We start from the raw sequence: 56678 nt of genomic DNA on the forward strand, positions 1-56678 counted from the left end.
TCTCAAAGCTAAAGCCGAAGATACCCATCACCCGCACTTGGCCTTCCCTTTGCAACCCCGGCCAGCGCCGGGCAGGCCAAGCGCTGATCGTCTACAGGGGGGTGAATATTGGACGCCGATAAGGGGTCAACATTGCGAGCCGATTGACAAATGGTCGTCCTGTCAGCTCTGAGCAAAGCTTAGCAAGTGCGTGGGCGGCGGATTTCACAACCTGGTCCTCCTTTGCCCCGCGCCGCAGCTCTCTATCGAATAGCTTCGCGTCTCGACTGAGCGATTTTAGCTCTTCAAGCAGCGCGTCAAAGCGACCAATAGGTTGGTTCCTACCGCGATAGAATTCTGCAATGAAAACCCGAGGGGCACTCTCAAGCTGTTCAATCGCGTTTTCAGCGGCCCTTTGCACTTCGCGTGCGGCGACGACTCGCTTCTCAGTCGATAGGGGCATTAGTGACCGCTTAGTCCAATAACTCCACCAAATACCGGACAATCGCTCCTCAACTAACCCTCGATCTAGCTCAGTACCGGAGAGTGTTTCATGCCGAGATGGTCTGGCCTGAATAAAGGCCATGGCCAGGTCCGCGCCCTTGCGGCCAAAATCGTCAGCTTCTTCAATCCTATGCAACATTTTACGAACCTCTAGAACTGAGTTATAAAACCCGAGGAACATGTGCGACCTAAAGCCATCGCGATCTATGCCAATTCTTCGATTGGTGTACCGACAACATCCAGCGGATTGACGGTAACRAACACGGTATAGCTTGATTATTGTATAAAAAATAAAAATAAAATCAAGTATTTATAATCTTAATTAGGTTCCCTTCACCCGCTCCAATCTTCTCTACACTGAAAATGAAATGAGCGGCCGGAGCCGCTCATTTGACGTTTTGATTTCCCGTTGCTCAGAACTCTGTCCAGTCGGCTTCCTTGCTTTCCGCCGCCGGGCTGCTCTTGCCAAAGGCGCTGGCGAGTTTCTGGCCGAGTGCGCGCGCCGGTGATGCGGCGGGCCTTGCGGTTCCTTCGTTGGCGACGCGGATCGAGGCTGGGCGCGGGTTGGCTGCGCGGGCCGGTGCTGGGCGGGGTGCTGCGGCCGGGCGGGGAGCGGAATGTGAGGCGGGCGCAGCGGCGGCGAAGCCACCGGTTCCGGTCAGCCTGAACTCTGAAAGAAGGTTGTTCAGCGATGCCGCTTCGGTTGCCAGGCTGTGGCTGGCGGCGGTGCTTTCCTCGACCATCGCAGCATTCTGCTGCGTGCCCTGGTCCATGGTGTTCACGGCCGTGTTGATCTCCTGCAAGCCGGTCGATTGTTCGCGCGCGGCCTCGGCGATCGCGTGGACGTGCTGGTTGATTTCCTGCACCTCCTGGACGATCGCATCCAGCGCCTTGCCGGTCTCGCCAACAAGCGCCACGCCGGTCTGCACGTGCGTGCCGGAATTGGTGATCAGCGCCTTGATTTCCTTGGCAGCATTGGCGGAACGCTGGGCGAGTTCACGGACTTCCTGGGCAACGACCGCAAAGCCCTTGCCGGCTTCACCGGCACGCGCCGCCTCGACACCTGCATTGAGGGCCAGCAGGTTGGTCTGGAAGGCGATGTCGTCGATGACGCCGATGATGTTGCCGATTTCCACCGACGACTGCTCGATCTGCTGCATCGCGCCGACCGCCTTCTGGACGATGGCGCCGGATTTTTCGGCGCCGCTGCGCATGCGTGTCACCAGCTCACTGGCTTCTTGAGCACGGCGGGCGGCATCTCGTACCGTTGTGGTGATCTGCTCGAGCGCTGCTGCCGTCTGTTCGACGGAGGCCGCCTGCTGTTCGGTGCGGCGCGACAGCTCGTCGGCCGAGGAGCGGATTTCGTTGGCACCGGCGCCGATGGCGCGGGCATTGGCGCCGACGGCATTCATCGTGCCGTTGAGCTTGCTGACGGAGCTGTTGAAATCGGCGCGCAGGCCTTCGAGATGCTCCGGGAAAGGAGTCTCGATATGGGCGACGAGATCGCCTGATGACAGGCGCTTCAGGCCATTTGCCAATTCGTCCACGGTGCGGGCGAGTTCGTTGGCTTCGCGGATCTTTTCGGCTTCGCGCTGGCTGCGCTCGTTGTCGCTGAGATTGCGCTCGCTCTCGGCGCGCGCCTCGATCTGCTTGCGCTCGAGGGCGTTGTCGCGGAAGACGGCAAGTGCCGCTGCCATCTGGCCGACTTCGTCGCCACGATCGAGGCCGGGCACGTCGCGTTCCGTCTCTCCTTCGGCAAGCAACGTCATGCGCTCGCGCAGCTGCACCATCGGCCCGGCAATACCTGCCTGGGCGATGTAGAAGCCCAACGCCATCGCACCGGCGATCGATGCAGCAATGACGGCGAGGCAGATGTTGATCCGCGTGCGAACGGCAACGGAGAGCGCATCGCCGCCGTCGTTGAGCATCGACATCATCGCGTCGTTGTTTGCGGTCATTTTCGGTGTCAGGGCGTTCAGCTTTGTCGTCATCATGACAGCTGCCAATTGGGCGCTGGTCATGTCGCCGGATTTTCCAGCTTCGACGACTTTCGCCGACAGGGCTTCGATTTCGTCGATACCCTTCAGGAGCTCATCGATCGCGCTCTTGCGCGCTGGAACCAGATCGGAGGCCTGCTGCAGACGGTCGCGGGCCTGCGGGATCTTGCTGGGCACCGACAGAGCCGTCTTGAAGGCAGGCGTATCCGGCTTCATGTTCGAGAGCGTAGTTGTCTGAAGCACAGAGGAAATCAGCGAGGCGCTTGCGCGCGAGCCCTGCATGGCCGCCAGTGCCTCATGATCGATGAAGGCACTGTAGTTTGCGTCAGCGCGGAGGAATTCGGAGATGATATATCCCACACCGGCGACGGTGATCACGCCGAGAAGCGCGATGACGGAAAGGATCTTGGTCCGGATTTTCAGATGTTTGAGCATGGAAAAAGCCCGTTGCGTTCGGCGCGGCCTGTTGCTTGCCGCAGCGCGTTTGAAATCAATGTGTGAAACTCAGCGAAATCTGCTGCGGTTCTTGCGGCATTCCGAAATACCTCGGAGAGGCTCGACAGCGCGCATCATGCAAGCGGCGGGAGGGGCCGGTGTCGTCGCCGGCGATAAGAATCCAGATTGCTTAATGCTGCCCTAACGCCGCGGGGCAAACCACAGAAAAGATGGCAAGCAATGCGTGCCTGGCAAATGACCCGGGCGGTCTATGCAGGTTTCCGGCAGGGCACGTGCGGGGTTTTGTCCCAGAAAAACGGATTGCTGCGAAGCTGCCAGACGGCACGCCACGCAGCCGCCGAGAGCATCAGCCAATAAAGCGGCAATGCCAGCCAGCGCAGCCTGAGCGCCCGGCGCTCCCAGCGCGTCATTGCCTTGCGCCCAAGTAGGACGAAAAGCACGTAGCTGGCGATGACATTGCAGCTATCGACCGCAAGCAGGATCCAGTGGACCAGATCTTTCGCACTGTTTCGTTCGGCGAGGTCGAGCAAAGCCGCGCTTATGAAGAACAGCATCCACGGATGCGCGAGCGCAGACAAAAGCATTCCGGCGATCAGCAACTGAAACACCGCAAAGCCCGCGAGGCCCATCTCCCGCATAAGCAGCGCGGGATCGCGCATCAACACCAGCCACGTCTGCAGCCAGCCCTTGAACCAGCGGGTACGCTGGTGAAGCCAGGTCGCGGCAGTGACGGGCGCGTCTTCCAGCGTCTGAGAGCTCAGCACGCCGCAGCGATATCCCCTGCGGTAAAGCCGCATGCCGAGGTCGGCATCTTCGGTGACATTGTGCGGATCCCAGCCGCCTGCTTCTTTCAGGATGCTGGTCTTGAAGTGGTTTGAGGTGCCGCCGAGCGGCATCGGCAGGCGCATCAGTGCCAGCATCGGCAGCAGCATACGGAACAGCGCGGAATATTCGAGCGCAAACGCAGCCGATATCCAGGAGTCGCGGGCATTGGCGATGATCAGCGGCGCCTGCAAGCAGACGACGTCATCAGGGGACGCCCGGAAGGTCGCATATGCCTCGCGCAGCTGGTCCGGATGCGGCCGGTCTTCGGCATCGTAAACGGCGAGCAACTCGCCGCGTGCCGAGGCCAGTGCATAGTTCAGCGCCTTCGGCTTCGTTCGCGGCCGGGCGGGCGGGACCTCGATGATTTCGAATTGCGTGCCGAGTGCCTGCGCCTTCAACGCTGCGATCGTCTCGCGATCGTCTGCCTCGCAGACGAGCTTGATATCGAGTTTCGAGACCGGCCAATTCAACCGCTTCAGGCAGGTGATCAGCTGCTCGGCGACCGCCGCCTCACGGTAGAGACCGACCATGACCGTATACACAGGCAGCGGATCGCCATCCGCTGTGCGGAGATTGAAACGCGGCACCGGTTTCTTGAGTGCCATGAAGCGGATCAGCATCGATGCCAGATAGAATAGCGAAACGAAGATATGCGCTATGAGCAAGACATTGGCATTCGCCAGAATTCCAGCAGCAAGAGCCGTCACGGCTACACCGGCAATGAAACCCTGCTTTCCAAGCAGCACGATACGCGCGCTTGCATCGGGGTCACGCTCGAAAAGCGTATTGACGCTCTGCTTTACCTGTCGCTGGGCGCCACGTTCCCAGATTGCCCTGCGCATCTCCGCCGGGGTGGTGATCAGCAGCTGCTCGCGCAAATCCGGGCGGGCGGCCAGCCGTGCCTGCAGGGCTGGAATCTGCCGGGCTTGCGGTACGATCGCATGGGCATGCTGCGGCAGGTATTGGAGCTTGAGAACCTTGGTCTCGATAAGCTGCGTATCGAGGACGTCACTGTCGTGAATGAGTTCCGGATTTAGCCGGTCGATAAACTCCAGCCGGAGCAACCGCGCCAATCCGGCATAATAGTTCTCAGCAAGAATCCAGCCGCTGGACAACAGTTCCTGCTCGATCGTCGTCCCGTTTTGCCGCGCCAACCCGGCGGCCTCGGCGATCATCGGTTTCCCGATGCCAAGTTCCTGCAGAACGCGAGCCTCTGTACGGAAAAGCTCATCGTCCTCAGCCTCAAGGACGACCCGGTCATTCTGGCTGTGATTTGTTCGCAGGCGGTCGATGGCGCCGCCCGGCGCATATTCCCCGATACGCATGACTCTGATACACCGTCACCGAAGCGGCGACACCCTGCCCCTGATCCGAGGCTGGATAGTAATGACACAATCCTCAATTGCATCCCTAGCTTTTAAGGGATTGTTAACTTTTTGGTTGTCGCTGGTTGTGTTTTTTCCTGTGACGGCCGGGGCGCAGCAGGCCTCGCCCTCTCTGCCGCTACTTTTCGATTCCCGCGAACGCCTTGCCAAGCCGGACCTCTCATCGCTGGTGCGGCTGCGGTTCCTGACATCCGTGGATTTTCCACCGTTCAACTTTACCGATCAAAACGGAAAGCTGTCGGGTTTTAATGTCGATCTGGCACGCGATATCTGCAATGAACTCGAGATTGCAGATAAATGCGAAATCCAGGCCTTGCCCTTCGCCGATCTTGCGGAGGCGCTTGCAGCGTCGCAGGGCGACGCGGTGATCGCAGGCCTGGCGGTGACGCCGGATCTGCGCGGCAAGTTCACATTTTCACGGCCCTATCTGATGCTTCCGGCCCGCTTTGCCCGAAATGGCAAGGCAGAGATCAAGGGCGATACGGCAGCGGCACTGGCAGGCAAGCCGGTCGGCGTTGTCAAGTCGACTGTCCATGAAGCGATGCTCGCCGCCTATTTCCCGGCCATCAAGGCGGTGCCGTTCGACAACAAGGAAGCGCTGCTGACGGCTCTGAAGGACGGCAAGGTCGATGCTGCCTTCGCCGACGCGCTGCAGCTCTCCTTCTGGGTGTCGTCACAGGCATCGGCAAAATGCTGCTCGCTATTCGATGGCCCCTATCCGTCGGAGCAGTTCCTGGGAGAGGGCATGACGATCATGCTGCGCCGGAACGATGCGATCCTGACGGCGGCGCTGGATCACGCTCTGGCGGCCCTGTCGCGCAACGGCCGCCTGCAGGAAATCTACCTGCGTTATTTCCCGAATGGTCTCTACTAGCCCTTGCGGAAGCGGGCGATCGCGCTGCGCTCGATCGCGGCGCAGGTGAGCTTGTCGAGACCCAGCCGGTCGCGCAGCATGCTGAGAAGGCGGAGTTCTTCTGCTTTGACGGAAAGATCGGCCGAGGCCACTTCGACGGCCAGCGCATAGGCGGTGTCGTAGAGCTTTGCCGGCAGCGTATCCTTGACCGTCTCCAGCACCACATCGAGTCCCTCGGGGCCGGAAAGCAGCGAAGCACAATCGCGGGCGATCGGGATCAGCTTGTCATCGTCGAAATCCCGGAAGACCGGCAGAAAGCCGATCAGCTGGCCGATACGCTCCATCTCCCGGTCGTTCATCGTGCTATCGACGGCCGATGCCATGACCATCACATAGATCAGGGCGTCATGGGCGGAAAGCGGCTTGTTCATTCGGTCATTCCCTCTGTTCTCCCGAAGTTTAGGAATTGGTCTGTGTCATTACAAGGGATCGTCAGGTCGGATCGAGGGGATTGTCGTCAGGCGGCGGATCGGCTGGCGGTGCGATCGGCGCACCCTTGCGCGGGTCGTCGCCGAAGATGCCTTTCTTGTCCGCCCTAGCCGTCTCGGAGGCTGCAGCAAAGGCGGAGCCGGGTGCGGCTTCCGCCCAGCCGTTTTCGGCAAGCCATTCCGAAAGATCCTGCGTGCCGATCTTGCAGCTAGCCGTCGCCGTGCCCTTCCAGTTGGCGTCGTCTAGATCGCAGGTCACCGAGCGCAGGCGCAGGAACAGCCGGAAATTCGTCTTCGCCAGCATGCCGCAAGGCCAATCGCTGCCATCGCCATCCCTGCAGCTCTTGTCATCAGGCGTCGGCAGGATACCGGCAAGCGCCAGCTTCCGGTCGCCGAAGGCAAGCACCCCGGCGCTTTCGGCAACCGGCCGCGGCAGCACGGCACCCTTCTTTGGTTCGGGTTTCGGCTTTTCCGGCTCGGGCGCCGCAACGCGCTCCAAAGGCCTTCCATCGACCTCTGCCGGATAGAACTGGCTGCCGCTATCGACCGGTCTGGCATTCATGCTGATTTCGGGGGCAGGCGGCTTCAGAGCAGGCGGCGGCGCAGCGCTTGCGGCCTCTGAGACAGCAGGAGCGGGCGCTTCGCTTTCTATTGCCGCGGCATCAGCCCCGGAAAACCGCTCCCGCCCGGCTGCCAGCATGCCCGCAACAATGGCGATCCCCGCAACAGCTGTCAGAAGTGCCGCAGGCCGCATGGAAGATTTTCCTATTGGCTGGCCCAGATGATGCGGGCAATCCAATCCACATCGGAGAGCTCGAATATCCGGTTCGGGTGTTCTGGATTGAGCGACATCAGCTCGATGGAACGCGGGCTCTGGCGCAACAGCACCTTCGCCATCACCTCTCCCTCGCGCGTCTTGACCACGACGCGGTCGTTGCGGCGTACCTGCGCGCCGGGCTCGACGATCAGCACATCGCCATCCCGGTACAGCGGCATCATGCTGTCGCCCTGGACTTCGAGCGCGTAGACGCCGGCCTTTTGCGAGGGAGCGGCCGGGAATTCCACGACGTCCCAGCCTTGACCGGCGGGAAAGCCGCCATCGTCGAAAAAGCCGCCCGCGCCCGCCTGCGCGAAGCCGAGAAGCGGTATCGAACTGCCCTGAGCCGGAAAGGCGCCCTCCGGAATGCCGGAAAAGCCGGTGGCCGGGCGCATGAAGGTCAGGAACTGCTCCATGGTCGCGCCGGTCGCATCCAGCACCTTGGCGATGGATTCGGTCGAGGGCCAGCGCATCCGGCCGTCAGTGGAGAGACGTTTGGACTTGTTGAAGGAGGTGGGGTCGAGACCCGCACGGCGGGCAAGACCCGAGGGCGTCAGGTCGTGCCGTTCGGCAAGCCTGTCGATCGCTCCCCAAATCTGCTCGTGTGACAGCATCGTGCATGATCCTGCGCGCTGAGCGCTACTCTCCAGTCGGCGCAAAGATTAACGCCAAGCTCACGCATAGTAAAGAGGATAGAGGAATAAAATCCTGTTTTGGATCAGGCGACCATCGCCATGTTGATCTTGCCGAGCTGGATGACAGCCTGGGTGCGGCTATCAACATTGAGCTTGAGCAGGATGGCCGAGACATGCGCCTTGATCGTCGCTTCGGAGACGCCGAGTTCATAGGCGATCTGCTTGTTGAGCAGGCCTTCGCCCAGCATGGTCAGAACACGGCTCTGCTGCGGCGTCAGCGTATGCAGTCGGTGGATGAGATCAGCGACATCAGGGTCCTGTTCCTGCCCGTCGCGGTAATTTTCAGGTGTGGCGATATCGCCGGCCAGTACCGTCTGGATGCCGCGGCGGATATCCTCGATCCCGGATGATTTGGAGATGAAGCCCGAAGCGCCGAGTTCCAGCGCCCGGCGGATCGTTGTCGCATCGTCGGTGGCGGAGATGATGACGATCGGCAGGCTGGCGAATTCCGAACGCAGCGACATCAACCCGGAAAACCCGCTAACCCCTGGCATGGCCAGATCGAGCAGCATCAGGTCGGCATCAGGATGATCGCCGGCGGCAGCACGCGCCGCGCTGAAATCACCGGCCTCGATAATGGATTGCTGTCCGTCCATGCCGGATACGGCCTGACGCAGCGCATCCCGGAAAAGCGGGTGATCGTCTGCAATGATGATCGTCTGTTCCTGCATCGATCACTCCCTCCCAAGAGCCGATCCCGTCCTCCCACATGCGGCGGCGCGCGCCACACATGTCTCCATTCTTATATGACTATATCAAATCAGGTCTTTTGCGGAAGGGGCGCCGTCTTCTCATCCTCCTGGAATTGCTTCACGACGCCCATGAAGCTCTTCATCATCTTTTCCATGATGCTGATCGAGCGGTCGATCTCGGCATCTGAGGGCAGGGCCTTGTTGACGATGCTCTTGTTCTCAAGCGCGCCGACGCGCTCCGAGAGCCGGTCGAGCTCATCCTCGTAGGCGGCCCGCTCATCGGCGGCCATACGGCAGACCAGCGATCCCTCTTTCTCCTCGCAAAGCGACATCGCGCCGGTCTGCTTGTCGAGACGGATGAAATGGTCGCCGCTGCGCTCCAGCTGGAAACGCGCCGCGTCAGGCTCGGCGGCGAAAAGCGTTGCGGGCAGAAGCAAGGCTGCAAGTCCGATTGCGATCGTCTTCATCAGATCATCCTCCGGATTTTGGGTGCGGCTGTCGTTTTTCGCCTGCGGGCCGTGGACATCGCCGTCTCTTTGCGGCAAAGCGCTGGCAACCAGGATCAGCCATTCGTGAGGCCATCATGACCGTGACACCGGCCGTTTACAAGATCGTGACGGAAATGCTCTGGCAGCAGGCGCGGGAAGCAGGCGTCTTCCGCGGCGCCGGCATCGATCTCAACGACGGTTTCATTCACCTTTCGACCGCCGCCCAGGCACGCCAGACCGCAGCGCTCTATTTCGCAGGCCAGGCGGATCTGATGCTCATCGCGATCGACAGCACAGAGTTCGGCGACAAGCTGATCTTCGAAGCCTCGCGCGGCGGTGATCTCTTTCCGCATCTCTATGGCGAGCTGCCGCTTTCCGCGGTGATCTGGGAGAAGCCGCTGCCGCTCGACGAGGCAGGCAATCACATCTTTCCGGAGCTTATCTGATGATGGACCTTTTCAAGCAGGCCACCCGCAAGGGCCTCTTCCTCTTCGATCCGGAAACGGCGCATGGCATGTCGATCGCCGGGCTGAAATCCGGTCTCGTGCGGGCTTGCCGCATTCCCGCCGATCCGCGGCTCGCACAAACGGTCGCCGGCCTGACATTCGCCAATCCACTCGGCATGGCTGCCGGTTACGACAAGAATGCCGAAGTGCCGCAAGCCCTGCTGCGGCTCGGCTTCGGCTTCACCGAAATCGGCACGGTGACGCCCAAGCCGCAATCCGGCAATCCACGCCCGCGCATCTTCCGCCTGGTCGAAGACAATGGCGTCATCAACCGCCTCGGTTTCAACAATGAAGGCCACGAGGCGGCCTTCCAGCGCCTCGCGGCGATCCGAGGCGATGGCATCATCGGCGTCAACATCGGCGCCAACAAGGATAGCGAGGACCGGATCGGCGATTACGTCACCGGCATCCGCCGCTTCTATTCCGTCGCCCGCTATTTCACGGCCAATATCTCCTCGCCCAACACGCCGGGCCTGCGCGATCTGCAGGCGCGCGAAAGCCTTGCGGCCCTTCTGTCCGCCGTGCTCGCCGCCCGCGACGAGGAAGCGAAGAAGGCTGGCCGCCGTGTGCCGGTTTTCCTGAAGATCGCGCCTGATCTGACGGAAGAGGGCATGGACGATATCGCCGCAGAAGCCCTGGCGCATGCGCTGGATGGCCTGATCGTTTCCAATACGACGCTCGCCCGCGATGGCCTGAAGGATCAGCGGCAGGCGAAGGAGGCTGGTGGCCTTTCCGGCGCGCCGCTCTTTACCAAGTCGACGGCCGTGCTCGCGCGGATGCGCAAGCGCGTCGGCCCGTCTATGCCGATCATCGGCGTTGGCGGCGTGTCCTCGGCTGAAACCGCGCTTGAGAAGATCAAGGCCGGTGCGGACCTCGTGCAGCTCTATTCCTGCATGGTCTATGAAGGCCCGGGTCTGGCCGGCGATATCATCCGCGGTCTCTCGAAGCTCGTTGACCGCGAGAAGGTCTCATCGATCCGCGAGCTGCGCGACAGCAGGCTCGATCACTGGGCTGCCGCGAAGGTCTGATCGGCGCGCGGCTTGACCAGCATCACCAGGAAGATGCCGCGAAACAGCAGGAAGGCGTTCATCGCCAGCCAGAGTCCGTGATTGCCGAACAGTGGTACGAAGACCGCCAGCGCCGCCAGGTATCCGGCGAAGGACATCAGCATGCGATTGCGCATGTCTGAGGACCAAGTCGCGCCGATGAAGACCCCGTCCATCAGAAACGCCAGCGCGCCGGTGAGACCTGTGATCGCCGCCCAGGGCATATAGGTGTTGGCCGCCTCGCGAACATCGGGGGAGGTGGTCAGCACCGAGATCAGCCACGGCCCGGCGGCAAAGAAGAACGCCGAAACGGCGGCCGCAAGTCCGAACGACCAGATCGCCGTCAGCTTCAGGCCGCGATCGAAGGCCGGACGGTGGGCTGCGCCGATTGCCCGGCCGGTGATCTGCTCGGCAGCATTGGCAAGGCCATCGAGATAATAGCCGGACAGTAGAAAGAAGTTCATCAGCACCGCATTGGCCGCCAGCGTCACAGCGCCGAAGCTGGTGCCGATGCGGGTCATGATGGCGAAGGAGCCGATCAGCACGAAGGTGCGGATCAGGATATCGCGGTTGAGCGCGAAGAGCTCTGCCAGCCGGTGCCGCGACAGGATTTCGGCACGTTGCGGGCGCTGACTTCCTCTGAAGCTGCGCAACACGATTGCCAGACCGGCGAGCGCGCCAATCGTCTCGCCCACCATCGTGCCCCAGGCAACGCCTGCGACACCCCATTCAAGCTCCAGACCGAGATAGATGGCGAGTACGATGTTGATGCCGTTGATGAGGATTTGCAGCGAAAGCCCGATCGTGCCCTGGCCGCGTCCGAGGACGAAGCCGAGAATGGCATAGTTTGCCAGCGCGGCAGGCGCCGCCAGGATGCGGATCGAGAAATAGGTGCTGGTCGCTTGCGCCACGGCCGCTTCCGGCCCCATCAGCTTCAGTCCCGCTGCCAGAAGCAGCGGGGACAGACAGAGCAACAATACGCCGCAGCCGATCGCCGAAATCATCGCCCGCCAGAACACGCCCTGCTGCTCCCGCAGATCACGCCGGCCGAGCGCCTGCGCGGTCAGGCCGGTCGTCGAGGCGCGGAGAAAGTTGAAGCTGCCGAGGAGGAGGTCGAACAGCATGGCGCCGATGGCAAGACCGGCAAGCGCGTCGGGTTGGCCCATATGGCCGACGACGCCGGTATCGACAAGGCCGAGCAACGGCGTCGTCATGAAGCCAAGGGTCATCGGGATGGCAATCGACAGCACCAGCCGGTGCGTCACGTCGAATGCCAATGGGGGGTGGTCTTCAGTCCTGCTCATGCCTGCCTCGAAACGGGAGGCAGAATCGCCTCAGTTCGAGAGCACCATGGCCCAATAGGGCCAGTTGTTGGAAGATGCATTATGCGCGACGGCAACGCCGACGCCGCTATAGCGGCCGAGCATGTTTTCCAGATGATGCGGCGAGTTGATCCACGCCTGAACGATGCCATCGACAGACTTCTGGCCGACGCCGATATTCTCGGCCGCCGGAAGCTGCACGCCGCTCGCCTTCACACGGGCGCCAAAACTGTCGGACATGCCCATGAGATGCGCCATCTTGCCGGCGCTCGCCATGCGCTTCGCCTGGAAGATCGCTGCAGCACTTGCCGCCGGGTCGATGCTGAGCGGCGGCAGGCCGTTCTTGGCACGCAGCTGGTTGACGAGCGGCAGAGCGGCCGCCGTCTCATCCTGACCGTCCGAGGGCGTCGACGACATCTTCGGTGTGGTGGTGCAGCTTGCAACGCCCGCGACAAGTGCAAGGCCTGAGAGGCGCAGCAACCCGCGCCGGGAAACGATTGTGAAGCTCATGATCAGCGGCGATAGTTGAAGAGACGGATGATGATGAAGATCGGAATGACGATCGTGGCGCCGAGCAAGAGATAATCGCCGACGCGGCCGAGGGCCGAGAAGCCGCGATACCAGATTTCCCGGATGAAATCGCGAATGCCGTAGACGATCTCATACGGCGTCCAGCCGAAGATCGTCATGACGAAGCCGACGATCAGCGAAACCACCAAGAGCTTCACCAAAGTTCGGCCGAGCGAGTCGCCGAGAAACTTGTTCACCTGATCGGACATTCACATCTCCTGTTTGCCCTGAGATACGGTCGCGAATCATTGCTCGCAAGCCTTTTCCAGAGCTGTCCGCCCCGCCTCTGAAATAGGACTTGAGTTTTTTTGTGGCCACCGCCAAATGCGCGAGCACTCAAAAGGTCCCATCATGCAACAGAGCCAGCTCTCTTCAGGCGACGTCATTGCCGACCGTCGCGCCGATTATGCCAAGATGCTCGATGAAGGCGGCGAGCCGGAAGCGGCGGCGGAACTCATGGAGCAGGCGCTGGAGCTGACACCCGGCTGGGCGGCCGGCTGGTACCGGCTGGCGACCTACAGGGAAAAGGCCGGCAACACGGCTGGCGCTGCCGATGGCTACAGGCAGACCCTCGCGCTCGACCCCGAGGATATCTTCGGCGCAGGCCTCAAGCTCGCGCTTCTCGGCGAAGCGGACACACCGGACCAGCCGCCGAGCCGCTATGTCGAGCGTCTCTTCGACGACTATGCGGGTCGCTTCGAGACATCGCTTGTCGAAAAGCTCGATTACTCCGTCCCGCAGAAGCTGGCGGCCCTCGTGGCATCCACCGGCCGCCGCTATATGCTGGCCGTCGACCTCGGCTGCGGCACGGGTCTCCTCGGGCCGGAAATCCGCGGCACCGCCGATGCACTCGAGGGCTATGATCTGTCGCAGAATATGCTGGCCAAAGCGGAAGAGAAGGGGATCTACGATCATCTGGCTCAGGCCGATCTCTCACTCTCGCCCGAAAGCTCCGGCATCTTTTCAGGCAGAAGCGAAACTCGCGCTGACCTGATCACGGCTGCCGACGTGCTGATGTATCTCGGCAATCTCGAAAGCGTCTTCCTGATCGCGGAACGGCTTGCTGTGCCGGGCGGCGACTTCGCTTTCTCCGTCGAGGATGCAGGCGAGGGCGATAGCTTTCATCTGGCGCCTTCGCTGCGCTATGCCCACACGAAAACCTATGTCCGAGCCCTCTGCGCCCGCCATGGCTTCGACGTGCTGAAAATCGAGAAAACCATCATTCGCAAAGATGGCGGAAAACCGGTTTCCGGTATTCTGTTCCTTACGCGCCGGGGCAAGTGAGCGCATAAATCTTGCGAATTTGAAATAGGTCAGTATTGCTTACATATTTCGCTTGCTCGCAAGTGCGAAAAGCCCAATAATTCCGCCATCAGCCGACCGGCACCGCCATCCAAAAGCAGGAACGCCCCGGCTCTCTCATCATCGAAAATCCATCGCGCAGGAGTGTCTCCGGCGCTCTTGAACTCGTCTGCCGTTTGGAGATTAGCGACATGACCCAGCTCATCAGTGCCCTCGGTTTCTGGAACACCAGCGCCACTCGTCACACCGCCGTCGAAGATGTGCAGGGCATATTCACCGGCAGCCTCGTCTCGGCGCTCGGCCTTTATGTTCTCGCCAGCGCCGGCCTCTTGACCGGCAGCACGGCGGGTATCGCCTTTCTGCTCCACTATGCGTTCGGCATCAATTTCGGCCTGGCCTTCTTCTTCCTGAACGTGCCGTTCTTCTATCTGTCCTGGAAGCGTCTCGGCATCGCCTTCACGCTGAAGACCTTCATCGCCATTGGCCTCACCTCGGCGCTGACAAGCCTGCAGCCGAAAGTGATGGCGATCGCCACGATCCAGCCGGCATGGGCGGCCCTTCTCGGCGGCCTGCTGCTCGGCTTCGGCCTTCTGGCGCTGTACCGCCATCGCGCCAGCCTCGGCGGCGTCGGCATTCTCGGCATCTATATGCAGGAGCGTTTCGGCATCCGCGCCGGTCTTGTGCAGCTCGCCATCGATATGTGCGTGCTTGCCGCCGCCTTCTTCGTCACCACGCCGCCGGTTGTCTTCTATTCAGTGCTGGGCGCGGTGGTGCTCAATCTGTTTCTGACGATCAACCATCGCGCCGATCGCTACATCGCGCTGTGAGCGCGCGTGAACAAATCGTAACTTGCCTCATCCATGCTGCAGCGCGAAAATGACCTCGCGCCGGAAATGATGAGGTGACGATATGTCAGAACTGGAAAAGCTTGTCAGACGCCGCATGAAGGAAGAATATGCGAAGGGTGCCTCAGCCGAGGAAATCTCCCAGACCCTCCGCCAGGTCTTCAACAGCGTCGATCCCTCCGCCGAACGGCCGGTCCAGACCGCACCCAAGACGAATTGATGAATGAACCCCTCTCCCCGTTTGGAGAGAGGGGCTCGCAGACTCAGGCAGCCTTTGCCGGCTGGTCGATCGGGTGCTGTGCCCGGAAGCCTACGGCGAGGCGGTTCCAGACATTGATCGCGCCGATCGCCACGGTAATCTTGGTGATTTCTTCTTCGCCGAAATGCGCCTTCAGCGCTTCGTAATCGGCATCCGGAGCGCCGGTCGAAGCGATGTTCGTGACAGCATCGACCCAGCCGAGCAGCGCACGTTCCCTGGCATCATAGACCGGCGATTCACGCCAGACGCACATCAGGTTGATCCACTGTTCCGAGAGACCGTCGTGGCGCGATTCCTTCACATGCATGTCGACGCAGTAAGCGCAGCCGTTGATCTGCGAGGCACGCAGCTTGATCAGGTGGATGAAGCGGCGCTCGAGACCTGAGGTCTGGACATACTGCTCCAATGCAGCGACGGCCTTGTAAGCATCAGGGGCAGCCTTGGCGAAATTGAAACGGGGTTGCATCGTCATTCTCCTTTGGGGGTAAGGCTCATCGAGCCGCTTTGCGTTCGTTCAAGTCCATGAAGGCGCAGCCGCGGGCGGCGATGCCTCCGTCATCATCGGCGGCAAGGTCCGCCAGAATGTCTGCGATCTTTGTCTTGGCGAGTTCGGCACGATAGGCGCGCTCGGCTTTCAGCATCGCCGCCGTGACCTGGCACGGCTTGGTGAAATAGCGCTGCGGCAGTGGGTTCGGCCCGCGCTGGCGTATTTCGCTGCAGCGGAAGGCGGGCGCCGGACCCTCGACGGCAAGCACGATATCAAGCAGCGAAATAGCATCGGGCTTTTTCGCCAGCCGGTAGCCGCCTTTCGGCCCCGGCACGGTGCTCAGCAGCCCGGCACCCGAAAGCGCCTGCAGATGCTTCAGGAGATAACTCGTCGAAACGCCGTGAAATTCGGCGAGTGCGGCGGCCGACAGCACGCCTTCGGCAGAAAGGCCGGCAAGCACCGCTACGCAATGAATGGCCTGCTCGACACCGTCGCTGAGTTTCATCGAAGTCACCTCCTTAATTCATGGATAAAAAATATCCATGATTATCGTGGGAGTCAAGCGTGTTGTTAAACAGGAGCAAATTTCAGCCGCGAGGCGGGATCTGCTTGTCGAGCCAGGTGGCGAAATAGTCCGGCCATGCCGCCGTATCGGTGCCCGGCACGCCCATGCCGAAGCCATGGCCGCCACTCGCCAGCCGGTGCAGCTCTACCGGCACGCCTGCCTTCTCGCAGGCAGCTTGCATGATCAGGGTATTCTGCGGATCGGAAATCGGATCGTCTTGCGCCTGCACGAGGAAAACCGCCGGGCAATGCGCCTTCACATGATCTTCCACCGACCACTCCGAACTGAGGGCCGGGCTCGGATGGCTGCCGATCAGCACCTTTCGCGTCGAGGTATGGTCGAACGGCGGTTTCAGGGTGATGACGGGATAGATCAATGCCGCAAGATCCGGCCGCGCCGAAAGCCTGTCGGCCGCATCGATCGGCTCGTAGGAAGCGAAAGCCGATCGCGTTGCCGCCAGACCGAGAAGGTGGGCGCCCGCTGAAAAGCCGAGGACGCCGAGGCGGTCAGGGTTGATCTGGAAGGTTCCGGCATTTGCCCGGATCAGCCGCAGCGCACGCTGCGCGTCCTGCAGCGGCGACAGTGGCCCGGCCTCCCAACCTTCGGCCGGAAGCCGGTAGGAAAGCACGAAGGCGGTGATGCCGCGATCGTTCAGCCACTGCGCGGCCGGTAGCGCTTCGTTCTGCATCTCAATGCGCTTGTAGCCACCGCCCGCCGCGATCAGGAAGGCCGTCCCATTGGGAGCTTTCGGCGCAAAGACATCGATCTTCGGCACCGCGATGTTGCTGACCGCCCCCTTGGAATTCTGCCGCACATCGCCCGACGGACCGCCGCCGCCCGGAGGAGAGCCCGGCCACAGCGTCAGGCTGGCGGGTGCCGCGGCTTCCGCTCTCGATATCCGGGGAAGAAGGGTGAGCGCGCCGATGGCGGCAAGGATCGAGCGGCGTGTCGGCATCTTCTGTCTCTCTTCTGTGTCAGCCGTCAGGCCGCTCCAGCAATACGGCGAAAATGCAGATCGCTGACTGGGACATCTTGCCAAGTGGCTCCGTCAGGATAGAAAGAGCCAAACCGGGAGGGGAAAATAATGGCATTCACAGGCGTTTTGAACTCTTCGGCAGACCGCCACTCGCTCCTTGACGATGCCCAGGGCCTGGTTGCCGGAAGCATGCTTGCAGTGCTCGGCGTGTCGCTGCTCTCAGGCGCCGGTCTTCTGACGGGCGGCACGGCCGGCATGGCCTTCCTGATGCATTACGCCACCGGCTGGAGTTTTGGCCTCTGCTTCTTCGCCGTAAACCTGCCCTTCTATTATCTCGCCTTTCGCCGCCTCGGACCTGCCTTCACGGTCAAGACCTTTATTGCGATCGCCATGACCTCGGCACTGTCCGAGGTTGCCCCACGCTTCATCAGCCTTTCGCATGTCGATCCGATCGCCGGTGCCCTCTTCGGCGGGCTGGTCATCGGCGCGGGCATGTTGGCGCTTTTCCGCCATCGCGCCAGCCTGGGCGGCGTCGGTATTCTGGCGCTCTATATCCAGGATCGTTTCGGCTGGCGGGCAGGCCTCGTCCAGCTCGGCTTCGACGGCATCATTCTGGCCCTGTCCTTTTTCGTCGCCAGCCCGTTCATCATTGCCTGCTCGGTGCTTGGCGCGGTGGTCCTGAACCTCACGCTCGCCATCAATCACCGCAAGGACCGCTATATCGCGATGTGAGATCGCGCTCTTCTCTTTCGCCCTGATTTCACTACCTTTATGGCGTGGACCAAGTCGATGCCGATACCAGCCTTGCCCTGCCTGCCCCTTTTCTCCGCTGGTTTGCGGAAAAGGGCTGGCGGCCGCGCACGCATCAGCTGGAATTGCTGGCGCGCGCCGAAGCCGGCGAGAGCACGCTGCTGATCGCGCCGACGGGCGCCGGTAAGACGCTGGCCGGATTTCTGCCGGCGCTGACCGATCTGACCCGCCGCGGCAAGATCCCGCCCGGTTCGGCCTTCACCGGCATCCACACGCTCTACGTCTCGCCGCTGAAGGCGCTCGCCGTCGATATCGAGCGCAATCTGACCAAGCCGGTCGAAGAGATGGGCCTGGCCGTCAGCATCGAAAACCGCACCGGCGACACGCCGAATGCCAAGCGCCAGCGCCAGAAGCTCAACCCGCCCGATATCCTGTTGACGACGCCGGAACAGGTGGCGCTGTTGCTCGCCAACAAGGAAGCCGGGCGCTTCTTCAAGGACCTGAAATATATCGTGCTGGACGAGTTGCACTCGCTCGTCACCTCCAAGCGCGGCCACATGCTCTCCCTCGGCATCGCCAGGCTCCGCAGGCTCGCCCCCGATCTGCAGACCATTGGCCTTTCCGCCACCGTCGCCGAGCCGATGGACCTGCAGAAATGGCTGGTGGCCCAGGAAGAGGGCGAGGAGAGACATGCCGGTCTCGTCACCGTCGAAGGCGGCGCGAAGCCCGATATCTCGATCCTGAAGACCGAGGAACGCATTCCCTGGTCGGGTCACTCCGCCAAATACGCCATTCCTGATGTCTACAAACAGCTTCTCGATCACCAGACGACGCTGCTCTTCGTCAACACCCGCTCGCAGGCGGAAATGCTCTTCCAGGAACTCTGGACGATCAACGAGGACAATCTGCCGATCGCCCTGCATCACGGTTCGCTCGATGTCAGCCAGCGGCGCAAGGTGGAAGCGGCGATGGCCGCCAACAAGCTACGCGCCGTCGTTGCCACCTCGACGCTCGATCTCGGCATCGACTGGGGCGATGTCGATCTCGTCATCCATGTCGGCGCGCCCAAGGGCGCCTCGCGTCTCGCCCAGCGCATCGGCCGCGCCAATCACCGCATGGACGAACCTTCGAAGGCGATCCTCGTGCCCGCCAACCGCTTCGAGGTCATGGAATGCCAGGCGGCGCTCGATGCGAATTACATCGGTGCGCAGGACACCCCGCCGGTTGGCCGTGGCGCGCTGGATGTGCTGGCCCAGCACGTGCTCGGCATGGCCTGCGCCGAACCGTTCGATATGCTGCAGCTCTATGACGAGATCCGGACCGCGTCCCCCTATGCCGATCTCGCCTGGGAAACTTTCGAGCAGATCGTCGATTTCGTTGCCACCGGCGGCTATGCGCTGCGCACCTACGAGCGCTACGCCCGCATCCGCAAAACCAGCGACGGTCTTTGGCGCGTCTCCAATCCGCAGGTCGCCCAGCAATACCGGCTCAATCTCGGCACCATCGTCGAGAGCCCGATGCTGAACCTGAAGATGGTCAAGCGCGGGGAGGGCGGGCGCATCGGCCGCGGCGGGGCGGTGCTCGGCAAGATGGAGGAGTATTTCTTCGAGCAGCTCTCCCCCGGTGATACCTTCATTTTCTCCGGTAAAGTGCTGCGCTTCGAAGGCATCCGGGAGAACGAGGCATTGGCCTCGCAAGCCTTCTCGCTTGATCCGAAGATCCCCTCATATGCCGGCGGCAAGTTTCCGCTCTCGACCTATCTCGCCGATCAGGTCCGCTCGATGATCGCCGACCCTGACCGTTGGCACCATCTCCCGGATCAGGTACGCGACTGGCTGTCGCTGCAGAAGGACAAGTCGATGCTGCCGAAGCGCGACGAGCTTTTGATCGAGACCTTCCCGCGCGGCAGCCGCTGCTACATGGTCGCCTATCCCTTCGAGGGGCGCCTGGCCCACCAGACGCTTGGCATGCTGCTAACACGGCGACTGGAGCGGGCCGGCGCAAAACCGCTCGGCTTCGTCTGCACAGACTATTCGCTCGGCATCTGGGGCCTGGAGGACCTCGGCCTGATGGTCCAGGACGGCCGCCTCAGCCTCGCCGATCTCTTCGACGAGGACATGCTCGGCGATGATCTGGAAGAATGGCTCGACGAATCCTTTCTTTTGAAGCGCACCTTCCGCAATTGCGCCGTGATTGCAGGCTTGATCGAGCGCCGTCATCCGGGCAAGGAAAAGAGCGGCAGACAGGTCACGGTCTCGGCCGATCTGATCTACGATGTCCTGCGAAGCCATGAGCCTGATCACATCCTCTTGCAGGCAACGCGGCAGGATGCGGGCACCGGGCTTTTGGATATTTCCCGGCTTGGCGATATGCTGAGGCGAATCAAGGGTCACATCACGCATCGTGCGCTGGACCATATCTCGCCGCTCGCCGTGCCCGTCATGCTTGAGATTGGCAAGGAAGCGGTGCCGGGCGAAGCCCATGATGCACTGCTCGCCGAAGCGGCAGACGACCTCATCGCCGAGGCGATGAGCTGATGAATTAGGATAGAAGACCGCAATGAACCGCCTGGCGCTGGCGCGCGAACTCAATGGACTGGTCCCGATGCCCGGCGTGGAAACGTCGGTTGCAGGCGTTGCCGCCGTCTGCGATCCGCTGGGCGCTCTCTACCTGCCAGAATCAAGCCTGCTCGTCGTCTCCGACCTGCATCTGGAGAAGGGCGCCGCTTTCGCCCGCCGCGGCATGATGCTGCCGCCCTACGACACGGTGGCGACGCTAACGGTTCTCTCTGCCGTCATCACCCGCTACGACCCGAAGATCGTCGTCTCGCTCGGCGACAATTTTCATGACCGCGTCGGCTCGCAGCACCTGCCGGAATCCTTCCGCATGCTGATCGCGGATATGGCCCGCGGCCGCGAATGGATCTGGATCAACGGCAACCATGACCCTGACGGCACCGTCGATCTGCCCGGTATTTCAACCGACGAGATCCACTATGGCGGCCTCACCTTCCGCCACGAGCCGAAGGGCGGATTGCAGCAGGGCGAAATCGCCGGTCACCTGCATCCGGCCGCCACCGTCCGCCGCCGCGAAAAATCGATCCGCCGTCCCTGCTTCGCGACCGATGGTTCCCGCCTGCTGATGCCTGCCTTCGGCGTGATGAGCGGCGGCCTCGATCTCGGCCACAAGGCGATGAAGGGCCTGTTCGATCACGCATCGCTGGTCGCCCATCTCCTGGGCCGCGACCGCATCTATTCCGTCAGGTTCGGGAACCTGCGCGGCTAAGCTAGCGCCTCAATCGCACCCATTCAGCTGCTGCTGATAGGTCGCGGCCATATTCGCAAACTTCTGCGCTGTCTTCTGCAACTGGCCGTTCGAGCGCCAGTCGCCGCGCTTGTAGCCGGTCGGGCCGGAATAATAGGCGAGGTAGAGATTGTAGGCATCGTTGCGCTGGATGCCGGTCGCCTGACTGTTGCTGTAGTGGTACCAGGCAATGAAATCGATCGCGTCGGCGAAGTTGGTGCGGCGGCCGGTCCAGTTTCCTGTCTCGGACTGGTAGTGGCTCCAGGTGCCGTCAAGCGCCTGGGAATATCCATAGGCGGTCGATTGCCGCGTCCAGGGAATGAAGCCGAAAAGTTTCGTGCGAGGCGGACGGGCGTTCGGCTGGAAGCCCGATTCCACATACATCGTCGCCATCAGGATCGGCACGGGAATGCCGTATTTCTTTTCGGCGCGCTCGGCCTCGCGCTGCCAGTTGGTAAACAGCCCATCGCGCTGGTCGAAGACCGCGCAGATATTTCGTGTCTGACGGGGCGCCGTCGCACAGCCGGCAACAAGTGCCAGCAGCACCAGGGCGAGAAGTGTACGGATACGCAAAACTGAACCTCTCGTTTCGAGAGATTACTAACTCGTAAATCTTAAAGAGCCGTTTTTATTCAAAGGCGAAGTTGTGTCCCTCAAAAGGCGGGAGCGCGGCAGAGCTGATCCGGCCAGGGATTGACCCCATCCCGCAGCCACAGAACCGCCTCCAGCCAGAAGCCGGCTGCGTGGCGGGAGTGAAACAGCCTGAAATGGCCTATTCTATCGAAACCCAGATCGGCAGGCGTAAGAATCAGCTGTTCGGCTGCTTAGTGATACCCGACTTCTCGGCCACAACATCAACGAAACTTAAGCCGCTTTCGGCACCTCGTAGCGCAGAATAACGCCGCCGTTCTTGGTCGCGGTGCTCTCGATAAGCGTCAGGGCGCGCTGTTCGCTGGCGGGCTTGAAATGGGGATTGCCGCTGCCGAGAATGACTGGCACGAGGCAGATGCGGATCTCATCGACCAGCCCGGCCTTCAGCATCCCGTCGGCGAGTTCGGCGCTGCCGAAGATGAAGATCGTCTTGCCATCCTGCTGTTTCAGCTTGGTGAACTCGGAGACGGGATCGCTGACGACGCGCGTGTTGTTCCAGGTCGCCTCTGTCAGGGTTCGGGAAACGGCGATTTTGGCGATGCTGTTCATATAGGGCTTGATATTGTCTTCGTCCTCGGTGGTCGTCCAATAGGCCGCCATCCCCTCATAGGTCTTGCGGCCGAAGACCAGCAGATCGCCCTCCTTGCCGAACTGCTCGGAATAGGCTTCCAGTTCCGGCCCCCAGACCAGCGTATGGAAGCCGATATCCCAAGGCTTCGTGCCCTCGAAATAGCCATCAAGCGTCATCAGATTCCAGACAACGAGCTTGCGCATTTGCATTTCCTCCCTTTGAACGTCTAAATCTATCATAGTCAAAACCGATTGCGAAAAGCAACCGGTTGAGCACGGGGTAAACCACCGGCAAAATGCAATCGGTTTTGGGGGCTGGGAATGAATGAGTTGCACCGCTCGGGTTGCCCGATCAATCTGACGCTCGAGGTCCTCGGCGACAGATGGAGCCTGATCGTCATCCGAGACATCATGTTCGGCAATCGCCGCCATTTTCGCGAGCTGCTGCAGAATTCGGTGGAGGGGATCGCCTCGAACATCTTGGCAGACCGCCTTCGCCGTCTCGTCGAAAACGGTTTGCTTACCAAAGAAGACGATCCTAGCCATAAGCAAAAGTCGGTCTATAGCCTCACCGAAATGTCGATCGATCTCGTGCCCTTGTTGGCGCAGATGGGCGCCTGGGGGCGAAAGCACATGCCTGTTTCAGAGGAGCTGGCGATCCGCGCCGAACTGCTGGAAAATGGTGGAGCGCAGCTGTGGAACGATTTCATGGATGAGCTGCGCGCCAAGCATCTCGGCATGGAGCTTCCACCGGGAACGCCTTCGGTCCTCGGGCGGCTGACGGAAGCCTATCTCGAGGTCGTCGCGCGGAAGAAAAGCGCCTGATCAGTCCTTGCGGAAGACAATGCTGGCCAGCCAGCCGGTGATCAGCGCCAGAAATACGGAGAAGGCGCCGTAAAGGATCGGCTTCTCGTGCGCTGCATCGGTGATCATCTGCTCGATGCCGGTTTTGATGACGCGCAGCGGCACGGATTTCTGCGTCACTAGCTTTCCGCTCTTGAACAGATAGGCGCGCACCGTATGCACGCCGTTCGGAATATTGGCTGGAAGCCGCAGGCTCGCCTTGAAGAGGTTGGAGCTGACGAAGCGGACCCCCGAGGGATCACGCTCGTAGAGGCCGCCGCTCTGCTGCAGCCGACGGAAGGATTCGCGGAATTCGCCCAGACTGCTGCCATCGCCGACATAGCCGACCGGCGTCAGCGGAATGTGGTCGATGCCGATCCCTTCGTCGGTGAGGTCGAGCGGCGTCGTGACGTCGTCGATCGCCCGTGAGCTCGACATCGAGTAGGAATGCGGCACGGCCTCGAAGGTCATCGAGCTGGTGTTGATCCAGATGCCGAAGACGCGTTGCTTCTTGCGCACCGTGGCGTTCTCGCGCGGGCCCTCCAGAACGACGACCACGTCATATTGCCCTACGGCCAACAGCAGCTGGTCGGTCTCGGTGACGGCGCCGAAGATCGTCAGGTCCGCGCCGCGGAAATCGGAGGTGATGGCGATTTCGCTGGTCGAGGTGCCGATCTCCAGGCCTTCGCGGGAGCTCTCGGAATTCTGCCCGGGCAGTAGCATCTGTGCCGATGCGAGGCCGGGCAGGAAGAGGGCGAGCGACAGGGCGAAGGCCGGAAGGCAGCGCATCAATTGCCTCCCATCACGATCGAGTAGATATCGGCAGGCGTGACGACCAGCGAAATCGCCAGACGAATGCCGACCGCAAGAACCAGTAGGCCGAGAAGGGCGCGCAGCTGCTCGCCGCGCAGCTTCTGGCCGACCCGCACGCCATATTGCGCGCCGATCACGCCTGCGACCATCAGGATGAAGGCCAGTACGATATCGACGGAAAAGTTCGTCGCGGCCTGCACGATCGTCGTGTAGGCGGTGACGAAGATGATCTGGAACAGCGAGGTGCCGACGACGACATTCGTCGGAATGCGCAGCAGGTAGATCATCGCCGGAACCATGATGAAGCCGCCGCCGACACCCATGACGGATGTCAGGATGCCGATCCCGAAGCCGAGCGCGATCACCGGGATGACGCTGAGATAGATCTTCGATTTCTTGAAGCGCACCTTGAAGGGCAGGCGATGAACCCAGTGATGATGCCCGGGTTTACGCGGCGCCGGCGCCTCGTTCTTTGCCGCGCGGCGCATCGCGTTGACGCTTTCGAGCAGCATCAGCCCGCCGACGGTGCCAAGAAACACCACGTAGAGCAGCGAGATGAACAGGTCGAGCTGGCCGAGACGGCGCAAGAGCGAGAAAATCCAGATACCGACGGTCGCGCCGGAAAGGCCGCCGATCAGCAGCACCGATCCCAGTTTGACATCGAGCGTGCCACGCCGGAAATGCGTGATCGCGCCGGAGATCGACGATGCCACGACCTGGTTGGCGCCGGTGGCAACGGCAACGACGGGTGGGATGTTGTAGAAGATCAACAGCGGCGTGATCAGGAAGCCGCCGCCAACGCCAAACATGCCCGACAGGAAGCCGACCGCGGCGCCCATGCCAAGAATGATGAAGATGTTCACCGACAACTCTGCGATGGGCAGATAAATTGCCACAACCGACCCCGATTACTCACTGCCCCCGCCGGGCAGGCGCGCTTGTCCTATTCGAATGGCGCATCATACTTGGAAATCGTTGCCAGAGGCTTTCGAGAAACGACATCCGTTCCGCACATTCCGCGGCGACAACTCCCGAATAATCCGGCTTTTTTCAGGATTTATGACAGGCCTTCGCGAAGTCCTGATGTTTTCTTGCCCGGCACCTGTCTGTGGCGCCGGGCAAAGACCATCTCTTGCCTAGAGACCGGCCCGTGCCAGCCCATGTTCGACAAGCCGGTCGATGACCTCGGGATAGCTGACGCCGCTTGCCGCCATCGCCTTCGAATACATGCTGATATCGGTGAAACCGGGGATCGTGTTCACCTCGTTGATCAGGAAACGCATGTCTTCGGTCAGGAAGAAATCGACGCGAGCCATGCCGTCGCAGCCAAGCGCGCGGAAGGCGAGTGCCGCGGTCTCGCGGATCTTTGCCTCGATCTCCGGCGGCAGCTCCGCAGGAACTTTCAGTGCCGCGCCGTCCTCGTCGATATATTTGGCATCGTAGCTGTAGAAGCCATGGCTTTCGGCCGGGATGATCTCGCCGGGGCGCGAAACGAATAGCCCGCCCTTGCTGTCTTCAAGCACACTGCATTCGATCTCGCGTCCGCGAATGAATTCTTCGGCGAGCAGTTTCCGGTCATGCTTGAAGCCTTCGGCGAGCGCCGGGCCGAATTCCTGGCTGCCGGAAACTTTGCGGACACCGACCGACGAGCCCTGCCGTGCCGGCTTGATGAACAGCGGCAGGCCGAGTTCATTTTCGAGGGCGTCGAATGCGGGTGCCTTTCCCTCATGGATCGTCACCGCCCGGGCAACCGGCAAGCCAGACGCGCGCAGCAGCTGCTTGGCGATATCCTTGTCGAGGGCCGTTGCCGAGCCAAGGATGCCACAGCCCACTAGCGGCACGCGGGCGACCTCGGCCAGCCCCTGCACCGATCCGTCCTCGCCATGGATCCCGTGCAGCACGGGAAACAGGATGTCGATCTTGCCGGCATCGCTGATCTTGCCCGCGTCGATCGCGATCATCCGTCCAAATCCGCCCGGCACAAGCGCCAGCTCGGTGCCGCTGAGAGGCTTGGTCAGGTTTCCATTCTCGAAACGGCTGAGCAGCCACTGGCCCTCGCGGGTGACGAAAACCGGAACCGCCTCGTATTTCGAAGGCTCCAGCGCCCGCATCACGTTCGTTGCCGATAGCACCGAAACGTCATGTTCCGCCGAGCGGCCGCCGAAGAGCACGGCGATGCGCAGCTTGCTGCGGGAAGATGTCATGAGAACCTCCGGAATGATCTGGTGTTGAAATCGTCAGAAGCCGACGGCGATGCCGCGATTGGCGAAGAAGCGGTCGAAGACGGCAAGCGGCAGCATCACGTCGGCCTGACTCGCAGCATCGTGGCCGGATGGATTGTGGAAGCGGATCGTGTCCGGCGAGGCAGCCGTGACCAGAACCAGATGTCCGCCCTTCGACGGCGGTATGCGGTCCGGCCAGCGAATGCCGCTATGGACAGACGCGATGAAGAACGGCCGTTCCGTCAGAAGCGCCGAAATAGCTGATGTCTGGACGCCGGTCATCGTCTCGGCGGTGAGTCCGAAATGCTCGCGCACGTAGGTTACGAAGGGCGCATAGATCAGCCCCTTGATCGAGGCATCCAGCTCGTTGACGACATAGCCGCCATAGGCGGTGCAGACCCGCGCCAATGCCAGCGTCGGGCGGATCTCTCCGCGGGCGGCCAACACCATCTTCAGGCAGGCCATGCCGCAGACGTTGACGGCCCAGCGCGCGTATTCCTCTACAGTCTCCGCGCCCGACCGTTGCCAGAGCGGATCGCGCAATAGCGCCGCCGAGCCCTCGGCAAGTACGGGCAACGTCATGTCAGCCGTTTCCCACTGGCTGAAATAGGGCACGCTGTCCCGCTGAATGCTCACGAATCCCCCGGCTGGCAATCAATCACGGTGGCGAAACTCCAAAAGCAAAACGACCCTTTTGCGGCGAAGGCAAAAGGGCCGTTCCGATTTCACGCTTTTACGCCGGCGTTATGCCTTGGTGGCGTTCTTGGCGTTGCGCTCCAGCAGAGCTTTCACCGTGTCGTCATTGATCTTGCCCGAGGGATCCTGGCCGATCGACTTCTGGAAGCTCTTGATCGCCGAGACGGTCTTGGCGCCCATCTCGCCGTCAGGCGTACCGGCGTCGAAGCCGTTATTGTTCAGGATCGCCTGAATGTTGCGGATCGCCTTCTTCATGTCGACGCTGGAGGTGCTGGTGCCCTTGCCGGTCCAGGCGTCGGGCACGTCGATGCCGTTGGCCTTGTTGTCGAGTTGCTGCGGCTTCCAGGCGTCGGTGGTGACGCGCGCCTTGTCGAGATCGGCAGGCTTCATCGCCTTGGCCACTTCGTCGCGCTTGGCACCAGCGTCCTTGTCGCCACCCTTGGCGGCGATCGCGAACCACTTGTAGCTCTCGCCGAGATCCTGCGTCACGCCATTGCCGCGGGCGCAGAGGATGGCGAGGTTGAACTGGCTGTCGGTGATGCCGAGATTAGCAGCCTTGGTGAACCAGTTCGCCGCCGTCGCATAATCCTGCTGGCCGAGCGCGCCGGAGGCGTAGAGCACGGCGAGATTGTGCATGGCGCTGGCATTGCCCTGGTTGGCCGCCTGCTCGTAATAGTCCTTGGCCTTGTTGATGTCGCGGGCGACACCGGTACCCTTTTCATAGATGCTGCCGAGACGGTACTGCGCCGGGGCAAAGCCCTTGTCCGCAGATAGCTGGTACCACTTGACGGCATCGGCTTCGCTGACCGTCACGCCGTTGCGGCCTTCGCTGTAACGGGCAGCGATTTCGAACAGGGCGAGTGCATCGCCAGCGCGTGCCGCGTCGGCAAGTGCCGCCGGCTGGATCACGTCAGGAATGGTCAGGCCCGGCTGGGCCGGTGCCGCGTTGGTCGAGGCCGGGGCATCCTTCGGCGCGAAGGCCGTGGCGTCCTGCGTCGGGGCGCCCGGCGTCAGGGTCGCAGCGCCTTCGCCGTCGAGCGGTGCCGCATCGGTCAGGTGCTCGGTTGGTGCAGCTGGCGGAACGGCGGCCTGAGGCGCAGCTTCGGGAGCAGCCGGTGCTTCATTCTGGGCGGCTACAGGTGCATCGGCCTGCGGAGCGGCCGAGGTGTCGGCCGTTGCCGGGGCCTGCGTGGCATCGCTCAGCACGGCCACTTCGGCTGGCGGTGCGCTTTGGCCGGATGTCAGCGTCCGGGCAAGCGGGAACGCCATGATCGCCAGAAGAACGGCGCCGACGGCGAGAAGCAACGGACGGCGGAAGCGCGAGAACGAGCTCGCGCCACCGGCAGGCTTCGGAGCCTTGGCCTTCTTCTCACCCTTGACCGGCTGTGCCTTCGGGTCGGATTCGATTGCGGCAGCCTGTGCCGCGCGGCGGGCGGCCGCGATATAGTCGGCGCGATCGTTTTCGGTCGCAGGCTTTGGATTGGCACGCGCTGCGCTCTGGCTGGCGCGAACCCGCTCCAGGATCTTCTTGACGTCAGGGGCGCCGGAGCCCGGCTCCAGCAGCTCGTTGGCCTCTTCGGACGGCACGACATCGACAGGATCGATCGACGGGACCGGATCGATGACGGTGCGCTCGCCAGCCTGGGCCTTCGGCGCCTTCTTGCCCGGCATCAGCTTCTTGCCGAGCGCCAGGAACAGGCTCTTGCTCTGCTTGGCGTCAGCGGCGGGCTTGGTAGCGGCCTCGATGGCGATTGCGCTGGTGTGGCTGACGGGAGGCTGCATCGGCTGCGGCGCAGCCGGTTCGCTGACGGCGCGGGCAGCGGGTGCGGCAGCTGCAGTCTTCGTTCCAAAGACTGCAGGCCTTTCGGCCTCAGCGCCGGCCGGGATCAGCGAATAGGGATCGACTTCGAAATCGGCGTTGGCGGCCGGCATCCGTGCAGCCGGCCTACTGTTGCGCGTTTCCATGTCGTCAAGCCGGTCGGCAATGTGGACGAGCGTTTCATGCAGGGCCTGGAACGTCTTGTGGGTGCGTTCCTCGCCGCTGCGGCTCAGGTCCTCGAGTTGGCGAAGATCGGCGGCAAGGGCGTTCAGCGCCGACATGTCGGCGGCCGGGACGGAACCTGCCTGCAGGTTGCCATTGCGGGAATAGGCATCGACCACCGCTTCGGCGGCCTGGCGTGCGGCTTCGATGATATATTCGTCGCTCGTTGCCATGTAATCTTCGATCGCGCCCATGCGACGGTCGAGATCGATCGACAGTCCCTCGTTGCCGCGCGGTTCGTGCAGCAGTGCCGAAAGATTGGCGATCTGGTCTTCGAGGCTCTTCAGTGCTCGCGAGTCGGTTGCCGGTGCCGCTGTGCTTTCTTCCAGCCGGGCGGCGATGTCGCTGAGGCGGCCCTCGATGCGGCGGAAGGCGCTGTCGTCAACAGGCGCCTGGGCCACCGGCGCAGGCTGCATTTCCATCTGGTCGATACGGCGGGCGAGATAATCGAGACGCTCGGCCAGAACATCGTTGACCGCACCGCTTTCGAGCGCATCGATCTTGCGGGAGATATCGGCCAGCGCGCCGTTCAGCTCAGGCTGTGCAGCGGCCTTGTGCGTCCGCTCCAGCATATAGGACAGCTGTTCCAGCCGTTCGTCCAGGCGCGAGCTTGCCTTGGTGTTTGCCAGTTCCTCGACGCGGCGCGTCAGCATTTCCAGCCGGTCTGCCATGCCGTCCGCAGGGTTCGAGCCGACACTACGGCCCATCAGGTCGATTTGTTCGGCCAGCGCGTTCAGGCGGCCTTCGAGGCGGTGCATCAGCGCCGGATCGCCGCTGGTGGCATTGCGGCTGCTGGCGGCGATCGCCCGGCTGATTTCGTCGAGGCGCGTATCCATTGCCGCGAACTGCTCGGACATTGCCCGGTCATGCGGCTGGATCATGCTGCCGAACTGTTCCATCGCGCTGGCAATGGAGATCAGCTTGTCTTCGAGTGCCCGCACGGCCGGGCTTTCGCCCATGCCGCCGATATGGCGCTTGATGTCGTCAAGGCGGTAGGCGAGCGTCACCAGCTCTTCCTGCAGGCCCGCCGTGTCCAGCGCATGCAGCTGGTTTTCGAAACCATCCCAGCGGCTTTCCATGTGACGAACGGAATCCTCGCGGGCGAGGCCGTCCATCAGCGAGCGCAGTTCGTCGAATTCGCTGCGCAATCCCGCAGCTTCCGGACCGGCAGAGCGGTGCGACAGCTGGTCGATGCTCTCGGCCAGGCGGCCCATGTCTTCGCGGATGTCGTCGGCAAAGCGGCGATCTTGCGCCGATGACTTGAGGTCGCGAAGCTCGCTCCGCAGCGCACTCATTTCGCGGGTTACACCTTCGGAGATGTCGCGCTTGAGATCCTGGCGCAGGTTGACCAGCGCCTGGGCGATCTCGGTCATCGTGTCGCTGGAGGCACCATAGGCGGGAGCCGGCGCTGCGGCCGGTGCCGGAGCGCGGATCGCGGGTGCCGGTTCACGGTAGGCGGCAGCAGCTGCCGCGCGTTCGGCGGCGGCGCGTTCGCGTCCCTGTTCCAGCATGCGCTGGCGCTGGCGGATTTCGGCGAGCGGATCGGGACGTGCTGCTGCGGGAGCGGCGTAGGCCGGTCGCGGCTGCTCGTAGGATCGCACATAGGCGTCACGTTCCGGCGGCGCGTTGCGCGGCGCAACGTCGCGCGGGCCATTGCCGCCCATCAGTCCTTCGATGCGCGCCTCCAGGCCTTCGATCGTGCGATTAAGCGCGTCGAGAGACGACCTTTCGGGGCTCCGGGGAGAATTTGATCGCGATCCGTTCATCTTCTTGCTCGCTTCGTCTGCCTCAACCCTCGTCAGGGTTCGGCTATTGGCTTGAGAGACCGTACATCCGAGTTTAGTTTTTTAGACTTTCCTCAAGCTGGACGGCGTAGCGGCATTCCGAAGAAACGCGAGACTTGAAAAAGGAATGCGGATTACCACTGCTCACCGCGCACCTTTCACGAAACGTGGTAAACAACCCGTTAACTTGCGTGAGAATTTTTTAACGTTTGGATCTTTGCTGCGCTTTTCCGGGGCTTAGGAGCGCCGCGCTTTGATCGTGTTCATCACGAAGCTGGTCTCGATCGTATCGACGCATTTCAGCTTGGCGATCTTGTCCTTGATGAAACGTTCGTACTGTTCAAGCCCGGCACTCATCACTTTCAGCACATAGTCTTTCGAGCCGGTGACCAGATGGCACTCCAGTACTTCGTCCCAGCCGCGTACTGCATTCTCGAACATCTGGATCTCGTCCTCGTGCTGGCGGCTGAGCCGGATCGAGGCGATCGCCGTCATCGTCCAGCCCTCGACGGCGGGATCGATCAGCGCCGTGTAACCCTTGATCACACCGGTCTCCTCGAGCCGCCGCAATCGCCTCAGGCAGGCGGAAGCCGATAGCCCGACGCGCTCGGCCAGCTCGTTGTTGGTGATACGTGCATCGGCTGCCAACTCCCGGAGGATACGGCGATCGATCTCGTCGGCAATTTTCTGCGTCATGCTGATGAAACTCCGCAATAAGTTGCTCTGTGGAACATCATGCCGCGCGAAATAGCAAGAAAGTGCCGCCGCATTTGATATAATTTGCGGTGCGAAAACCGTGACATCGATCGAGGAGACATCCGATGACTGCGCCGCACCCTTCGAGAACCCATATCGGCAATCATGCCCTGCATCCGGAAACCCAGATGCTGAACTATGGCTATGATCCCGAACTCTCCGAAGGCGCCGTCAAGCCGCCGGTCTTCCTGACCTCCACCTTCGTCTTCAAGTCCGCCGAAGATGGCCGCGACTTCTTCGACTATGTCTCCGGCCGGAAGGAGCCGCCGGAAGGCAAGGGAGCTGGTCTCGTCTATTCGCGCTTCAACCACCCGAACAGCGAGATCGTCGAGGATCGTCTTGCCGTCTATGAGCGGACGGAAAGCTGCGTGCTGTTTTCATCGGGCATGTCGGCGATCGCCACGACGCTGCTCGCCTTCGTTCGCCCCGGCGATACAGTGCTCCACTCCCAGCCGCTCTACGGCGGCACGGAAACGTTGCTCGCGCGGACCTTCCTCAATCTCGGCGTCTCGGCCGTTGGTTTTGCCGATGGTGTCAGCGAAACGTCAGTAGAGGCAGCAGCCGAAGAGGCCATGGCCAAAGGCCGCGTTTCGGTCATTCTGATCGAAACGCCGGCCAATCCGACCAACAGTCTGGTCGATGTCGCAATGATCCGCCGCGTCGCCGATGCGATCGGCAGGAAGCAGGGTCACACCCCGATCGTCGCCTGCGACAACACGCTGCTCGGCCCGGTCTTCCAGCGGCCGATCGAGCATGGCGCCGATATCTCGCTCTATTCGTTGACCAAATATGTCGGCGGGCACTCGGACCTGATCGCCGGTGCCGCCCTTGGCCGCAAGGCTGTGATGAAGCAGGTGAAGGCGCTGCGCGGTGCCATCGGCACGCAACTCGATCCGCATTCCTGCTGGATGCTCGGGCGGTCGCTGGAAACGCTGCAGATCCGCATGGAGCGGGCAAACAGCAATGCCGAGGCGGTTGCCGGTTTCCTGCGCGATCACCCGAAGGTCGAGCGGATCCATTATCTGCCCTACAACGACGCGCAGTCGCCGGTTGGGCAGACATTCGCCACGCAATGCAGCGGCGCGGGCTCGACCTTCTCCTTCGACATCAAGGGCGGCCAGCCGGCCTCGTTCAAATTCCTGAACGCCTTGAAGATCTTCAAGCTCGCCGTCAGCCTCGGCGGAACGGAATCCCTGGCCTCTCACCCGGCAACGATGACGCATTCGGGCGTTCCGGCAGATGTGCGCCAGCGCATCGGCGTACTGGAATCGACGATCCGGCTGTCGATCGGCATAGAGCATCCCGACGACCTGATCGCCGATCTGGCATTGGCGCTCGACGAAGCGTAAGGGCGGGCGGCCTCAGGCCGCCGCTACCTCCCTGACGTCATCGAGGAGAAAATGCACGACGACATATTTCGTCGTGTAGTGCCTGCCGCTATCCGACGTCAGGTCGGCGCTGCCGCCGTCGGCCGGATGCCAGGCGTGATAATGGGGGTTGGTGGTGATCAGGGTAATCGCCTTGCCGGCAAATCGGCCGTCGAGGCGATAACGGGCCTCGGCCAGAGGCCAGATCCGCTCGTAGTCTTCCTGTGGAATACGAACCTTCAGCGCGTTGCGACGGGTGGCGGCGCCATGCGTCCCATCCTCGTGGGTCACCGCTGGAAGGTCCAGCACCACTTCCTCCGCATCCTTGAGAACGAAATTGAATTCCTCAGGCCACATGCGTCTCATGAAATCGCTCCTCCCAAGCTCATTCTTCGGTTAGCCAGCGAAATGTAACGCGTCTGTCGGCGGAAGCAACAGCCGGTTATGAAAGCCAGTCCGGAAAGTCGTCGCCGGCGGGGACCCGGTCCCATGCCTGGGCGGCAATCTTCCAGCCATCACTGCCCTTCACCAGCAGCATCATCTCGACATTGTTGCTGCGATCGCGTCCATTCTCGATCGCCTCGCAACTGGCAACGGCGACGGCGATATTGCCGAAAACCAGGATCTTGCTTGCAGGACAGCGCTCGGCAAAGGCCCGAAGGGAGGTCTGCGACAGGCCTTCCATGCGCTCGAGAAACTTGGCTGCCGTCTGCGCTCTTGCCGGGCGCGCCGATGCGAATAGCTGGGCATCCGGATGGAAGTCCTCCATGAAGCCATCGGCTTCAGGCCCAGCACCGTAAGTCCAGCTCAGATGGGCAAACTGGCGTGCGATGAGATCTGCAATGGCGCGATGGTCGTCCATGCGCTCCTCCGGTTGCAAGTGCAGTTCAAGTTTACCAGCTTTCCGGGCCAATGTCCGCTGCCGGAGATTGCTGCCAGCAAGGCATTGTTAATATTCGTGGAACTTCAGCACTTGCGTTCGCGAATCATGGCATCATGTTTAAGCAGTTCGTGACTGACGACGGAGGTTTGGAATGGGACAGGTTGTCCGGCTCCCCGCCAATGAAGCTGAAAGATTGCTCGCTGTTCGCGCCTTGAATGCTGCGAGCCGCAGTCCGACGCCGGAACTTGCCGCCCTGGCCGAACTCGCCCGCGGCGTCTTCGGCACGCCCTTTGCCGCCATCAACATCATCGACGAGGATTGGCAGCGGATCGCCGGCCAGGCCGGAATGCAGCTCGCCGAGTGCTCGCGCGATCTCTCCATCTGCACCCGCGTCGTCTACGCCAACGATCTCGTCATCGTCCCCGACCTGCAGCGCCATCCGGAATTGTCGCGCATGCCCTATGTCGAGGGTCATCCGCATTTTCGCTTCTACGCCGGCGCGCCGATCGAAACCGATGACAGCCTCGCTGTCGGCGCCTTCTGCATTCTCGATACGAGGCCGCGGGATCTCTCGGAAGTCGAAATCGACAGCCTCCGCCGCTTCGCGCTGGTCGCAAGCGCCTTGCTCCGCCTGCAGAAGGCCAACATGATCATGGGCCTCGCCGAAACCAGTCTAAGGGCTGCGGCGATGACCGATCCGCTCACCGGCTTCTACAATCGCTCGGCTCTCGCGGCGCTGGTCGATGGCGAACTCGACAGATCGCTTGCGGCAGGCCAGACCTTCGGCGCTCTCTATCTCGATATGGATGGCTTCAAGGGCATCAACGACCGTCTCGGCCACCATGCTGGCGACGAAGTGCTGCGCGAAGCCGCAAACCGCATCCGCGCCGTCGTCCGGGCAGGTGATATCGCGGTGCGCATGGGCGGCGACGAATTTGCGCTCTTCGTTCCCAATCCGCCGAATGCAGCCGCTCTATCCTCGGTCGCCGACCGGCTGGTGGCGGCGTTCCGCCAGCCTTTCGAGGTCGAGGGCCAGACAGTTTTTGCCCGCCTCAGCATCGGTGGGGCCTTGGCACCGCAGGCCGGGACGAACCGTATCGATCTTCTCAAGGTCGTCGATACCGCGCTCTACCAAGCGAAGGCTGCGGGCCGTGACCGCTACCTGATCGCGGGCATCTGACGGGCCGCTTTCAGCGCTCTTTCCAGCGAGTGGTAGATGCGCGGATCATCGCATTGCGCGGCGTTGAAGCGCAGGTAGCTGTTGGATGTCTGCGAGAGGCTGAAGGCGTTGCCGGGCGCCAGCACAACATTATCGGCAAGGCAGGCCTGCGCGATGTCTCCGGCATTGATCCCATCAGGCAGCCGGCACCACAGGAAAATCCCGGATCGTGGCCGGATCCATGGCTCGATGCCGAGCCCGGCTAATCGGCCGATCGTGTCGTCCATGGCCTTGGAAAGCCGGACCTTCAGCGTATCGAGATGCTTGCGGTAGCTGCCGTCGGTCAGAAGCAGCAGTATGAGTTCGGCATTGAGCCTGCCGCCGCCAATGCTCGTCACCAGCTTGAGATCAATCAGCGGTTCGACCCATTCCGGCTTCGCTGCGATGAACCCGCAACGCACCGAAGTCGAAATCGTCTTCGAGAAGCTGCCGACATGCACGACCCGCTCCAAACCATCGAAAGCGGCCAGCCGCGGCGAGGGTTCATGCTCCAGATCGGCGAAGATATCGTCCTCGATGATTGTCATGTTGGCCCGCTCTGCCAGCTTTAGCAGCTTGTGCGCGACAACGGCGGAGCAGGTGGCTCCGGTTGGGTTGTGGATGGCCGAGTTGGTGATGTAGAGCCGCGGCCGGTGCTGTTCGATCGCTTGCTCGAAGGCTTCGATATCGGGGCCATGCGGTGTCATCGGCACCGCGACGGCCCTAGCGCGATTGGCGCGCAGCAGCGCATGAAAGTTGAAGTAACAGGGATCATCGACGATCACCGTATCGCCCGGCTCAATCAGGAACCGGCAGACCAGATCGATCGCCTGGGTGCCGGATTCCGTCAGGATGATGTGATCAGGGGAGGCCGGGATACCGCGTTCGTTCATCCGCCGGGATAGCAGTTGCCGCAGTGGAAGCTGGCCGAGCGGCGTTCCGTAATTGGCAAGAACGGCATCCTCTCCGCGGGCAATGGTCCGCAGCGCCTTTCGCATCGCATCGACCGGCATCCAGCTTTCCGGCAGCCACCCGCATCCGGGCTTCAGCAGGGCAGGGCTGTCTTCCAGCGATTGCCGGTAGACCCAGAGCGGATCGATCGCCCGGTCGAGTTTCGGTCCGATATCGGACAGCGTCAGCGGTGCTGGTGGGCTGGATGCGTAAAAGCCCGATCCCGGGCGTGAGCGAATAAGGCCTTCGGCCGCCAACCGCTCGTAGGCCTCGACCACGGTCGAGGCCGAGACATGCATGGTCTTGGCGAAGGCCCGCACCGAAGGCAACCGTGAACCTGCCACCAGTTCCCGCCCGGATATCCGCCTGCGTATCTCCGTCATCACGGCGCCGATGCGCTTGCCGCTCTCCGGATTCTTGATCGTCTGATCCATCTGTGCTGTATCCGTGTCCATAACAGTTTGTGCAAACTGTACCGCACTGTTGCTGGCAATGCCATGCCCTCGGGTTCATAGCAGGTGAGAACAGGAGCATGCAGATGGACAGAACGGCAGCCGGTTGGCTCAGTGGCTTTGTGGGGATTCTCATTTTCAGCGGCTCGCTACCCGCGACCCGAGTTGCCGTGGCGAGTTTCGACCCAGTGTTCCTCACTGTGGCGCGCGGCGCGATCGCCGGCATCCTGGCCGGCGGGCTTCTGCTTCTGTTTCGCGAAAAGCGCCCGCAGCGTGGTGATCTGCTGCCGCTCGTCGTCGTTGCCCTCGGCGTCGTCGTTGGCTTCCCGCTGTTGACGGCGCTGGCACTGAAACACATCACCTCGGCGCATTCGACCGTCTTCATCGGCCTGTTGCCGCTCTCGACGGCGATCTTCGGTGTTCTGAGGGGCGGCGAGCGGCCGCAACCGGTCTTCTGGCTGTTCTCCTGCCTGGGCAGCGCCATCGTTGCCGGTTTCGCCCTGATCCAGAGCGGCGGCGCAATATCGCCAAGCGATCTCTTGATGCTTGCCGCGATCATCGTCTGCGGTCTCGGTTATGCCGAGGGCGCGCGGCTTTCCCGCAAGCTCGGCGGCTGGCAGGTAATTTCCTGGGCGCTAGTCCTCTCTCTGCCGCTGATGTTAGTGCTCTCGGTCGTGGCCATGCCTGAAACGCTACCCTCTATAAGCAACCCATCCTGGCTTGGTCTCGCCTATGTCTCGCTGTTCAGCATGCTGATCGGCTTCATCTTCTGGTATCACGGCCTGGCGCTCGGCGGCATTGCCGGGGTCGGCCAGCTGCAGCTGCTGCAGCCGTTCTTCAGTCTGGTGCTCGCCGCAACGCTGCTCGGGGAAAGTGTCAGCTGGGGCATGCTGGCGGCCACGCTCGCCGTCGTTGCCTGCGTTGCCGGCGCGAAGAAATTTGCCAAGGCCGCACCGCCGCTGGCGCATCCGGCACTCAGCGTCTGAAGGCTCGCCTCGAGCGGGGCGTGATCACACATTTCGCCGCCGCTTTGCCTGCGTCAGAATAACGCTCAAAAACTGTTGTCCAGCAGGAACTCCGGCCCTGCCTTCCGCGTTGATATGACGCCTTGAAGGAGGGCATTTCCATGAGCTCGCATATCGACCCCAAGATCACCTCGCTGCTCGATGCCAGAAAAGTGTGGAGCGTCAGCGATTTCGCCCGCAAACAGGGGTTGGACAAGAAGCAGGAGCGCGAGCTCGTTCAGCTCTTCGGGCACTTCGCCACGAAGCAGGAACTGATGGCAAATTGCCTGCGCCCGCGGCTCACACGATAGCGTTACAAAAGCCGGATATGGTGAGCCAGCTCACGGGGACCATTTCTTGTTTACAGACCTGATGTCCGAAATCCGGCATGCGCAGAAAAACATCGTAAACATGCATCGCTGGCAGCGCCGCTCGCTGATCCGCAAGATCGTTGATGAGCTTCATACGCTCCGCGACGACGATCTCTGCGACGGCGTCTTCGACCGCAACGACAATCTCGACAAGTTGATCTTCAACGCCTGCACCTCCGTCAGCGCTCTGGCGGAGACTGATGACGCCTATTTCGGTCTGGTGCTCGAGGAGTTTTCCACTCTTCTGAAAGCCATGAGCGACGTGATCCGCAGGCAGTCCGCCCTCTCGGCGGAGCTTCACTGACGCATCGGTGCTTACAGGTTGGAGACGGACCGCCTCGGACTCTTCACAAATTCGCGCGAATGCAAAATTTGACGTTTACGCAAACGTCAATATTTTGTAAGACACTGCCATGTGCCGGTCTCGGTCCGGTCTGCGAATTGGAGGAATTCGAACGATGCCAGTCTACAAGGCCCCGGTTAACGACACGCTCTTCGTGCTGAACGACGTGCTGGGTCTGGAGCGTTACAACAATCTCCCGGGCTTCGCGGACGCCACGCCTGACATGATCGAGGCCATTCTTGGTGAGGCCGCAAAGGTCGCCGAGGAGGTGCTTTTCCCGCTGAACTATTCGGGCGATCAGGAAGGCTGCAAGCGCGCCGACGATGGCTCCGTGACCGTCCCCAAGGGCTTCAAGGAAGCTTACGACGCCTATTGCCAGGGCGGCTGGACCGGCCTTGCCGTGCCGGAAGAGTTCGGCGGCCAGGGCCTGCCCTACACGCTGCACGCCGCCGTCGGCGAATATACCTCCGCCGCCAACATGTCGCTGATGATGTATCCAGGCCTGACCCAGGGCGCGATTGCCGCGATCCTCGTCCATGGCTCCGACGAGCAGAAGCAGACCTACCTGCCGAAGATGGTTTCCGGCGAATGGTCCGGCACCATGAACCTCACCGAACCGCATTGCGGCACCGATCTCGGCCTGCTGCGCACCAAGGCCGTGCCGCAGGGCGACGGCAGCTACAAGATTTCGGGCCAGAAAATCTTCATCTCCGCCGGCGAACACGGCATGACCGGCAATATCGTCCATCTGGTGCTCGCCCGCATCGAGGGCGCGCCTGAAGGCACCAAGGGCATCTCGCTCTTCATCGTCCCGAAATTCATCGTCAAGGAAGACGGCGCACCGGGGGATCGCAACGCCGTTTCCTGCGGCGCCATCGAGCACAAGATGGGCATCCACGGCAACGCCACCTGCGTCATGAACTATGACGAGGCGACCGGCTATCTTATCGGTGCCGAGAACCGCGGCCTCAACGCCATGTTCGTGATGATGAACGAAGCTCGCCTTGGCGTCGGCCTGCAGGGCCTGTCGATCTCCGAGATCGCCTATCAGAATGCCGTTAATTATGCCCGCGAGCGCATCCAGGGCCGTTCGCTCTCCGGCCCCAAGGCGCCGGAAAAGAAGGCCGATCCCATCATCGTTCACCCGGATATCCGCCGCTCGCTGATGACCGTCCGCGCCTTCAATGAGGCCGGCCGCGCCTTCCTGCTCTGGACGGCGCTGAAATCCGATATCGCTCACCGTTCAGCAGACGACAAGGAACGCCAGACGGCCGACGATATCCTCGGTCTGGTCACCCCGATCCTCAAGGGTGTCTTGACCGACAAGGGCTTCGACCACGCCGTCATGGCCCAGCAGGTCTTCGGTGGGCACGGCTATATCGAAGAACACGGCATGAGCCAGTATGTCCGCGATGCCCGCATCGCCATGATCTATGAAGGTGCCAACGGCATCCAGGCACTCGATCTCGTCGGCCGCAAGCTCGGCCTCAACGGCGGCCGCGCGGTCATGGCGCTGTTCAAGGAGATCGGTGATTTCTGCGAGGAAAACCGCAACGACGAGAAGCTCGCCTTCTTCACCAAGCATCTGAAGAAGGGCTTGGACGACGTCCAGGCGGCAACCATGTGGTTCATGCAGAATGCCATGGCCAAGCCCGACAATGCCGGTGCCGGCTCGACCGACTACATGCACCTCTTCGGCCTCGTGGTCCTGGGCTACATGTGGGCGAAGATGGCCAAGGCCGCCGAAGACGCGCTTGCGAATGGCGATAGCGCCCGTGCCGATTACCTGAAGAACAAGCTCGTCACCGGCAGGTTCTACATGGAGCGTATCATGCCCGAGACGGCGCTGCGCAAGGCCCGCATCGAAACCGGCGCCGAAACGATGATGGAACTCGCCGCCGAGGCGTTTTGATAGGCGTTCCTTCTCCCCAGCGGGGAGAAGATGTCCGAAGGACAGATGAGGGGGTGAGCGCGAACGGCCGACAGGCCGAGCCCTGGCCCCCCCTCATCCGACCCCTTCGGGGCCACCTTCTCCCCGCTGGGGAGAAAGGAAAAGGACAGATTTTCCGGCTGAGGGCCGCGAGGGAGAAGAGACGATGACCGACGTATTCATTTACGACCACGTGCGCACGCCGCGCGGCCGCGGCAAGAAGGACGGCTCGCTGCATGAAGTGCCGTCCGTGCGCCTTGCCGCCAAGACGCTGGAAGCGATCCGCGACCGCAACGGCCTCGACACCAACACCGTCGACGACATCATCATGGGCTGCGTCGACCCGGTCATGGATGCCGGCGCCGTCATACCGAAGGCCGCCGCCTTCGAGGCCGGTTATTCCACCCGGGCGCCCGGCATGCAGATCTCGCGCTTCTGCGCCTCCGGCCTTGATGCCGTGAACTTCGCGGCCGGCAAGATCGCCCAGGGCGCCGATGACATCGTCATCGCCGGTGGCGTCGAGAGCATGTCGCGCGTCGGCCTCGGCATGTCCGGCGGCGCCTGGTTCATGGATCCTTCGGTCAACTTCCCGGCCTATTTCATGCCGCAGGGCGTCTCCGCCGATCTGATCGCCACCAAATATGGTTTCAGCCGCGACGACGTCGATGCCTATGCCGTCGAGAGCCAGAAGCGCGCCGCCAATGCCTGGGAGAAGGGCTACTTCAAGAATTCCGTCATCCCGGTGAAGGACCAGAATGGGCTGACGATCCTCGCCCATGACGAGCACATGCGCCCCGGCACCGACATGCAGGCGCTGGCTTCGCTGAACCCGTCCTTCCAGATGCCGGGCGAGATGGGCGGCTTCGAAGCCGTCGGCATCCAGGCCCACCCCGAGGTCGAGCGGATCAACTACGTCCACCACGCCGGCAATTCCTCCGGCATCGTCGATGGCGCAGCCGCCGTATTGCTCGGCTCCAAGGCCGGTGGTGAAAGCCTCGGCAAGAAGCCACGCGGCCGCATCAAGGCCTTCGCCAATATCGGCTCCGATCCGGCGCTGATGCTGACCGGCCCGGTCGACGTCACCGAAAAGCTTTTGAAGCGCACCGGCATGTCGCTTGCCGATATCGACCTCTTCGAACTCAACGAAGCCTTCGCCGCCGTCGTGCTACGCTACATGCAGGCCTTCGACATCGCCCACGACAAGATCAACGTCAACGGCGGCGCCATCGCCATGGGCCATCCGCTCGGCGCCACGGGCGCGATGATCCTCGGTACCGTGCTCGACGAGTTGGAACGCCGCGACCTGAATACCGCGCTGGTCACCCTCTGCATCGGCGCCGGCATGGGCACGGCAACCGTCATCGAACGCGTCTAAGGGAGAGAGACGATGAGCTACACCAATTTCACCGTCGCCACCGATGCCGATGGCATCGCCCTTGTCACCTGGGATATGCCCGGCAAGTCGATGAATGTCTTCACCACCGAGGTGATGGAAGAGCTGAACGCCATCGTTGACGCCACCGTCGCCGACAGCGCCGTCAAGGGCGTGGTGATCACCTCCGGCAAGTCCACCTTCTCCGGCGGCGCCGATCTGTCGATGATCAAGGCGATGTTCACCTTCTACAACGACGAGAAGGCCGCCAATCCCGATACCGCCGCGCAAAAACTGTTCGATCTCGTCGGCCGCATGACCGGTCTGTTCCGCAAGCTCGAAACCTGCGGCAAGCCGTGGGTCTCGGCGATCAACGGCACCTGCATGGGTGGCGCACTCGAAATGTCGCTCGCCTGCCACGGCCGCGTGGCCTCCAATGCCAAGTCCGTCAAGATCGCGCTCCCTGAAGTCAAGGTCGGCATCTTCCCGGGCGCCGGCGGCACGCAGCGTGTCGCGCGCCTTGCCGATGCCCAGTCCGCCCTGCAGATGATGACCACGGGCCAGTCGCTCTCCGCCTCGCGCGCCAAGGCGATGAACCTCGTGCATCAGGTGGTCGAGCCGGATCAGCTGATTCCTGCTGCCAAGCAGATGATCAAGGATGGCCTGAAGCCGGTCGCCCCCTGGGATGAAAAGGGCTTCAAGGTTCCGGGCGGCGGCATCTGGACGCCTGCCTCCGCGCAGCTCTGGCCGGCCGCTCCGGCGATCCTGCGCCGCGAGACGGCGGGCAATTATCCGGGCGCGCTTGCCATCCTGAAATGCGTCTATGAAGGCCTGCAGGTACCCTTCGATACGGCGCTCAAGATCGAGCAGCGCTATTTCACCCAAGTGCTGCAGACCACCGAAGCCTTCTCGATGATCCGCTCGCTGTTCATCTCGATGCAGGAACTCGGCAAGGGCGCCCGCCGCCCGGCCGGTCAGCCGAAGACCGAACTCAAGAGGATCGGCGTCGTCGGCGCCGGCTTCATGGGCGCCTCTATCGCTTACGTCTCGGCTGCTGCTGGTCTCGAGGTAACGCTCATCGATCGCGATATGGACGCGGCGAACAAGGGCAAGGCGACAGGCGAGGGCCTGGCGAAGGACTCCGTCGGTAAGGGCCGGCTGACGCAGGATGAAGCGGTCGCGATCCTCGCCCGCATCACTCCCTCGGCCGACTACGCCGATCTCAAGGATGCTAGCCTCGTCATCGAAGCCGTCTTCGAGGACCGGGACGTCAAGAAGGCCGTCATCGAGGCCGTCGAGGAAGTGCTGCCCGAAGGCGCCATCTTCGCCTCCAACACCTCGACCCTGCCGATCTCCGGTCTTGCCAAGAACTCGAAGCGCCCCGCGGATTTCATCGGCATCCATTTCTTCTCCCCGGTCGAGAAGATGATGCTGACCGAAGTGATCCTCGGCAAGGAAACCGGCGACAAGGCGCTCGCCGTGGCGCTCGACTACGTCGCCGCGATCAAGAAGACGCCGATCGTCGTCAACGATACCCGCGGCTTCTTCGTCAACCGCTGCGTCCTGCGCTACATGTCGGAAAGCTATGACATGCTGATTGAGGGCGTGCCGCCGGCGATGATCGAGAATGCCGCCAAGATGGCCGGCATGCCGGTCGGACCGCTGGCGCTGAACGACGAAGTGGCGATCGACCTGTCGCTGAAGATCCTCAAGGCCACCGCCGCCGATCTCGGCGATAAGGCCATCGACCCGCGCCACATGGAGCTCGTCTCCCGCATGGTCGAGAAGGAAGGCCGCTTCGGCCGCAAGAATTCGAAGGGCTTCTACGACTACCCGCCGAAGCCCGCCAAGAAGTCACTCTGGCCAGAGCTCAAGACCTTCTATCCGCAGAAGAAGGCCGATGATCTCGATATCGAGGTGCTGAAGCAGCGCTTCCTCGTCACCATCGCGCTGGAAGCCGCCCGCACCGTCGAGGAAGGCATCGTCACCGATCCGCGCGAGGCCGATGTCGGCTCGATCCTCGGCTTCGGTTTCGCGCCCTATACCGGCGGTGCGCTGAGCTATATCGACGGCATGGGCGCCAAGGCCTTCGTCGAACTGGCGGAAAAGCTGGCGGCCTCCTACGGCCCGCACTTCAAGCCGACGCCGCTCCTGAAGGACATGGCCGCCAAGGGCGAGACCTTCTACGGCCGCTTCGATCCCTATCGTGGAGAGAAGGAGGCGGCCTAAGCCGCCTCTGACAGGGTGCCCGCACTAAGCAGCCACCCACTACGCCGTCATGCTCGGGCTTGTCCCGAGTATCCACAACGGCAGGCACGGCGTAAGACGGTTGCGTAGATCCTCGGCTCAAGGCCGAGGATGACGTCCCTCTCTGGAGGCGCCCCTCAAGCGATCGCCGTAATCTCCAACTCCTGATCACCCACCATGGCAAGATCACCCACGCCCTTGCCCATCAAGCCCCGCGCGACAGGCGAGACAAATGAAATCGACCCGGCCTTCGGATCCGCCTCATCCTCGCCGACAATCCGATAAGTCTGCACCCGGCCGTCATCGCGGCTGAAGGTCACCTTGCTGCCGAAGGCGACGGTGCCGATGGAGGCGGGCGCGGGTATCACCTGCGCGGTGCGCACGCGCTCGGCGAAATAGCGGAAATCGCGCAGCGGAATGGCCGTCTGCCGCCGCTTCTCGTTGACATCCTCGATCCCCGCGGCGGCTTCCACGCCTTCGCGTGCCAGCTGCAGCTGCTCTTCCAGCGCCTTCAGCCCGGCTTCGGTGACGAGGTTCGGATGTGGCGAGATCGGGCGGTCGGGCAGATGGGTTTCCGCAGCCGTTTCCGCGCTCTCTTCCTTGACGAAAGCGGTACTCAATTCTCAAACTCCATTCAGGCTGGCGCCGTCATCGGGCGCAGGCGGGCGCGTGATCCGCGCCCATCCCCTCAGCCTGCCTGATCGGACCCGAAGCGGTCAACATCGAACTCGGCTTCGTCGGTTTCCTCTTCGTCATCCATGACCTCGTAGGCCATGCTGTGATCGGCAAGGATCGCGCGTCGGATGATCCGCGGCGCGCTCATGCCGAGCTCGCGGCCATTTCCATGCAGCGCCCAGCCGATCAGCGCTTCGTCGGAGATGGCGGAGACACCACCATCGAGCTCGGGTGACTTCGCCATCGGCAATGCTGCCATCAGCTCGGCCCGGGCGCCGGGCATCGAGCTCGGCTTTAGCGAGGCGAGCGCGCTGGCGCCGAAGGAGGGCACGGAAGGCCGGATCTCGGGCCGGATGGCAACGGGATCGATCGACGCCGTCTGGACCGGATCGACCGGTGCTGCGGCTTTCTCGCTGCCCGGCCGGAAGGCCGGCAGCGGCACGCTCAGCGAAGCGAGATTGGTGAAGGTCTCAGGGGCAGGCTTTTCCGGCACAGGCGCTGCTGCCAGCATCGGGATCTCGCGCCGGACGCTGCGCGGCGTCGGCACCAGCGCCATCGCCAGCTTGCTCGGAAGCGTCGCGCTGCTGCCCGTATCCTCATCGTCCTCGGCCGAGGCGATCTCGACCGTCTTCACGCTGCCGCGCTTCTTGTATTCGGCGACCGCCTGGTTGTAGCCCGGCAGCGGCCGTCCATCGGCCGGCACATGCATGGTTCTGCCGCTCGGGAAGATGCGCGCCAGCTCCTGGCGCGACATCCGCGGCCAGGCGCGCACCCGGCCGACATCGAGATGCACGAAGGGCGAGCCGGATTTCGGATAATAGCCGACGCCGCCGCCCTGCATCTGCATGGCGATGCCGCGCAGCTTGGAAAGCTGCACGCCCGGAATATAGAAATCCATCGCCTTGCCCAGCATGTGCTGGCTGTTCTTGGCAACGCCTGTCAGGCGCGAGCGGGTGCGCAGCATGTTGTTGGTGGCCGGGGAACGGTAGGCGGAAACGATATGGATGTAATCGCGCCCGCCGGCCTTCTGATAGACTTCCCAGACGAGATCGAGCAGCCGTGGATCCATGCGGGCCGGCTCGTTGCGGCGCCAGTCGCGCAGGAAACGGTTGATCTGCGTCAGCCCGCGCTGATCGAACTTGCCGTTGCGCTTGAAGGTGATCGTCGCCTTCTCGCCGGTATGGGTGAAATAGAGTTTCAGCGCCCGGTCTTCGGCCGCCGCGCCAACCTCGGAGCCGAGAAAGGCCGGCACCGCCAGAAACGCAGCCACGAGAGCCCGGGCCGCACGCCGCGCCAGCGCCGAAAGGAAGCCAAGCCCCTCGCGCTCCCCAACCGCCCGCGTTTCCGCCGCATATTCCATCATGACCATCTCCGTCTTACGCGGGAACAAAGGCAGCAGAGGTCCGGTGAACGCCTACAATACCGCGCCTGAAGCAGCGATTATGGTCAATAAAGGTTTAACAAGGGGTTGATGGGGGTGGGTGCTTGCAGTCGTCGGGCGTGCTCAATTGCCGACAACGCCGTGAATTGCAATTTATAGTGGATTAACGCTTCTTGTCGAAACACTGTTTGTGTAAGCTTTCGATTCAAATCTAGGGATCGGATCATGCCTAAGTACGCGCCAATTAAAGAGCGGTTTACAACCACGTTGTTGAACTCGATTGTTGCTTATTTGATCTTCCTATTTGTATCGGACAGTCCGTGGCCTACTGGCGGCTTAGAGTCGGTCTGGCTCTTCAGTGCGATATCTTTTTGGTTCTTTGCCTCGCTTTCAGCTCCTTGGTTTGCGCCACCGAGGGATACGCTAAGTACTGCCACTAGTACGATGCTTGGGCTCATAGCGATTGATCTGACAACAATCCAAGGCCTAGGAAGCCAACTAGAGGTTATACGATGGGTCGGGATCGCGCTGTCGCTAGCAATAATAGTAATAGCATCTCTTGCGATATTATTTCATGACGATGCGGATAAATCATATTTCGGATCGTTTTTATTTAGACTTACAGCAGTAGTTGGTCGCGGCGAGCTGTTGTTTTCAATCCCAGCCATGATTAGCATCGTTGCCGTCTATCACAGCGCGCCAATCGCGATGTCGTGGCTCTTGCTGTACTGGATCGCTGTCGTTACGGGAAAACCGATCGAACGCGTCGCTTCCGCGCTACGCTTGCTTCGCGCCGACCGACTTTCCGAAAGTGATAGAGAGGCAATTGGTCATATTGTAAGGGTCGATCACCCGAATATTGTACGGGTTAAGCTTCAATCGATGGCTGCTTGGAAGCCAAATCGCTTGTTCACTGCCGGAATGCCCGACGGAAGCCAACAGTATGTATTTTCTCTTTTCTCGCAGATACAAGGCACGGACGTTATTGGGACCGGTCTCTGCATTGCTAGCGTCCAAGAGAAGACGACGGCTGCTACGGGCAAAATCTATGCAACCCACGATCAGGAGAGGACCGCCGAGTTCATAAACGCAATAGCGGGGTCAAAGGACGCAGAGCTGGTGGGGTTCGTAGTTGAGAACTCAAGCATATCTGTGATCAGTTTTGAGGTATCCATGCAAACCGACCTGCGCGAGGGAGACGTGGTTTTTGCAAATACCAAAGGTGCGGAGGTATTCTATCAAATCATTGGAGCGGAAACTTTTGAGGAAAGCTTCGATCAGAATCCTCGCGGAACTCATGTCGTTCGCGCAGCGCAATTAGGCGCTTACTCGTCTAAAGACGGATTCAAAAAATACGCTTGGCTACCAATGATGAACGAGCCGATTTTCGTCGCAGCTAGCCGCACGTTTCAGGCACCGGAGCTTTCCAAAGACGAATTTGTCATCGGGAAATTGCCTTCGACTAGTATCACAGCAGTTGCTCGCGTGAATGAGCTGATTGAATATCACACAGCGATACTAGGCGTTACTGGCACAGGGAAAACTGAGTTGGCGCTTGATATTATTCGTGAGGCTGCTTGGCGCGGAACTAAGATTTTTTGCGTAGATTTCACGGGTGACTATCGAGTTCGCTTGGCCGATCTAGGCCCAATATTCCCAAGTCCAGATCGAAAGAAGGCAACCGCAATGGAGGGCTTGCTGGCTGCAATCGACTCGTTTGGGTTTAAGGCCGAGGCCGAGAAGTCCAAGCTGAAAACTCTTCTCAATGAGATTCGAGACGAAACAGCGAAGGTCATTGATGACTTCCTCAAAAATGATGAAACTCAACTTGCTATCTTCGAACTTTCAGAAATCTCCAACTCTAAAGCTGGATTGAGACTTACAGAAATCTATCTCTCCGCCATCATGAATTGGGCGCGCGAGCATCGCCGGGCACGCCAGATTCTTATCTGTCTTGAAGAGGCCCACACAATAGTACCCGAGGTGAACAGCGGATTTGATGGTGAAACTCGTTGGGTTGTAGAGAGGATTGGCCAGATTGCCCTTCAGGGACGGAAGTACGGAGTAGGATTGCTTGTCATAACTCAAAGGACGGCTCTAGTTAGCAAGACAATCCTCTCACAATGCAATACGTTTCTAACTCATTCTCTAATTGATCAAACGAGCCTGTCGTTTCTTGAGAGCGTCTATAGCAGCCAGCACGTTCGACTAATTCCCAATTTGGGTAAATTCGAGTTTCTCGGTTTCGGAAAGGGGCTGAAAGCCGAACGTCCCATCATTCTCAAGCGTGATTTTGATGCAAAAAAGTTGGATGCAAGCATGGCACTAACCAAGCCGCTCGCCGAGCCAAAGTCAGAGCAAGAAATTGAGGGAGCTCTTCAGTTATCTGATGCTGGCCCCAAAATAACCTCGCTTTGAGCAACGTTTGAAACATCGATGGAATGGGGGCCTTAAGCCATCACCCCTTCCATCTCCCGATGAAACTCCAACGATCGCCGGATCCCCTCCTCAAGGCTCACCTTCGGCGCCAGCCCGAATTCCCGCTGCAGCGCCGTATCGCCACAGCGATAGAACACCCCTTCCGGGCGGCTTGCGGTGCCGCTCACCTTCGGTGACCAGCCGAGCTGGCGGCTGATGCGTTCGGCGAGGTCGATGAAGGAGGTGGCGTCTCCGGTCGAGAGGTTGAGGGTCGCGCCTGAGGTCATGGCGTCCATCGTTTCGATCACGAAGCCGACGCAGTCGGAGATGTGGATGAAGTCGCGGCATTGGTGGCCGCTGCCCCAGACGGAGACTTCGGGGGCGCCGCGTTCGCGGAGCAGGCGGCGGCAGATGGCGGGGAAGGGATAGGCGAGGTCCTGGTCTTCGCCATAGCCGCTGAACGGGCGGTAGGCGACGGCGCGGCCGTCATAACGCTCGACATAGAGCTTCATCAGATATTCGCCCGTCAGCTTCGTCCAGCCATAGCTGAGATCAGGCACGCCGATCGGCCGGTCGAAGGAGATCATGTCCTCGGAAAGGATGGTCTGCGCCTCGAAGGTCTGCAGCGAGACGGGATAGGCGGCGCTCGAGCTGAAATAGACGACATTGCCGGGCCGGTTTTCGCCCGCCCAGCGCCAGAGTGCTGCATCGACGGCCAGATCCTCGGCAACAAGCAGCGTCTGGTTCTCGAGCGTCATGCGCCCGCCGACGAGGGCGGCGAGATGGAAGACATAGTCGAAATGCTCGCGACTACGGTCGAAATAGCTGCGGCAATCCTCCTGCAGGAAGGTGAAATGGCGGTTGGACAGCTGCTTTTGCGATGGCGCAAGCGCGCCGGTCCCCGGTTTCAGCAGGTCGACGGAGACGACGTCCATTCCTTCGGCAAGCAGCCGCTCGCTCAGATGCCGGCCGACAAAGCCGCATCCCCCAGTCACCAATGCACGCGCCATGATCCCTCCTAGGCCGCAAGAAAGGCATTTTCCCCCGTGTAGATCGCGATCATCTTCCGGTCCCATTCCTGGCGGGAGGGTGCGATCTTCTTTCCGAAGGCGCGGGCGCCCTCGGTGAGTTTTTCGACGAGACTGTCGTTCTTCACCTTGCCGAGTGCGTCGGCCAGCGAGGCGGCATCGCCGCTCTTGAACACCAGCCCGGCGCCATTCGCCGCGATCTCTTCGGAGATCAGCGCATTGCTGCTGACGATCAGCGGAATGCCGCTCATGATCGCCTCGGCGGCAACCAGGCCATAGGGCTCCGGCATGCGCGACGGCATGATGAAGACGCGCGCTTCGCCGGCAAGCCTGGCGACGGTGGCATCATCCAGCCAGCCGGGAACCCAGCAATGCGGCAGGGTCTTCTGCATCTCTTCGAGCAGCGGCCCGCGGCCGATCAGGGTCGCGGCCTGGCCGGTCATCCTGAGCGCATCACCGAGCGTGCGCACGCCTTTCTCCCAGGTCATGCGGCCGAGAAACATGATGCGCTCGCGAAGCCACGGTTCGGTCGGCTGGCGGGTCAGCGGTTCGGTCGGCGTGCGCAGTGTCTGGAAATGCTTGAGCGGCCCGGGCGTCAGATAGGCTTCCATGTTTTCATGGGCGAGGATTACCTCGATCCGCTCCCAGAAAGCCTCGCCGACACCGGCCTGTGCCAGCGTGCGGCGGAAGCGCCAGAGCTTGTGCAGATAGTTGCGCTTGTCGCAATTGGTGGTCAGGCAGCCGAGAGACATCGGCGTCACGCCGCAGATCTCGCCGCTCTTGTAGTTCAACAGGCCGCCATTCGGGCAGTTGAGGAAGAAGTCATGGGCGGTGACGATGACGCGCGCGTTGCTCTGTGACAGCGCGTGGAAGATTGAGGGCGAGAGGATCTGGTTCCAGCCGTGAACATGGACCACTGTCTCGTCGGCCGATTCCTTGAGCAGCCCAGACAGCGCCTCATAGGCCCGCTTGTTGAAATGCCGGTCGAAGATATTGGCGATCGCGGGCCCGTCGCGCAAAGGCTTCTCGCCGAGCGCAATGGTGCGCACATCAAGCCCGTATTCCTTCAGCCCGGCCCCGTCGTCGCCGACGAAGAAGGTGCAGTTGACCCCGGCATCGACACAGGCTTCCAGGCATTGGATGGCAACCTTGGTGGCGCCACCCCGGACAACGGAAACGTCATTGACGACAATCAGGCGCATATGTGGAACCAAAGCTTTGCCAGGGGTCCAGGGCGGACCCGTGTCGATGAGGATAGAAGATTGTTGCCCGGCTCAATGAGGCGATGGATCGCACGCTATTGCAATTCAGCCTTTTGCATTAGCCTACCATTACGGGCACCGGCGGCGATCTTTTGTACAACCGTCGCGCTTGCGTTTTCGCGCATGGCGACGGCGGTCCGGCAGGCAGGTTCTCTGTGGAGACCTTACTCCGCGGCTGCCCGCTTCTGGCCCGAAATCTGGGTAATGAAGGCGCGAAGTGCGGCCGGGCGCACCGGCTTGTGCTGCACGGCAATCCCGTGGCGTTCGGCTTCCGCCCGGATTTCGAGCGTCCGGTCGGCCGTCAGAAGCAGCGCCGGAAGCTCGGCGCCGAACCGCTGGCGCAGATCGAGGATCGCGGCAATGCCGCTTCCGTCGTCGAGGTGATAGTCGGCGATCACCAGATCCGGCGCCGGCGCATGGAAGTCCGCCACTTCGGCGAGTGAAGCCAGCGATTGCACCTCACAGCCCCAGCCGGAAATCAGAAGGCGCATGCCCTCGATAATATTCGGTTCGTTGTCGATGCAGAGTATCTTCAGGCCGCGGAGCGTCTGCGCCTGGCGCTCGGCGCTGACGGCGGCAACCGGTGCTGCCCCCAGCTTCGTCGTGTCGAGCGGCATGGTGATGCGGAAATCGGTTCCCTTGCCATGCGTCGAGTGCAGTTCCACCGGATGGTTCAGAACGCGGGCGATGCGATCGACGATCGAAAGCCCAAGCCCCAGCCCGGTTGCCGTCTTGGCGCCTTCGTCGAGGCGGGCGAATTCCTTGAAGACGGTGCGGAATTTCGAGGGCGGAATGCCGATGCCCGAATCCATCACCTGGATCACCACCTTGTCGCCGCGCCGGCGCGCACCGACCAGCACCTTGCCGGTCAGCGTATATTTGATGGCGTTGGAGACGAGGTTCTGCACCAGGCGGCGCAACAGGTTCGGGTCGGAGCGCACCTTGAGCGTGGTCGGCATCACCACCAGCTTCAGCTTCTTCTCGCGGGCGATCGGCGCGAAATCGGTCTCGATCCGCTGGAGAAGATCCGACAACGGCACCGTCGTCAGCCGCGGCCGCATCGCGCCGGTATCCAGCCGCGAGATATCGAGCACGGCACCGAGAATGGTCTCGACCGATTCAAGCGCCGAGTCGATGTTGCGCACGATCGGCCCGTTGTCGGATTGCGCCATGCGTTCGACCAGCGCCGATGAATAGAGCCGCGCGGCATTCAGCGGCTGCAGAATGTCGTGGCCGGCCGCCGCAAAGAACCGCGTCTTGCCGATATTGGCCTCATCGGCCGATGCACGCGCTTCGCCGAGCTCGTGGTTGACCCGCGTCAGCTCGGCGGTGCGTTCGGCAACGCGCTGCTCCAGCGTTTCGTTCGCCTGTTTCAGCGCCCTGTCGGCCTCAACACGCTGGGTAATGTCGGTGAAGGTAGCGACGATGCCCTTGTCCGGCATGGCGTTGGAGCGCACTTCGATAATGCTGTCGCCGCCGCCGAGCACCAGCGAAAATGGCTTGTCGAGCGTCTGGAAGTGGCGAACGGTCTGCGCCAGATCGGCGGCCGGGATGTCGCCGCGCTGGCCGAGAATGGCAACGATCTCCGACAGCGGAAATCCGACCCGGCCGACATCTTCAGGCAGGTCGAGCAGCTGGCGGAAGCGCCGGTTCCAGATCGTCAGCCGATTGGAACTGTCAAAGACGGCGATGCCCTGGTCCATCTGCGACAAGGCCGTCTGCAGCATGTCCTGGTTATATTGCAGCGCCTCGCTGGCTTGATCGAGCAGCCAGGCCGTATCCGACGACGCATCCTCGATCTTCTGCAGGATCAGCGACAGCACCAGCCTTGCCGAAGACGAGCCGATGGCGCTGCCGAGCAGCTGTTCGCTGAAGTGGATCAGCGCCATGTCGGCCGGCTGGTCGTCTTCCAGTTTGCGGCCGGAGCTTTGCTCGTAGGTCGCAAGCGAGCGCTGCATCCGTTCCTCGCCGAGATAGCGGGCGATGGCGGCCTTCAGATCGCCGACGCTGATCCGCGTCTTCCAGCCGCGCGTCGCAAATTGCGAGCGCGACTGCCGCTTGACGAAGATGCCCGCCTGGATGCGCTCCAGCGGCCGGGCATTGCGCGTCATCGAGCCAACGATGAAGAAAGCCGTGTTGACCAGCAGGCTCATCGTGGTTGCGTTGACGAGAGGGTCGGCATCCGGCGCGGTGAACACGGTGGTGCCGGGAAACAGGAAGCCCAGGAAGCCGCTGGCGATATAGGAATAGTCGGGCCCGCCGAGCGACGGCAGGAACAGCAGATAGAACCAGATGACGAAGCCGGAGGTCAGCCCGAGGATCGCGCCGCGCGCATTCGCCCGCCGCCACACGAGGCCGCCGAACAGCGCCGGCGCGATCTGTCCGATCGCCGCAAAGGAGAGCAGGCCGATCGAGGCGAGACCCGCCGTACTGTCGGTCGAGCGGTAATAGGCGTAGCCGAGCAGCAGGACGGCGAAAATGGCGCTCCGGCGGATGTTGAGCAGCGTCTTGGCAAAGTCGTCGCGCTGGCTGGCGCGTCCGGCGAGCTTCCGCCGCAGGAAGATCGGCATGATGATGTCGTTCGACACCATGATCGACAGCGCCACGGAATCGACGATCACCATCGCTGTTGCCGCCGAGAAGCCGCCGATGAAGGTGATCAGCGACACCACCGGCATCTGCCCTGCAAGCGGCAGCGAGAGCACATAGAGGTCGGCATTGCCGGCGCCGCCGAAGGTCAGCAACCCGCCGATCGCCACCGGCAGCACGAAGAGATTGATGGCGACGAGATAGAGCGGGAAGAGATAGCCGGCGAGCCGGAGCTGCTTGGCCGTCCTGTTCTCGACGACTGTCACATGGAACTGGCGCGGCAGCATGATGATCGCAAAGGCCGAGAGCAGCGTCAGCACGATCCAGCGGCTGATCGGCGTCTGGTAATCCAGCGCCGCGGTCACCAAGGGGTTCGCCGCACTTTTCTCCCAGAGGTCCATCGGCCCATCGAACAGGAACCAGATGACGCAGATGCCGGCTGTGAGAAAGGCGATGAGCTTGACGACGGATTCCATCGAGACGGCGAGGATCAGCCCGTCCTGATGCTCGGTCGCATCCGTGTGGCGGGTGCCGAACATCACAGCGAAACAGGCAAGCATGAGGGTGACGATCAGCGGCAGATCGAGGAAATAGAGATTGCCGCTGCCGATGCCGTAATCCTGCGGGTTCACGACGACAGAAACGGTGCTCGAAATCGCCTTCAACTGCAGCGCGATATAGGGAATGACGCCGACCAGCGAGATCAGTGCCACGATCGTCGCGACGGTTGAATTTTTCCCGTAACGCGCCGCTATGAAGTCTGCGACCGACGTCAGCTTCTCGGCTTTGGCAAGCTCGATGATCCGCCGCAGGAGCGGCATGCCGAGCGTGAAGACCAGGATCGGTCCGATATAGATCCCGGCAAATTCGAGGCCGTGCTGCGAGGCAAGGCCGACACCGCCGAAATAGGTCCAGGACGTGCAATAGATCGCCAGGCTGAGCGCATAGACAACGGGCCAGCCGCCTTCCTGCGTGCCAAGCCGGCGGCTTTTGCGGTCGCCATAGCTCGCGACGGCAAACAGCAGCAGCATGTAGCCGAAGGCAGACGCGATTATGACCCAGCCAGGAAGCATCGATCCTCCACCGGCGAGTTGTTCGCCGGGCCCCTTAAGTTTCAAAGATTAGGGGAAATGCCCGCCTTTGGAAATCGGGGCGGTCTAGACCTTAAGTCCAAGACGCCGGAAGAAGTGGTTATTCAAAATTAACAATTGAATAATTATGGCGGACATGTAGCTAATAAAGCACGGACTGTCAGTGAGTGCGCATCAGAGGGAGACAGATCGGATGCTCAACGAATTCAAAGCGTTTATTGCCCGCGGTAACGTCATGGACCTGGCGGTCGGTGTCATTATCGGCGGCGCTTTCGGCGGTATCGTCAAGTCGCTTGTCGACGACATCATCATGCCGATCGTCGGTGCCATCTTCGGCGGCTTCGACTTCTCGAACTATTTCATTGGTCTCTCATCGGCCGTCAACGCACCGACGCTGGCTGCCGCCCGCGCGCAGGGCGCCGTCTTTGCCTATGGCAATTTCATCACCGTCCTCATCAATTTCCTCATCCTCGCATGGATCATCTTCCTGATGGTCAAGGCCGTAAACATGCTGCGTAAGCAGATCGAGCGTAACGAGGAGAAGGCCGCGGAAGACGCGCCGCCGCCGGCAGACGTTGCGCTGCTGACGGAAATCCGCGATTTGCTGGCCAAGCGTCCGGCCTGATTTTAGCGCCTTTGAGCCCTGCTGTTAGGCAGGGCTCCATCCATCACGAAAATCGATGTGACATCACGCATTCTCATTGGGATTTGCGCCGGGTTTTGTTCTATGAAGGCCAAAACCGGAGTCCTTCATGTCGATCGTCAATAGCCTCAGCCCGCGCGCCATCACGGCACCCGAAAGCGGGATCGTCGAAGTCGTCAATTATGCCCGCGGCCGCGAAGGCCTGCTGCCTCTTTGGGTCGGCGAAGGTGATCTGCCGACCCCCGATTTCATCAGCAAGGCTGCGATGGATGCGCTTGCGGCCGGTGAGACCTTCTACACCTGGCAGCGCGGCATTCCCGAACTGCGCCAGGCGCTTTCCGACTACTATGGCCGTCATTTCGGTGTGACGCTCTCTCCGGAACATTTCTATATCACCGGTTCCGGCATGCAGGCGATCCAGATTGCCGTGCAGGCGATGACCTCGCCGGGCGACGAGATCGCCTATCTGACGCCCGCCTGGCCGAATATAGCAGCCGCGCTTGAAATCGCCGGCGCCCGTTCGGTGGGCGTCGAGCTTCAGTTCGAAGGCGGCAAATGGGCGGTTGATCTCGACCGGATCGAAGCTGCGATCACGCCGAAGACCAAGGGCCTCTTCGTCAACACACCGTCGAACCCGACGGGCTGGACGGCGACGAAGCAGGATCTGGCACAGATTCTCGAGATTGCCCGCAAGCACGGCCTGTGGATCATGGCCGACGAGATCTATGCCCGCTACTTCTACGCCGGCGGCCGCGCGCCCTCGTTCTTCGACGTCATGGAACCGGGCGACAAGATCTTCTTCGTCAATTCCTTCTCGAAGAACTGGTCGATGACCGGCTGGCGCGTCGGCTGGATCGTTGGTCCGCCGGAAACCGGACAGGTGCTGGAAAACCTGATCCAGTATTCGACCTCCGGCGTTGCGCAGTTTATGCAGAAGGGCGCGGTCGCAGCGCTCAACCACGGCGACGATTTCGTCGCCGCCAATATCAGCAAGGCGGCCGAAGCCCGCGATATCCTCTGCGACGCCCTGATCGCCACCAATCGCGTCGAGACGCTGAAGCCCGATGGCGCTCTCTATGCGTTCCTGAAGATCGACGGCATCACCGACAGCCGCAAGGCCGCGATCGATATCGTCGACAAGACCGGTGTCGGCCTGGCGCCGGGTGCGGCTTTCGGCGCGGGCGGCGAACTCTTCCTGCGCGCCTGTTTCCTGCGCGATCCGGCCCAGGTTCGCACCGCCGCCGAGCGCCTTTGCGACTACATCATGAGCCGCTGAGATGGGAATGCCCGGCGCCATCAGCCGGGCATCTGCCCCGTATTTGGCCGGTTCGATAAAATTGTAGCGAAAGCCGAAATCGGCCTCTAACCACAGCCGCAAACTTAGCCGCCGGAACGGCCCAAAACGGGTCTTTGATAAGAAAATCCGAAAGGGAAAACCCGTCTGATGCCCCTGTGCGATAAAACAGGGAATGCGGGACATGGCAATCTTGGTGACGGGCGGCGCTGGCTATATCGGCAGCCACATGGTCTGGACACTGCTTGAGGCGGGTGAAGAGGTGGTCGTGCTCGATCGCCTATCGACCGGCTTCCGCTGGGCGGTTGCGCCTGCGGCCCGCTTCTATCTCGGCGACGTTGCCGATCCCGATATTCTGCGGACGATCTTCATCGAAAACGACATAGAGGCGATCATCCATTTCGCCGGTTCCGCCGTCGTACCGGTGTCGGTTTCAGATCCGCTCTCCTATTACGATAACAATTCCGGCAAGACGCGCGCGTTGCTCAGCGCGTCTATCGAAGCCGGCGTGCGCCATTTCGTCTTCTCCTCGACCGCTGCAGTTTATGGACCGCAGCCGAGTTCCGATCCGGTCAAGGAGACCGCCAGCCTCAATCCGGAAAACCCTTACGGCCAGTCGAAGCTGATGACCGAGTTCATGCTGCGCGATGCGGCTGCGGCCTATGACTTCGACTACGTGGCCCTTCGCTATTT

Annotated in this window: 51 protein-coding genes (1 of these 51 running past the window's edge); 22 read left to right on the forward strand and 29 right to left on the reverse strand. The window is 61.6% G+C overall.

Annotated elements, in window-relative coordinates; translation table 11 throughout:
* Nucleotides 1–896 precede the first annotated feature (896 nt).
* Nucleotides 897–2915, reverse strand: coding sequence for a methyl-accepting chemotaxis protein (locus AC1DIJ_RS17985; RefSeq protein WP_112444542.1), 2019 nt, complete (start codon nucleotides 2913–2915; stop codon nucleotides 897–899).
* 269 nt (nucleotides 2916–3184) lie between these two features.
* Entirely contained in the window at nucleotides 3185–5086 is a 1902-nt protein-coding gene (locus AC1DIJ_RS17990) for a glycosyltransferase family 2 protein (RefSeq protein ID WP_477831501.1), read from the reverse strand.
* Nucleotides 5087–5147: 61 nt separating this feature from the next.
* Here AC1DIJ_RS17990 and AC1DIJ_RS17995 point away from each other — a divergent pair, with 61 nt between their 5' ends.
* Nucleotides 5148–6020, forward strand: coding sequence for a transporter substrate-binding domain-containing protein (locus AC1DIJ_RS17995; RefSeq protein ID WP_112387496.1), 873 nt, complete (start codon nucleotides 5148–5150; stop codon nucleotides 6018–6020).
* On the opposite strand, the gene AC1DIJ_RS18000 is transcribed toward AC1DIJ_RS17995, so the two are convergent.
* The 5 genes from AC1DIJ_RS18000 to AC1DIJ_RS18020 form a co-directional block, all read right to left on the reverse strand.
* Nucleotides 6017–6430 carry a tellurite resistance TerB family protein gene (locus tag AC1DIJ_RS18000; protein WP_112387497.1) on the reverse strand — a complete coding sequence of 138 codons (414 nt, stop codon included), beginning with the start codon at nucleotides 6428–6430 and terminating at the stop codon, nucleotides 6017–6019. The genes AC1DIJ_RS17995 and AC1DIJ_RS18000 overlap by 4 nt on opposite strands.
* Before the next feature lie 61 nt (nucleotides 6431–6491).
* Nucleotides 6492–7241 (reverse strand): thermonuclease family protein, encoded by a 750-nt coding sequence (locus AC1DIJ_RS18005; protein WP_112387498.1) that lies wholly within the window; start codon nucleotides 7239–7241, stop codon nucleotides 6492–6494.
* An 11-nt stretch (nucleotides 7242–7252) separates the two neighbouring features.
* Nucleotides 7253–7918, reverse strand: a complete 666-nt coding sequence (locus AC1DIJ_RS18010; protein ID WP_112387499.1) for a S24 family peptidase — start codon at nucleotides 7916–7918, stop codon at nucleotides 7253–7255.
* Nucleotides 7919–8022: 104 nt separating this feature from the next.
* On the reverse strand, nucleotides 8023–8670 hold the full coding sequence (locus AC1DIJ_RS18015) for a response regulator transcription factor (protein ID WP_112387500.1): 648 nt from the start codon (nucleotides 8668–8670) through the stop codon (nucleotides 8023–8025).
* A gap of 89 nt (nucleotides 8671–8759) precedes the next feature.
* Nucleotides 8760–9158: a hypothetical protein gene (locus AC1DIJ_RS18020; protein ID WP_112387501.1), complete on the reverse strand. Its 399-nt coding sequence runs from the start codon at nucleotides 9156–9158 to the stop codon at nucleotides 8760–8762.
* A 116-nt stretch (nucleotides 9159–9274) separates the two neighbouring features.
* Between AC1DIJ_RS18020 and AC1DIJ_RS18025 the strand changes: the two genes are divergently transcribed.
* The gene (locus AC1DIJ_RS18025) at nucleotides 9275–9625 is read left to right on the forward strand and encodes a DUF952 domain-containing protein (RefSeq protein ID WP_112387502.1); all 351 of its coding nucleotides are present in this window, start codon (nucleotides 9275–9277) and stop codon (nucleotides 9623–9625) included.
* Entirely contained in the window at nucleotides 9625–10713 is a 1089-nt protein-coding gene (locus tag AC1DIJ_RS18030; RefSeq protein WP_112387503.1) for a quinone-dependent dihydroorotate dehydrogenase, read from the forward strand. Before AC1DIJ_RS18025 ends, AC1DIJ_RS18030 begins: the two co-directional genes overlap by 1 nt.
* On the opposite strand, the gene AC1DIJ_RS18035 is transcribed toward AC1DIJ_RS18030, so the two are convergent.
* From AC1DIJ_RS18035 to AC1DIJ_RS18045, 3 genes are read right to left on the reverse strand one after another with little or no spacing between them, the layout of a single operon-like run.
* On the reverse strand, nucleotides 10689–12035 hold the full coding sequence (locus AC1DIJ_RS18035) for an MATE family efflux transporter (protein WP_112387504.1): 1347 nt from the start codon (nucleotides 12033–12035) through the stop codon (nucleotides 10689–10691). The genes AC1DIJ_RS18030 and AC1DIJ_RS18035 overlap by 25 nt on opposite strands.
* A 30-nt stretch (nucleotides 12036–12065) precedes the next feature.
* Nucleotides 12066–12563, reverse strand: a complete 498-nt coding sequence (locus tag AC1DIJ_RS18040) for a CAP domain-containing protein (protein ID WP_112387505.1) — start codon at nucleotides 12561–12563, stop codon at nucleotides 12066–12068.
* Between the two features lie 2 nt (nucleotides 12564–12565).
* On the reverse strand, nucleotides 12566–12832 hold the full coding sequence (locus AC1DIJ_RS18045) for a DUF6460 domain-containing protein (RefSeq protein ID WP_112387506.1): 267 nt from the start codon (nucleotides 12830–12832) through the stop codon (nucleotides 12566–12568).
* Nucleotides 12833–12974: 142 nt separating this feature from the next.
* Here AC1DIJ_RS18045 and AC1DIJ_RS18050 point away from each other — a divergent pair, with 142 nt between their 5' ends.
* The 3 genes from AC1DIJ_RS18050 (at nucleotide 12975) to AC1DIJ_RS18060 (ending at nucleotide 14990) form a co-directional block, all read left to right on the forward strand.
* Complete coding sequence (locus AC1DIJ_RS18050) at nucleotides 12975–13907, forward strand: methyltransferase (protein ID WP_112387699.1); 933 nt, start codon at nucleotides 12975–12977, stop codon at nucleotides 13905–13907.
* A gap of 209 nt (nucleotides 13908–14116) precedes the next feature.
* The gene (locus AC1DIJ_RS18055; RefSeq protein WP_112387507.1) at nucleotides 14117–14752 is read left to right on the forward strand and encodes a YitT family protein; all 636 of its coding nucleotides are present in this window, start codon (nucleotides 14117–14119) and stop codon (nucleotides 14750–14752) included.
* An 82-nt stretch (nucleotides 14753–14834) separates the two neighbouring features.
* Nucleotides 14835–14990, forward strand: a complete 156-nt coding sequence (locus tag AC1DIJ_RS18060; RefSeq protein ID WP_310293121.1) for a hypothetical protein — start codon at nucleotides 14835–14837, stop codon at nucleotides 14988–14990.
* A 43-nt stretch (nucleotides 14991–15033) separates the two neighbouring features.
* Here AC1DIJ_RS18060 and AC1DIJ_RS18065 read toward each other — a convergent pair whose 3' ends face one another.
* From AC1DIJ_RS18065 to AC1DIJ_RS18075, 3 genes are all read right to left on the reverse strand, one after another.
* Nucleotides 15034–15495: a carboxymuconolactone decarboxylase family protein gene (locus AC1DIJ_RS18065; protein ID WP_112387508.1), complete on the reverse strand. Its 462-nt coding sequence runs from the start codon at nucleotides 15493–15495 to the stop codon at nucleotides 15034–15036.
* A 25-nt stretch (nucleotides 15496–15520) separates the two neighbouring features.
* Nucleotides 15521–16021, reverse strand: a complete 501-nt coding sequence (locus AC1DIJ_RS18070) for an RrF2 family transcriptional regulator (protein ID WP_112387509.1) — start codon at nucleotides 16019–16021, stop codon at nucleotides 15521–15523.
* Nucleotides 16022–16103: 82 nt separating this feature from the next.
* Nucleotides 16104–17036: an alpha/beta hydrolase gene (locus tag AC1DIJ_RS18075; RefSeq protein ID WP_112387510.1), complete on the reverse strand. Its 933-nt coding sequence runs from the start codon at nucleotides 17034–17036 to the stop codon at nucleotides 16104–16106.
* A gap of 129 nt (nucleotides 17037–17165) precedes the next feature.
* Here AC1DIJ_RS18075 and AC1DIJ_RS18080 point away from each other — a divergent pair, with 129 nt between their 5' ends.
* The 3 genes from AC1DIJ_RS18080 to pdeM are packed head-to-tail and all read left to right on the forward strand — an operon-like array spanning nucleotide 17166 to nucleotide 21092.
* Entirely contained in the window at nucleotides 17166–17789 is a 624-nt protein-coding gene (locus AC1DIJ_RS18080; protein ID WP_112387511.1) for a YitT family protein, read from the forward strand.
* A 44-nt stretch (nucleotides 17790–17833) separates the two neighbouring features.
* The gene (locus AC1DIJ_RS18085; RefSeq protein WP_112387512.1) at nucleotides 17834–20344 is read left to right on the forward strand and encodes a ligase-associated DNA damage response DEXH box helicase; all 2511 of its coding nucleotides are present in this window, start codon (nucleotides 17834–17836) and stop codon (nucleotides 20342–20344) included.
* 22 nt (nucleotides 20345–20366) lie between these two features.
* Complete coding sequence (pdeM, locus tag AC1DIJ_RS18090; protein WP_112387513.1) at nucleotides 20367–21092, forward strand: ligase-associated DNA damage response endonuclease PdeM; 726 nt, start codon at nucleotides 20367–20369, stop codon at nucleotides 21090–21092.
* 9 nt (nucleotides 21093–21101) lie between these two features.
* Here the strand turns inward: pdeM and AC1DIJ_RS18095 are convergent, their stop codons facing one another.
* Together AC1DIJ_RS18095 and AC1DIJ_RS18100 are read right to left on the reverse strand one after the other, a co-directional pair.
* Nucleotides 21102–21683 carry a transglycosylase SLT domain-containing protein gene (locus AC1DIJ_RS18095; protein WP_112387514.1) on the reverse strand — a complete coding sequence of 194 codons (582 nt, stop codon included), beginning with the start codon at nucleotides 21681–21683 and terminating at the stop codon, nucleotides 21102–21104.
* Nucleotides 21684–21974: 291 nt separating this feature from the next.
* Entirely contained in the window at nucleotides 21975–22535 is a 561-nt protein-coding gene (locus AC1DIJ_RS18100) for a dihydrofolate reductase family protein (protein WP_112387515.1), read from the reverse strand.
* A 117-nt stretch (nucleotides 22536–22652) separates the two neighbouring features.
* Here AC1DIJ_RS18100 and AC1DIJ_RS18105 point away from each other — a divergent pair, with 117 nt between their 5' ends.
* A complete protein-coding gene (locus AC1DIJ_RS18105) occupies nucleotides 22653–23156 on the forward strand; it encodes a winged helix-turn-helix transcriptional regulator (protein ID WP_112387516.1) in 504 nt (167 codons plus the stop codon).
* Here the strand turns inward: AC1DIJ_RS18105 and AC1DIJ_RS18110 are convergent, their stop codons facing one another.
* From AC1DIJ_RS18110 to AC1DIJ_RS18135, 6 genes are all read right to left on the reverse strand, one after another.
* On the reverse strand, nucleotides 23157–23963 hold the full coding sequence (locus tag AC1DIJ_RS18110; RefSeq protein WP_112387517.1) for a TIGR02186 family protein: 807 nt from the start codon (nucleotides 23961–23963) through the stop codon (nucleotides 23157–23159).
* Nucleotides 23963–24883 carry a sulfite exporter TauE/SafE family protein gene (locus AC1DIJ_RS18115; protein WP_112387518.1) on the reverse strand — a complete coding sequence of 307 codons (921 nt, stop codon included), beginning with the start codon at nucleotides 24881–24883 and terminating at the stop codon, nucleotides 23963–23965. Before AC1DIJ_RS18115 ends, AC1DIJ_RS18110 begins: the two co-directional genes overlap by 1 nt.
* Nucleotides 24884–25123: 240 nt before the next feature.
* On the reverse strand, nucleotides 25124–26191 hold the full coding sequence (locus AC1DIJ_RS18120) for a D-alanine--D-alanine ligase family protein (RefSeq protein WP_112387519.1): 1068 nt from the start codon (nucleotides 26189–26191) through the stop codon (nucleotides 25124–25126).
* Nucleotides 26192–26224: 33 nt separating this feature from the next.
* Nucleotides 26225–26839 (reverse strand): C39 family peptidase, encoded by a 615-nt coding sequence (locus AC1DIJ_RS18125; protein ID WP_112387700.1) that lies wholly within the window; start codon nucleotides 26837–26839, stop codon nucleotides 26225–26227.
* Nucleotides 26840–26953: 114 nt separating this feature from the next.
* Nucleotides 26954–30712: a peptidoglycan-binding protein gene (locus AC1DIJ_RS18130; RefSeq protein WP_112387520.1), complete on the reverse strand. Its 3759-nt coding sequence runs from the start codon at nucleotides 30710–30712 to the stop codon at nucleotides 26954–26956.
* A 255-nt stretch (nucleotides 30713–30967) separates the two neighbouring features.
* A complete protein-coding gene (locus tag AC1DIJ_RS18135) occupies nucleotides 30968–31426 on the reverse strand; it encodes an Lrp/AsnC family transcriptional regulator (RefSeq protein ID WP_112387521.1) in 459 nt (152 codons plus the stop codon).
* A 125-nt stretch (nucleotides 31427–31551) separates the two neighbouring features.
* Here AC1DIJ_RS18135 and AC1DIJ_RS18140 point away from each other — a divergent pair, with 125 nt between their 5' ends.
* Nucleotides 31552–32835 (forward strand): cystathionine gamma-synthase family protein, encoded by a 1284-nt coding sequence (locus AC1DIJ_RS18140; protein WP_112387522.1) that lies wholly within the window; start codon nucleotides 31552–31554, stop codon nucleotides 32833–32835.
* A gap of 12 nt (nucleotides 32836–32847) precedes the next feature.
* Here the strand turns inward: AC1DIJ_RS18140 and AC1DIJ_RS18145 are convergent, their stop codons facing one another.
* Nucleotides 32848–33219 carry a hypothetical protein gene (locus AC1DIJ_RS18145; RefSeq protein ID WP_112387523.1) on the reverse strand — a complete coding sequence of 124 codons (372 nt, stop codon included), beginning with the start codon at nucleotides 33217–33219 and terminating at the stop codon, nucleotides 32848–32850.
* A gap of 76 nt (nucleotides 33220–33295) precedes the next feature.
* On the reverse strand, nucleotides 33296–33715 hold the full coding sequence (locus AC1DIJ_RS18150; RefSeq protein WP_112387524.1) for a hypothetical protein: 420 nt from the start codon (nucleotides 33713–33715) through the stop codon (nucleotides 33296–33298).
* Between the two features lie 172 nt (nucleotides 33716–33887).
* Here AC1DIJ_RS18150 and AC1DIJ_RS18155 point away from each other — a divergent pair, with 172 nt between their 5' ends.
* A complete protein-coding gene (locus tag AC1DIJ_RS18155) occupies nucleotides 33888–34916 on the forward strand; it encodes a sensor domain-containing diguanylate cyclase (protein WP_112387525.1) in 1029 nt (342 codons plus the stop codon).
* Here AC1DIJ_RS18155 and AC1DIJ_RS18160 read toward each other — a convergent pair.
* A complete protein-coding gene (locus tag AC1DIJ_RS18160; protein ID WP_112387701.1) occupies nucleotides 34895–36319 on the reverse strand; it encodes an aminotransferase-like domain-containing protein in 1425 nt (474 codons plus the stop codon). The two genes, AC1DIJ_RS18155 and AC1DIJ_RS18160, sit on opposite strands and share 22 nt — an antisense overlap.
* A 104-nt stretch (nucleotides 36320–36423) precedes the next feature.
* Here AC1DIJ_RS18160 and AC1DIJ_RS18165 point away from each other — a divergent pair, with 104 nt between their 5' ends.
* The 6 genes from AC1DIJ_RS18165 (at nucleotide 36424) to AC1DIJ_RS18190 (ending at nucleotide 43586) form a co-directional block, all read left to right on the forward strand.
* A complete protein-coding gene (locus AC1DIJ_RS18165; RefSeq protein ID WP_112387702.1) occupies nucleotides 36424–37323 on the forward strand; it encodes a DMT family transporter in 900 nt (299 codons plus the stop codon).
* Between the two features lie 140 nt (nucleotides 37324–37463).
* Nucleotides 37464–37652: a hypothetical protein gene (locus tag AC1DIJ_RS18170; protein ID WP_112387526.1), complete on the forward strand. Its 189-nt coding sequence runs from the start codon at nucleotides 37464–37466 to the stop codon at nucleotides 37650–37652.
* A 46-nt stretch (nucleotides 37653–37698) separates the two neighbouring features.
* A complete protein-coding gene (locus AC1DIJ_RS18175; RefSeq protein ID WP_148194269.1) occupies nucleotides 37699–38016 on the forward strand; it encodes a hypothetical protein in 318 nt (105 codons plus the stop codon).
* A 154-nt stretch (nucleotides 38017–38170) separates the two neighbouring features.
* Nucleotides 38171–39967, forward strand: coding sequence for an acyl-CoA dehydrogenase C-terminal domain-containing protein (locus AC1DIJ_RS18180; RefSeq protein ID WP_112387528.1), 1797 nt, complete (start codon nucleotides 38171–38173; stop codon nucleotides 39965–39967).
* Between the two features lie 184 nt (nucleotides 39968–40151).
* On the forward strand, nucleotides 40152–41360 hold the full coding sequence (locus AC1DIJ_RS18185) for an acetyl-CoA C-acetyltransferase (protein ID WP_112387530.1): 1209 nt from the start codon (nucleotides 40152–40154) through the stop codon (nucleotides 41358–41360).
* A 12-nt stretch (nucleotides 41361–41372) separates the two neighbouring features.
* Nucleotides 41373–43586: a 3-hydroxyacyl-CoA dehydrogenase NAD-binding domain-containing protein gene (locus AC1DIJ_RS18190; protein WP_112387531.1), complete on the forward strand. Its 2214-nt coding sequence runs from the start codon at nucleotides 41373–41375 to the stop codon at nucleotides 43584–43586.
* Nucleotides 43587–43741: 155 nt separating this feature from the next.
* On the opposite strand, the gene greA is transcribed toward AC1DIJ_RS18190, so the two are convergent.
* Both greA and AC1DIJ_RS18200 read right to left on the reverse strand, forming a co-directional pair.
* Nucleotides 43742–44224, reverse strand: a complete 483-nt coding sequence (greA, locus tag AC1DIJ_RS18195) for a transcription elongation factor GreA (RefSeq protein ID WP_112387532.1) — start codon at nucleotides 44222–44224, stop codon at nucleotides 43742–43744.
* A gap of 68 nt (nucleotides 44225–44292) precedes the next feature.
* On the reverse strand, nucleotides 44293–45648 hold the full coding sequence (locus tag AC1DIJ_RS18200) for a peptidoglycan L,D-endopeptidase MepK (protein ID WP_477831502.1): 1356 nt from the start codon (nucleotides 45646–45648) through the stop codon (nucleotides 44293–44295).
* A 237-nt stretch (nucleotides 45649–45885) separates the two neighbouring features.
* Between AC1DIJ_RS18200 and AC1DIJ_RS18205 the strand changes: the two genes are divergently transcribed.
* Nucleotides 45886–48078: an ATP-binding protein gene (locus AC1DIJ_RS18205; RefSeq protein WP_112387534.1), complete on the forward strand. Its 2193-nt coding sequence runs from the start codon at nucleotides 45886–45888 to the stop codon at nucleotides 48076–48078.
* Nucleotides 48079–48110: 32 nt separating this feature from the next.
* On the opposite strand, the gene AC1DIJ_RS18210 is transcribed toward AC1DIJ_RS18205, so the two are convergent.
* The 3 genes from AC1DIJ_RS18210 to AC1DIJ_RS18220 form a co-directional block, all read right to left on the reverse strand.
* A complete protein-coding gene (locus AC1DIJ_RS18210) occupies nucleotides 48111–49088 on the reverse strand; it encodes an NAD-dependent epimerase/dehydratase family protein (protein ID WP_112387535.1) in 978 nt (325 codons plus the stop codon).
* Nucleotides 49089–49096: 8 nt separating this feature from the next.
* Nucleotides 49097–50308, reverse strand: coding sequence for a glycosyltransferase family 4 protein (locus AC1DIJ_RS18215; RefSeq protein WP_112387536.1), 1212 nt, complete (start codon nucleotides 50306–50308; stop codon nucleotides 49097–49099).
* A gap of 224 nt (nucleotides 50309–50532) precedes the next feature.
* Nucleotides 50533–54030: a PAS domain-containing hybrid sensor histidine kinase/response regulator gene (locus tag AC1DIJ_RS18220; protein WP_112444532.1), complete on the reverse strand. Its 3498-nt coding sequence runs from the start codon at nucleotides 54028–54030 to the stop codon at nucleotides 50533–50535.
* A gap of 211 nt (nucleotides 54031–54241) precedes the next feature.
* Here AC1DIJ_RS18220 and mscL point away from each other — a divergent pair, with 211 nt between their 5' ends.
* The 3 genes from mscL to galE all read left to right on the forward strand — a co-directional run.
* Nucleotides 54242–54673: a large conductance mechanosensitive channel protein MscL gene (gene mscL, locus AC1DIJ_RS18225; RefSeq protein ID WP_112387538.1), complete on the forward strand. Its 432-nt coding sequence runs from the start codon at nucleotides 54242–54244 to the stop codon at nucleotides 54671–54673.
* A gap of 127 nt (nucleotides 54674–54800) precedes the next feature.
* Nucleotides 54801–55967, forward strand: a complete 1167-nt coding sequence (locus AC1DIJ_RS18230; protein ID WP_112387539.1) for a pyridoxal phosphate-dependent aminotransferase — start codon at nucleotides 54801–54803, stop codon at nucleotides 55965–55967.
* Nucleotides 55968–56169: 202 nt separating this feature from the next.
* Nucleotides 56170–56678, forward strand: the start of a protein-coding gene (gene galE, locus AC1DIJ_RS18235; RefSeq protein WP_112387703.1) for a UDP-glucose 4-epimerase GalE. Its footprint extends 526 nt past the window's final position; only the first 509 of its 1035 coding nucleotides appear in the window; it begins with the start codon at nucleotides 56170–56172; its stop codon lies off the right edge, out of view.

The organism is Rhizobium sp. 10N427 (assembly GCF_056394605.1).

Coding starts and splice junctions, on each gene's coding strand:
- AC1DIJ_RS17985 (WP_112444542.1), bottom strand. CDS start 2,915: ATGCTCAAACATCTGAAAATCCGGACCAAGATCCTTTCCGTCATCGCG.
- AC1DIJ_RS17990 (WP_477831501.1), bottom strand. CDS start 5,086: ATGCGTATCGGGGAATATGCGCCGGGCGGCGCCATCGACCGCCTGCGA.
- AC1DIJ_RS17995 (WP_112387496.1), top strand. CDS start 5,148: ATGACACAATCCTCAATTGCATCCCTAGCTTTTAAGGGATTGTTAACT.
- AC1DIJ_RS18000 (WP_112387497.1), bottom strand. CDS start 6,430: ATGAACAAGCCGCTTTCCGCCCATGACGCCCTGATCTATGTGATGGTC.
- AC1DIJ_RS18005 (WP_112387498.1), bottom strand. CDS start 7,241: ATGCGGCCTGCGGCACTTCTGACAGCTGTTGCGGGGATCGCCATTGTT.
- AC1DIJ_RS18010 (WP_112387499.1), bottom strand. CDS start 7,918: ATGCTGTCACACGAGCAGATTTGGGGAGCGATCGACAGGCTTGCCGAA.
- AC1DIJ_RS18015 (WP_112387500.1), bottom strand. CDS start 8,670: ATGCAGGAACAGACGATCATCATTGCAGACGATCACCCGCTTTTCCGG.
- AC1DIJ_RS18020 (WP_112387501.1), bottom strand. CDS start 9,158: ATGAAGACGATCGCAATCGGACTTGCAGCCTTGCTTCTGCCCGCAACG.
- AC1DIJ_RS18025 (WP_112387502.1), top strand. CDS start 9,275: ATGACCGTGACACCGGCCGTTTACAAGATCGTGACGGAAATGCTCTGG.
- AC1DIJ_RS18030 (WP_112387503.1), top strand. CDS start 9,625: ATGATGGACCTTTTCAAGCAGGCCACCCGCAAGGGCCTCTTCCTCTTC.
- AC1DIJ_RS18035 (WP_112387504.1), bottom strand. CDS start 12,035: ATGAGCAGGACTGAAGACCACCCCCCATTGGCATTCGACGTGACGCAC.
- AC1DIJ_RS18040 (WP_112387505.1), bottom strand. CDS start 12,563: ATGAGCTTCACAATCGTTTCCCGGCGCGGGTTGCTGCGCCTCTCAGGC.
- AC1DIJ_RS18045 (WP_112387506.1), bottom strand. CDS start 12,832: ATGTCCGATCAGGTGAACAAGTTTCTCGGCGACTCGCTCGGCCGAACT.
- AC1DIJ_RS18050 (WP_112387699.1), top strand. CDS start 12,975: ATGCAACAGAGCCAGCTCTCTTCAGGCGACGTCATTGCCGACCGTCGC.
- AC1DIJ_RS18055 (WP_112387507.1), top strand. CDS start 14,117: ATGACCCAGCTCATCAGTGCCCTCGGTTTCTGGAACACCAGCGCCACT.
- AC1DIJ_RS18060 (WP_310293121.1), top strand. CDS start 14,835: ATGTCAGAACTGGAAAAGCTTGTCAGACGCCGCATGAAGGAAGAATAT.
- AC1DIJ_RS18065 (WP_112387508.1), bottom strand. CDS start 15,495: ATGCAACCCCGTTTCAATTTCGCCAAGGCTGCCCCTGATGCTTACAAG.
- AC1DIJ_RS18070 (WP_112387509.1), bottom strand. CDS start 16,021: ATGAAACTCAGCGACGGTGTCGAGCAGGCCATTCATTGCGTAGCGGTG.
- AC1DIJ_RS18075 (WP_112387510.1), bottom strand. CDS start 17,036: ATGCCGACACGCCGCTCGATCCTTGCCGCCATCGGCGCGCTCACCCTT.
- AC1DIJ_RS18080 (WP_112387511.1), top strand. CDS start 17,166: ATGGCATTCACAGGCGTTTTGAACTCTTCGGCAGACCGCCACTCGCTC.
- pdeM (WP_112387513.1), top strand. CDS start 20,367: ATGAACCGCCTGGCGCTGGCGCGCGAACTCAATGGACTGGTCCCGATG.
- AC1DIJ_RS18100 (WP_112387515.1), bottom strand. CDS start 22,535: ATGCGCAAGCTCGTTGTCTGGAATCTGATGACGCTTGATGGCTATTTC.
- AC1DIJ_RS18105 (WP_112387516.1), top strand. CDS start 22,653: ATGAATGAGTTGCACCGCTCGGGTTGCCCGATCAATCTGACGCTCGAG.
- AC1DIJ_RS18110 (WP_112387517.1), bottom strand. CDS start 23,963: ATGCGCTGCCTTCCGGCCTTCGCCCTGTCGCTCGCCCTCTTCCTGCCC.
- AC1DIJ_RS18120 (WP_112387519.1), bottom strand. CDS start 26,191: ATGACATCTTCCCGCAGCAAGCTGCGCATCGCCGTGCTCTTCGGCGGC.
- AC1DIJ_RS18130 (WP_112387520.1), bottom strand. CDS start 30,712: ATGAACGGATCGCGATCAAATTCTCCCCGGAGCCCCGAAAGGTCGTCT.
- AC1DIJ_RS18135 (WP_112387521.1), bottom strand. CDS start 31,426: ATGACGCAGAAAATTGCCGACGAGATCGATCGCCGTATCCTCCGGGAG.
- AC1DIJ_RS18140 (WP_112387522.1), top strand. CDS start 31,552: ATGACTGCGCCGCACCCTTCGAGAACCCATATCGGCAATCATGCCCTG.
- AC1DIJ_RS18145 (WP_112387523.1), bottom strand. CDS start 33,219: ATGAGACGCATGTGGCCTGAGGAATTCAATTTCGTTCTCAAGGATGCG.
- AC1DIJ_RS18150 (WP_112387524.1), bottom strand. CDS start 33,715: ATGGACGACCATCGCGCCATTGCAGATCTCATCGCACGCCAGTTTGCC.
- AC1DIJ_RS18155 (WP_112387525.1), top strand. CDS start 33,888: ATGGGACAGGTTGTCCGGCTCCCCGCCAATGAAGCTGAAAGATTGCTC.
- AC1DIJ_RS18160 (WP_112387701.1), bottom strand. CDS start 36,319: ATGGATCAGACGATCAAGAATCCGGAGAGCGGCAAGCGCATCGGCGCC.
- AC1DIJ_RS18165 (WP_112387702.1), top strand. CDS start 36,424: ATGGACAGAACGGCAGCCGGTTGGCTCAGTGGCTTTGTGGGGATTCTC.
- AC1DIJ_RS18170 (WP_112387526.1), top strand. CDS start 37,464: ATGAGCTCGCATATCGACCCCAAGATCACCTCGCTGCTCGATGCCAGA.
- AC1DIJ_RS18180 (WP_112387528.1), top strand. CDS start 38,171: ATGCCAGTCTACAAGGCCCCGGTTAACGACACGCTCTTCGTGCTGAAC.
- AC1DIJ_RS18185 (WP_112387530.1), top strand. CDS start 40,152: ATGACCGACGTATTCATTTACGACCACGTGCGCACGCCGCGCGGCCGC.
- AC1DIJ_RS18190 (WP_112387531.1), top strand. CDS start 41,373: ATGAGCTACACCAATTTCACCGTCGCCACCGATGCCGATGGCATCGCC.
- AC1DIJ_RS18200 (WP_477831502.1), bottom strand. CDS start 45,648: ATGGTCATGATGGAATATGCGGCGGAAACGCGGGCGGTTGGGGAGCGC.
- AC1DIJ_RS18205 (WP_112387534.1), top strand. CDS start 45,886: ATGCCTAAGTACGCGCCAATTAAAGAGCGGTTTACAACCACGTTGTTG.
- AC1DIJ_RS18210 (WP_112387535.1), bottom strand. CDS start 49,088: ATGGCGCGTGCATTGGTGACTGGGGGATGCGGCTTTGTCGGCCGGCAT.
- AC1DIJ_RS18215 (WP_112387536.1), bottom strand. CDS start 50,308: ATGCGCCTGATTGTCGTCAATGACGTTTCCGTTGTCCGGGGTGGCGCC.
- AC1DIJ_RS18220 (WP_112444532.1), bottom strand. CDS start 54,030: ATGCTTCCTGGCTGGGTCATAATCGCGTCTGCCTTCGGCTACATGCTG.
- mscL (WP_112387538.1), top strand. CDS start 54,242: ATGCTCAACGAATTCAAAGCGTTTATTGCCCGCGGTAACGTCATGGAC.
- AC1DIJ_RS18230 (WP_112387539.1), top strand. CDS start 54,801: ATGTCGATCGTCAATAGCCTCAGCCCGCGCGCCATCACGGCACCCGAA.